Origin of the sequence: Streptomyces sp. NPDC048349, from assembly GCF_040651925.1 — a bacterium.
GTDB lineage: Bacteria > Actinomycetota > Actinomycetes > Streptomycetales > Streptomycetaceae > Streptomyces.
In genome coordinates, this window is record NZ_JBEZLA010000050.1 from 1 (window position 1) to 57,200 (window position 57,200).

The 57,200-nt window shown below is 71.2% G+C and carries 51 protein-coding genes and 1 pseudogene (1 of these 52 running past the window's edge); 32 read left to right on the forward strand and 20 right to left on the reverse strand.

The window, feature by feature from the left end; translation table 11 throughout:
• Nucleotides 1-75 precede the first annotated feature (75 nt).
• From AB0D44_RS24785 to AB0D44_RS24800, 4 genes are all read right to left on the reverse strand, one after another.
• Nucleotides 76-666, reverse strand: coding sequence for a malonic semialdehyde reductase (locus AB0D44_RS24785; RefSeq protein WP_362594785.1), 591 nt, complete (start codon nt 664-666; stop codon nt 76-78).
• Nucleotides 667-937: 271 nt separating this feature from the next.
• The gene (locus AB0D44_RS24790) at nt 938-1,159 is read right to left on the reverse strand and encodes an exodeoxyribonuclease VII small subunit (protein WP_362594787.1); all 222 of its coding nucleotides are present in this window, start codon (nt 1,157-1,159) and stop codon (nt 938-940) included.
• A 67-nt stretch (nt 1,160-1,226) separates the two neighbouring features.
• Complete coding sequence (gene xseA / locus AB0D44_RS24795; protein ID WP_362594789.1) at nt 1,227-2,441, reverse strand: exodeoxyribonuclease VII large subunit; 1,215 nt, start codon at nt 2,439-2,441, stop codon at nt 1,227-1,229.
• Nucleotides 2,442-2,474: 33 nt separating this feature from the next.
• On the reverse strand, nt 2,475-3,935 hold the full coding sequence (locus AB0D44_RS24800) for an APC family permease (RefSeq protein WP_362594791.1): 1,461 nt from the start codon (nt 3,933-3,935) through the stop codon (nt 2,475-2,477).
• Between the two features lie 86 nt (nt 3,936-4,021).
• Between AB0D44_RS24800 and AB0D44_RS24805 the strand changes: the two genes are divergently transcribed.
• Both AB0D44_RS24805 and ppgK read left to right on the forward strand, forming a co-directional pair.
• Entirely contained in the window at nt 4,022-5,014 is a 993-nt protein-coding gene (locus tag AB0D44_RS24805; protein WP_362594793.1) for a 4-hydroxy-3-methylbut-2-enyl diphosphate reductase, read from the forward strand.
• Nucleotides 5,015-5,035: 21 nt separating this feature from the next.
• A complete protein-coding gene (ppgK, locus tag AB0D44_RS24810; protein WP_362594795.1) occupies nt 5,036-5,800 on the forward strand; it encodes a polyphosphate--glucose phosphotransferase in 765 nt (254 codons plus the stop codon).
• On the opposite strand, the gene AB0D44_RS24815 is transcribed toward ppgK, so the two are convergent.
• The gene (locus tag AB0D44_RS24815) at nt 5,797-6,186 is read right to left on the reverse strand and encodes a DUF6542 domain-containing protein (RefSeq protein ID WP_362594796.1); all 390 of its coding nucleotides are present in this window, start codon (nt 6,184-6,186) and stop codon (nt 5,797-5,799) included. The two genes, ppgK and AB0D44_RS24815, sit on opposite strands and share 4 nt — an antisense overlap.
• Nucleotides 6,187-6,445: 259 nt before the next feature.
• Here AB0D44_RS24815 and ychF point away from each other — a divergent pair, with 259 nt between their 5' ends.
• A complete protein-coding gene (ychF, locus tag AB0D44_RS24820; protein ID WP_362594798.1) occupies nt 6,446-7,534 on the forward strand; it encodes a redox-regulated ATPase YchF in 1,089 nt (362 codons plus the stop codon).
• A gap of 103 nt (nt 7,535-7,637) precedes the next feature.
• Here ychF and AB0D44_RS24825 read toward each other — a convergent pair whose 3' ends face one another.
• The 6 genes and pseudogenes from AB0D44_RS24825 to AB0D44_RS24850 all read right to left on the reverse strand — a co-directional run bounded on the left by AB0D44_RS24825 (nt 7,638) and on the right by AB0D44_RS24850 (nt 11,723).
• Entirely contained in the window at nt 7,638-8,219 is a 582-nt protein-coding gene (locus AB0D44_RS24825; protein WP_362594800.1) for a Uma2 family endonuclease, read from the reverse strand.
• Nucleotides 8,220-8,595: 376 nt separating this feature from the next.
• Nucleotides 8,596-8,859, reverse strand: coding sequence for a type II toxin-antitoxin system RelE/ParE family toxin (locus AB0D44_RS24830; RefSeq protein ID WP_362594802.1), 264 nt, complete (start codon nt 8,857-8,859; stop codon nt 8,596-8,598).
• Nucleotides 8,852-9,121, reverse strand: a complete 270-nt coding sequence (locus AB0D44_RS24835; RefSeq protein ID WP_097874608.1) for a type II toxin-antitoxin system Phd/YefM family antitoxin — start codon at nt 9,119-9,121, stop codon at nt 8,852-8,854. Before AB0D44_RS24835 ends, AB0D44_RS24830 begins: the two co-directional genes overlap by 8 nt.
• 296 nt (nt 9,122-9,417) lie before the next feature.
• Nucleotides 9,418-10,146 carry a HEAT repeat domain-containing protein gene (locus AB0D44_RS24840; protein ID WP_362594804.1) on the reverse strand — a complete coding sequence of 243 codons (729 nt, stop codon included), beginning with the start codon at nt 10,144-10,146 and terminating at the stop codon, nt 9,418-9,420.
• 203 nt (nt 10,147-10,349) lie between these two features.
• Nucleotides 10,350-10,718, reverse strand: a pseudogene (locus tag AB0D44_RS24845) (Uma2 family endonuclease); the annotation flags it as partial.
• A 12-nt stretch (nt 10,719-10,730) separates the two neighbouring features.
• Complete coding sequence (locus AB0D44_RS24850; RefSeq protein ID WP_362594806.1) at nt 10,731-11,723, reverse strand: SMP-30/gluconolactonase/LRE family protein; 993 nt, start codon at nt 11,721-11,723, stop codon at nt 10,731-10,733.
• 83 nt (nt 11,724-11,806) lie between these two features.
• Here AB0D44_RS24850 and AB0D44_RS24855 point away from each other — a divergent pair, with 83 nt between their 5' ends.
• The 4 genes from AB0D44_RS24855 (at nt 11,807) to AB0D44_RS24870 (ending at nt 15,704) form a co-directional block, all read left to right on the forward strand.
• Nucleotides 11,807-12,244, forward strand: coding sequence for a MarR family transcriptional regulator (locus AB0D44_RS24855; protein WP_362594808.1), 438 nt, complete (start codon nt 11,807-11,809; stop codon nt 12,242-12,244).
• Nucleotides 12,245-12,467: 223 nt separating this feature from the next.
• Nucleotides 12,468-13,568, forward strand: a complete 1,101-nt coding sequence (locus AB0D44_RS24860; protein WP_362594810.1) for an alpha/beta hydrolase-fold protein — start codon at nt 12,468-12,470, stop codon at nt 13,566-13,568.
• A 232-nt stretch (nt 13,569-13,800) separates the two neighbouring features.
• On the forward strand, nt 13,801-14,916 hold the full coding sequence (locus AB0D44_RS24865) for an alpha/beta hydrolase-fold protein (protein WP_362594812.1): 1,116 nt from the start codon (nt 13,801-13,803) through the stop codon (nt 14,914-14,916).
• Between the two features lie 5 nt (nt 14,917-14,921).
• The gene (locus tag AB0D44_RS24870) at nt 14,922-15,704 is read left to right on the forward strand and encodes a trypsin-like peptidase domain-containing protein (protein ID WP_362594814.1); all 783 of its coding nucleotides are present in this window, start codon (nt 14,922-14,924) and stop codon (nt 15,702-15,704) included.
• Between the two features lie 185 nt (nt 15,705-15,889).
• On the opposite strand, the gene AB0D44_RS24875 is transcribed toward AB0D44_RS24870, so the two are convergent.
• The 3 genes from AB0D44_RS24875 to AB0D44_RS24885 form a co-directional block, all read right to left on the reverse strand.
• A complete protein-coding gene (locus tag AB0D44_RS24875) occupies nt 15,890-16,828 on the reverse strand; it encodes an EamA family transporter (RefSeq protein ID WP_362594816.1) in 939 nt (312 codons plus the stop codon).
• Nucleotides 16,829-16,840: 12 nt separating this feature from the next.
• Nucleotides 16,841-17,659, reverse strand: a complete 819-nt coding sequence (locus AB0D44_RS24880) for an isocitrate lyase/phosphoenolpyruvate mutase family protein (protein ID WP_362594818.1) — start codon at nt 17,657-17,659, stop codon at nt 16,841-16,843.
• Nucleotides 17,660-17,773: 114 nt separating this feature from the next.
• Nucleotides 17,774-18,871 (reverse strand): pyridoxal-phosphate dependent enzyme, encoded by a 1,098-nt coding sequence (locus tag AB0D44_RS24885; protein ID WP_362594820.1) that lies wholly within the window; start codon nt 18,869-18,871, stop codon nt 17,774-17,776.
• A gap of 223 nt (nt 18,872-19,094) precedes the next feature.
• Between AB0D44_RS24885 and AB0D44_RS24890 the strand changes: the two genes are divergently transcribed.
• The 7 genes from AB0D44_RS24890 (at nt 19,095) to AB0D44_RS24920 (ending at nt 27,494) form a co-directional block, all read left to right on the forward strand.
• On the forward strand, nt 19,095-20,666 hold the full coding sequence (locus AB0D44_RS24890) for a S8 family peptidase (protein ID WP_362594822.1): 1,572 nt from the start codon (nt 19,095-19,097) through the stop codon (nt 20,664-20,666).
• A gap of 179 nt (nt 20,667-20,845) precedes the next feature.
• Nucleotides 20,846-22,012, forward strand: a complete 1,167-nt coding sequence (locus AB0D44_RS24895) for a DUF4190 domain-containing protein (RefSeq protein WP_362594824.1) — start codon at nt 20,846-20,848, stop codon at nt 22,010-22,012.
• A 193-nt stretch (nt 22,013-22,205) separates the two neighbouring features.
• Nucleotides 22,206-22,958: a GntR family transcriptional regulator gene (locus AB0D44_RS24900; RefSeq protein ID WP_362594826.1), complete on the forward strand. Its 753-nt coding sequence runs from the start codon at nt 22,206-22,208 to the stop codon at nt 22,956-22,958.
• A 532-nt stretch (nt 22,959-23,490) separates the two neighbouring features.
• On the forward strand, nt 23,491-23,676 hold the full coding sequence (locus tag AB0D44_RS24905) for an SPOR domain-containing protein (protein WP_319723421.1): 186 nt from the start codon (nt 23,491-23,493) through the stop codon (nt 23,674-23,676).
• Between the two features lie 28 nt (nt 23,677-23,704).
• Nucleotides 23,705-24,139 carry a (deoxy)nucleoside triphosphate pyrophosphohydrolase gene (locus AB0D44_RS24910; protein ID WP_362594828.1) on the forward strand — a complete coding sequence of 145 codons (435 nt, stop codon included), beginning with the start codon at nt 23,705-23,707 and terminating at the stop codon, nt 24,137-24,139.
• A 155-nt stretch (nt 24,140-24,294) separates the two neighbouring features.
• Complete coding sequence (locus AB0D44_RS24915) at nt 24,295-24,723, forward strand: ATP-binding protein (protein ID WP_362594830.1); 429 nt, start codon at nt 24,295-24,297, stop codon at nt 24,721-24,723.
• 158 nt (nt 24,724-24,881) lie between these two features.
• Nucleotides 24,882-27,494, forward strand: a complete 2,613-nt coding sequence (locus tag AB0D44_RS24920) for a SpoIIE family protein phosphatase (RefSeq protein ID WP_362594874.1) — start codon at nt 24,882-24,884, stop codon at nt 27,492-27,494.
• Nucleotides 27,495-27,597: 103 nt separating this feature from the next.
• Here AB0D44_RS24920 and AB0D44_RS24925 read toward each other — a convergent pair whose 3' ends face one another.
• The 6 genes from AB0D44_RS24925 to AB0D44_RS24950 form a co-directional block, all read right to left on the reverse strand.
• Entirely contained in the window at nt 27,598-28,317 is a 720-nt protein-coding gene (locus AB0D44_RS24925; protein WP_362594832.1) for a PspA/IM30 family protein, read from the reverse strand.
• A gap of 44 nt (nt 28,318-28,361) precedes the next feature.
• On the reverse strand, nt 28,362-30,461 hold the full coding sequence (locus tag AB0D44_RS24930) for a TPM domain-containing protein (protein ID WP_362594876.1): 2,100 nt from the start codon (nt 30,459-30,461) through the stop codon (nt 28,362-28,364).
• Between the two features lie 305 nt (nt 30,462-30,766).
• Nucleotides 30,767-31,543 carry a succinate dehydrogenase/fumarate reductase iron-sulfur subunit gene (locus tag AB0D44_RS24935; protein WP_362594834.1) on the reverse strand — a complete coding sequence of 259 codons (777 nt, stop codon included), beginning with the start codon at nt 31,541-31,543 and terminating at the stop codon, nt 30,767-30,769.
• Complete coding sequence (locus tag AB0D44_RS24940) at nt 31,540-33,441, reverse strand: fumarate reductase/succinate dehydrogenase flavoprotein subunit (protein ID WP_362594836.1); 1,902 nt, start codon at nt 33,439-33,441, stop codon at nt 31,540-31,542. Before AB0D44_RS24940 ends, AB0D44_RS24935 begins: the two co-directional genes overlap by 4 nt.
• On the reverse strand, nt 33,442-34,269 hold the full coding sequence (locus AB0D44_RS24945; protein ID WP_362594838.1) for a hypothetical protein: 828 nt from the start codon (nt 34,267-34,269) through the stop codon (nt 33,442-33,444).
• 104 nt (nt 34,270-34,373) lie between these two features.
• The gene (locus AB0D44_RS24950) at nt 34,374-34,607 is read right to left on the reverse strand and encodes a hypothetical protein (protein WP_362594840.1); all 234 of its coding nucleotides are present in this window, start codon (nt 34,605-34,607) and stop codon (nt 34,374-34,376) included.
• Between the two features lie 348 nt (nt 34,608-34,955).
• On the opposite strand from AB0D44_RS24950, the gene AB0D44_RS24955 reads away from it, so the two are divergent.
• From AB0D44_RS24955 to AB0D44_RS25040, 18 genes are all read left to right on the forward strand, one after another.
• Nucleotides 34,956-37,358, forward strand: a complete 2,403-nt coding sequence (locus AB0D44_RS24955; protein ID WP_362594842.1) for an ABC transporter substrate-binding protein — start codon at nt 34,956-34,958, stop codon at nt 37,356-37,358.
• Nucleotides 37,359-37,704: 346 nt separating this feature from the next.
• The gene (gene typA, locus AB0D44_RS24960; protein WP_362594844.1) at nt 37,705-39,609 is read left to right on the forward strand and encodes a translational GTPase TypA; all 1,905 of its coding nucleotides are present in this window, start codon (nt 37,705-37,707) and stop codon (nt 39,607-39,609) included.
• A gap of 582 nt (nt 39,610-40,191) precedes the next feature.
• A complete protein-coding gene (locus tag AB0D44_RS24965; protein WP_362594846.1) occupies nt 40,192-41,814 on the forward strand; it encodes an ABC transporter substrate-binding protein in 1,623 nt (540 codons plus the stop codon).
• A gap of 96 nt (nt 41,815-41,910) precedes the next feature.
• Nucleotides 41,911-42,858 (forward strand): ABC transporter permease, encoded by a 948-nt coding sequence (locus AB0D44_RS24970; RefSeq protein ID WP_362594848.1) that lies wholly within the window; start codon nt 41,911-41,913, stop codon nt 42,856-42,858.
• Nucleotides 42,851-43,810, forward strand: coding sequence for an ABC transporter permease (locus AB0D44_RS24975; RefSeq protein ID WP_362594849.1), 960 nt, complete (start codon nt 42,851-42,853; stop codon nt 43,808-43,810). Before AB0D44_RS24970 ends, AB0D44_RS24975 begins: the two co-directional genes overlap by 8 nt.
• Nucleotides 43,811-43,823: 13 nt before the next feature.
• Entirely contained in the window at nt 43,824-44,879 is a 1,056-nt protein-coding gene (locus AB0D44_RS24980; protein ID WP_362594850.1) for an ABC transporter ATP-binding protein, read from the forward strand.
• A complete protein-coding gene (locus tag AB0D44_RS24985) occupies nt 44,872-45,924 on the forward strand; it encodes a dipeptide ABC transporter ATP-binding protein (RefSeq protein ID WP_362594852.1) in 1,053 nt (350 codons plus the stop codon). Before AB0D44_RS24980 ends, AB0D44_RS24985 begins: the two co-directional genes overlap by 8 nt.
• A 139-nt stretch (nt 45,925-46,063) precedes the next feature.
• Nucleotides 46,064-46,444, forward strand: a complete 381-nt coding sequence (locus AB0D44_RS24990) for a hypothetical protein (protein ID WP_362594854.1) — start codon at nt 46,064-46,066, stop codon at nt 46,442-46,444.
• A gap of 76 nt (nt 46,445-46,520) precedes the next feature.
• Nucleotides 46,521-47,459 (forward strand): GNAT family N-acetyltransferase, encoded by a 939-nt coding sequence (locus AB0D44_RS24995; protein WP_362594856.1) that lies wholly within the window; start codon nt 46,521-46,523, stop codon nt 47,457-47,459.
• A gap of 107 nt (nt 47,460-47,566) precedes the next feature.
• Nucleotides 47,567-49,201, forward strand: coding sequence for an ABC transporter substrate-binding protein (locus AB0D44_RS25000; protein ID WP_362594858.1), 1,635 nt, complete (start codon nt 47,567-47,569; stop codon nt 49,199-49,201).
• A 30-nt stretch (nt 49,202-49,231) separates the two neighbouring features.
• The gene (locus tag AB0D44_RS25005) at nt 49,232-50,155 is read left to right on the forward strand and encodes an ABC transporter permease (protein ID WP_362594860.1); all 924 of its coding nucleotides are present in this window, start codon (nt 49,232-49,234) and stop codon (nt 50,153-50,155) included.
• Entirely contained in the window at nt 50,148-51,158 is a 1,011-nt protein-coding gene (locus tag AB0D44_RS25010) for an ABC transporter permease (protein WP_362594862.1), read from the forward strand. Before AB0D44_RS25005 ends, AB0D44_RS25010 begins: the two co-directional genes overlap by 8 nt.
• A gap of 12 nt (nt 51,159-51,170) precedes the next feature.
• Nucleotides 51,171-52,154, forward strand: coding sequence for an ABC transporter ATP-binding protein (locus AB0D44_RS25015; protein ID WP_362594864.1), 984 nt, complete (start codon nt 51,171-51,173; stop codon nt 52,152-52,154).
• The gene (locus AB0D44_RS25020) at nt 52,147-53,187 is read left to right on the forward strand and encodes a dipeptide ABC transporter ATP-binding protein (protein WP_362594866.1); all 1,041 of its coding nucleotides are present in this window, start codon (nt 52,147-52,149) and stop codon (nt 53,185-53,187) included. The genes AB0D44_RS25015 and AB0D44_RS25020 overlap by 8 nt, the downstream gene beginning before the upstream one ends.
• Nucleotides 53,188-53,584: 397 nt before the next feature.
• Entirely contained in the window at nt 53,585-53,779 is a 195-nt protein-coding gene (locus tag AB0D44_RS25025) for a hypothetical protein (RefSeq protein ID WP_053677094.1), read from the forward strand.
• 23 nt (nt 53,780-53,802) lie between these two features.
• Nucleotides 53,803-54,702 carry an N-acetyl-1-D-myo-inositol-2-amino-2-deoxy-alpha-D-glucopyranoside deacetylase gene (mshB, locus tag AB0D44_RS25030; protein ID WP_362594868.1) on the forward strand — a complete coding sequence of 300 codons (900 nt, stop codon included), beginning with the start codon at nt 53,803-53,805 and terminating at the stop codon, nt 54,700-54,702.
• Entirely contained in the window at nt 54,699-55,082 is a 384-nt protein-coding gene (locus AB0D44_RS25035; protein WP_362594870.1) for a DUF6113 family protein, read from the forward strand. Before mshB ends, AB0D44_RS25035 begins: the two co-directional genes overlap by 4 nt.
• A gap of 358 nt (nt 55,083-55,440) precedes the next feature.
• Nucleotides 55,441-57,200 carry the 5' portion of a peptidoglycan binding domain-containing protein gene (locus AB0D44_RS25040; protein WP_362594872.1) on the forward strand. Its footprint extends 172 nt past the window's final position, so 1,760 of the gene's 1,932 nt are visible here — the first part of the coding sequence; its start codon is at nt 55,441-55,443; the stop codon falls past the right edge of the window.

Below are 57,200 nucleotides of genomic sequence, written 5' to 3' on the forward strand. Positions count from 1 at the left end.
ACCGCGGCGCGCCCCCCCGCACGCGCGCCCCCCCGCGGCCGTTTCCGCCGTGACGGGGCTGCCGTGCGGGGCGGCTCAGACGGTGGTGACGACCTCGTCGAACGACAGGCGCGGGGAGCGCGGGAACCAGGCGTCCTCGCCCGGCTTGCCGATGTTGACGATCATCAGCGGGGTGTGGTCGGCGTCCAGGAACTCCTTCTGGATGCCGGCGAGGTCGGCGCCGGTCATCGGACCCGCGGCCAGGCCGGCGGCGCGGACGCCCACGATGAAGTACGCGGCCTGCAGCGCGGCGTTGAGCAGGGCGGACTGTTCGCGCACCGGGCGCTCGGCGAAGAACATGTCCTTGGCCTGCGGGAAGTGCGGCAGCAGGGCCGGGAGCTCCTCGTGGAACTCGTTGTCCGCGGAGAGGATCGCGACCAGCGGCGCGGCGGCGGTCTTGGCCTGGTTGCCCTCGGCCAGGTGCTTCACGAGGCGCTCGCGGGCCTCGGGGGAGCGGACCAGGGTGATGCGCAGCGGGGTCTGGTTGAAGGCGGTGGGGCCGAACTTCACCAGGTCGTAGATGGCCTGCACCTGCTCCTCGGTGACCGGCTCGTCGGAGAACGAGTTGGCCGTGCGGGCCTCGCGGAACAGCAGGTCCTGCGCGGCGGAGTCAAGAACGAGAGACATCGGAAAGCCTTCTTCCATACGGGGGTGAAGCGATGTCCCCGACTCTACGGCGGAAGTAGGTGAATTTTCAACTAAATGGGTGGGGTGGGTGACCGGAATCACCGTGGGGGCACGGTGGAGCCGGGGGATCTGCCGGAGCGCGAGGCGCCGGCCGCGGGCTCACTCCTGCTCGCCGGCTCACTCCTCCACGCCGGCCGCTGGCTCGGGGCTCACTCCTCCTCGGCGGCTCGGGGCTCGCTCCTCCTCGGCGGCCCCGGGCGCCGGTCCGGGCTCACTCCTCCTCGGCGGCCGCGTCGCGCGCCGCCAGCGCCGAGTCCAGCCGGGCCCTGGCCCCCTCCAGCCAGTGCCGGCACACCTTCGCCAGCTCCTCGCCGCGCTCCCAGAGCGCCAGCGAATCCTCCAGCGAGGTCCCGCCGGCCTCCAGCTTGCGGACGACCTCGATGAGTTCGTCCCGGGCCTGCTCGTACCCCAGTGCCGTCTCGGCCTCTGCCATTCCCCGTGCCACCTCATGTGTGTAGTGCAACGACTTTGTTGCGGCAGTATGTCGCCGCCACCGCCCGCTATTCCGGGGCGGCGACCCGTACGGAGAACTCTCCCTCCGCCACCCTCGCGCGCAGGGGCTCGCCCTCCGCGACCTCCTCCGGGGAGCGCACCACGTGCCCGTCGGCCCGCTGGAGCACCGCGTAGCCCCGCTCCAGGGTCGCCGCGGGCGACAGCGCCACCACCCGGGCGAGGGTGTGCGCGAGCTCCGAGTCGGCCCGGTCCAGCAGATGGCGCAGCGTCCGCCTGCTGCGCCCGAGCAGGGCCTCGAGCTCGTCCTCGCGGGTCTCCACCATCCGCTGCGGGTGGACGAACACCGGCCGGGCCAGCGCGTGGGCGAGACCGCGCTCCTCCCGGTCCAGCAGCCCGCTCACCGCGCGCAGCCCCCGGCCCTGCAGCTGGCGCACCCGCTCCAGCTCCTCGCCGACGTCCGGGACCACCTTCTTGGCCGCGTCGGTGGGCGTGGAGGCCCGCAGGTCCGCGACCAGGTCCAGCAGCGGGGAGTCCGGCTCGTGGCCGATCGCCGAGACCACCGGCGTACGGGCCGCCGCGACCGCCCGTACGACCTGCTCGTCGGAGAAGGGCAGCAGGTCCTCCACGCTGCCCCCGCCCCGCGCCACGATGATCACGTCGCACTCGTCGAGGGCGTCGAGCTCCTTGACCGCCTGGACCACCTGGGGCACCGCGTGCACCCCCTGGACGGCGACGTTGCGCACCTCGAAGCGGACCGCCGGCCAGCGGCGCCGGGCGTTCTCCAGCACGTCGCGCTCGGCCGCCGAGGCCCGGCCGACCACCAGCCCGATCAGCTGCGGCAGGAAGGGCAGCGGCTTCTTGCGGTCCAGCGCGAACAGGCCCTCCGAGGCCAGCGACCGCTTCAGCCGCTCGAGCCGGGCCAGCAGCTCCCCGATGCCCACCGGCCGTATCTCCGTGGCCCGCAACGACAGCTGGCCGCGCGGGGCGTACCACTCGGGCTTGGCCAGCAGGACGACGCGCGCACCCTCCGACACCACGTCCGCGACCTCGTCGAAGACCTGGCGGAAGCAGGTCACGCTGACCGAGATGTCGTGCGAGGGGTCGCGCAGCGTCAGGAAGACCACCCCCGCCCCCGGCCGCCGCGACAGCTGCGTGATCTGCCCCTCCACCCACACCTGGCCGAGCCGCTCGATCCAGCCCCCGATGAGCCGGGACACCTGGCCTACCGGCAGCGGCGCCTCGGCCGACGTATTCAGACCCATGGACGCAGGCTAGCGGGCGGCGCTGACAGCGTCTCAGGCCCGGGTGCCGGTGTCGGTCCCCGTGCCGGTCCCTGTGCCGGTCCCTGTGCCGGTCCCGGTCCCTGTGCCGGTCCCGGTGCCGGTCCCCGCGTCGGTCCCGGCACCCGGGCCGCGGTGGCCGCGCTGCACCACCAGCAGCCCCAGCCCCACCGCCAGCCACACCGCTCCCACCGCCTGCGCCGTCCAGGAGGCCTCCGCGATCACCGCGACCGTCACCGCCGCCCCCAGCACCGGAACCACCAGGTGCTTCCACCAGCTGGGCGGGCCCTCCCGGCGCCGCACGACGAACCAGCCCACCACCGAGGCGTGCAGCAGCGTGAAGGCGACCAGCGCCCCCACGTCGACGACCGACACCAGGTGGTCGAGCCCGTCGTCGCGCCGCGCCGCCCACACCGCCGCGACCAGCGTCACCGTGGCCGCCACCAGCAGCGCCGGCCGCGGCGTGCCGTCCGAGGTCCGCGCGAGCACGCGCGGCAGCCGCCGCTCCCGTGCCATCGCGAACAGCAGCCGCCCGGCGGCCGCCTGCCCGGCCAGCGCCGCGAACGCCGCCCCGATCGCCTTGGAGACCGCCACCAGGTCGTGCAGCCAGGCCCCGACCGAGGCCTCCACCGCGTTGTAGAAGGCCGGCCCCTGCTGCCCCGGCTCGGCCGCGAGCTCCGCCGAGGTGACCGGGCTGAGCAGCGCCACGAGGTAGGTCTGGGCGATGAACAGCACCCCGGCCAGCCCCAGGCAGAACAGCAGCGCCCGGGCCACCCGCGCCGAGCCCCCCGTCACCTCCTCGGCGAAGGAGGCGATCGCGTCGAAGCCCAGGTACGACAGCACCGCCACCGACACCGCGCCCAGCACGGCGGCCATCGAGAAGCCCAGCGAGCCGTCGCCGGTCAGCGGGGACAGCCAGCCGCGCTGGGCCCCGTCCCGGACCAGGACGGTCACCGCGGCGACCAGGAAGACCAGCAGCACCAGGATCTCCATGGCCAGCACGGCGAAGCCCACGCGGGCGGCCGCCCGTACGCCCCACAGGTTCAGCAGCGTCGTGACCACCACCGCCAGGGCGGTCCACACCCACCGGGAGACCTCGGGCACCAGCGCGTTCATCGCGATCCCCGAGAACAGGTAGGCGACCGCCGGGATCAGCAGGTAGTCGAGCATCGCCATCCACCCCGCGATCAGGCCGGGCCCCTCGCCCAGACCCTTGCGGGCGTAGGTGAAGACCGAGCCCGCCTGCGGGGCGACCCGCACCATCTGGGCGTAGGAGAAGGCGGTGAAGCCCATGGCGACCGTCGCGACGAGGTAGACGAGGGCGACGGCTCCGTGCGACCTGGCGTCCAGGGTGCCGAAGACCCCCACCGGGGCCATCGGCGCGATGAAGAGCAGCCCGTAGACGACCAGGTCGCGAAAGCCGAGGCTCCGCCGCAGTCCGGCCGGTTCCGTACGGGGCTCCGTCACGGACGCCATCGTTCCTCCGGGGGATGGGTGGTACGGACATTCGCCCCAGTCTCTGCCGAACGGGCGACGCCCGGCCTGCTGGAGACCCCCGTACGATGGAGCCCATGACTGCTCCCGCTTCCCGCCGTGTCCTGCTCGCCGCCCCCCGCGGCTACTGCGCGGGCGTGGACCGAGCCGTGATCGCTGTCGAGAAGGCTCTCGAGCAGTACGGTGCGCCGGTCTACGTCCGCCACGAGATCGTGCACAACAAGTACGTCGTCCAGACGCTGGAGAAGAAGGGCGCCATCTTCGTCGAGCGGACGGAGGAGGTGCCCGAGGGCTCCATCGTGATGTTCTCGGCGCACGGAGTGGCGCCGGTGGTGCACGAGGAGGCGGCGCGCGGCAAGCTCGCGACGATCGACGCGACGTGCCCGCTGGTCACCAAGGTCCACAAGGAAGCCATCCGGTACGCCAACGAGGACTTCGACATCCTCCTCATCGGCCACGAGGGCCACGAAGAGGTCATCGGCACCTCCGGCGAGGCCCCGGACCACATCACGATCGTGGACGGTCCGGACGACGTCGCCAAGGTCGAGGTGCGCGACGAGTCCAAGGTCGTCTGGCTGTCGCAGACCACCCTCTCGGTCGACGAGACCATGGAGACCGTCGACGCGCTGAAGACGAAGTTCCCGCTCCTCGTCTCCCCGCCCAGCGACGACATCTGCTACGCCACCTCCAACCGGCAGGCGGCCGTCAAGGCGATGGGCGCGGACTCGGACCTGGTCATCGTCGTCGGCTCGAAGAACTCCTCGAACTCGATCCGGCTGGTCGAGGTCGCCCTCGACGCGGGCGCGCGCGCCGCGCACCTGGTCGACTTCGCCAGCGAGATCGACGAGGCCTGGCTGGAGGGCGTCACCACCGTCGGCCTGACCTCGGGGGCGTCGGTGCCGGAGGTGCTCGTCGAGCAGGTGCTCGAATGGCTGGCGGAGCGCGGCTACGCGGACGTCGAGATCGTCAAGACGGCGGAGGAGTCCATCGTCTTCTCCCTCCCGAAGGAGCTGCGCCGCGACCTGCGGGCCGAAGCGGCCGAACTGGTCGCCGACAAGTAACTCCTTTCGTACGGTATGTCCATGCAGATCATGGGTGTGGACATCGGCGGTTCCGGGATCAAGGGCGCTCCCGTGGACCTGGACCGCGGCGATCTGGCGCAAGAGCGCCACAAGGTACTGACACCACAGCCGGCCACCCCCGACGGGGTGGCCGGCTGTGTCGCGGAGGTGGTCCGCGCCTTCTCGTGGACCGGCCCGGTCGGGGTCACCTTCCCCGGGGTGGTCACGGGCGGCGTCACCCGTTCGGCCGCCAACATGGACAAGCGGTGGATCGGCACCGACGCGGCGGTGCTGCTGTCGCGCGAGCTGGACGGCCTGCCGGTCACCGTCCTCAACGACGCGGACGCGGCGGGAGTCGCGGAGATGACGTACGGGGCCGGGCGCGGGCGCGGCGGCACGGTCATCATGCTCACCCTGGGCACGGGCATCGGCAGCGCCCTGTTCACGGACGGGCGGCTGGTCCCGAACACGGAGCTCGGGCACCTCGAGCTCAAGGGCCACGACGCGGAGACGCGGGCGTCGGTGAAGGCCAAGGAGGACGGCGACCTCACGTGGGAGCGCTGGGCGCACCGCGTCCAGAAGTACCTGGCCCACGTGGAGATGCTGTTCTCCCCGGACCTCTTCATCATCGGAGGCGGCGTCAGCCGCAAGCCGGAGAAGTTCCTGCCGCTGATCGAGGGCATCCGGGCCGAGATCGTTCCGGCGGAACTCCAGAACAACGCGGGCATCGTGGGAGCGGCGATGGCGGCGCGGACCCCGGCACAGGGGGCTCCTTCCGGCGTCTAGGCCACGCGCCGGGGCAGGCGCCGCCGCCCGATGAGCACGGCCTTGCGCACGACGGCGATCAGGGCCGCGACCAGGGTCCCCGCGTACAGCCAGCCCGCGTGCAGGGACAGCGCGGACACGAGCCCCATCAGCTGACCGCCGAAGCCGCCGGAGCCGCCCGAGATGGGCCAGACTCCGGCGGCGAAGGCGATGGGGACGGTGATCGGGGCGGTGATCAGGTCGGCGGGCCGTACCCACAGGGCGGTGGCGGCCGCGACGGGCAGGAACAGCAGCCCGTAGACGAAGAGCGAGGAGCCGAACAGCAGCCAGGAGATCCCGGCGGCCAGCAGCGTCCCGGCGCAGGCGAAGAGCCCGCCGCCGAGCCCGGTCAGCCGGGGCCGGGGCATCCGCCGCTTGTAGGGGGGCAGCGGGCCGCGGCCCTGGACGGGCACGGCCGCGGGCCGTGGCCCCCTGCGCTGGGCAGGGGGTCGCCGCGGGTGAGGGGCCGGTCGCGTCCTGTATTGCTCCACGCCTCCCACGCTAGGCGGGGCGAGCGCGGTATCGGTGTGGGGACACGCGTACAACGACTGCCACTCATCGGAAAGTAAACTGTCCGGTGGCCCACCCCCGGGCCGCCGCCCCCTCCAGCTACGGGAAGTCGCCAACGTGTCGCTCACGATCGGAATCGTCGGCCTGCCGAATGTCGGCAAGTCGACCCTGTTCAACGCCCTGACCAAGAACGACGTGCTGGCGGCCAACTACCCGTTCGCCACCATCGAGCCGAACGTCGGCGTCGTCGGCGTCCCGGACGCCCGCCTGGCCGTCCTGGCCGGGATCTTCGGCTCGCAGCGCGTCCTCCCGGCGACCGTCGACTTCGTCGACATCGCGGGCATCGTGCGCGGCGCCTCCGAGGGTGAGGGCCTGGGCAACAAGTTCCTGGCCAACATCCGCGAGTCGGACGCGATCTGCCAGGTCATCCGTGCCTTCAAGGACGAGAACGTCGTGCACGTCGACGGCAAGGTCTCGCCGAAGGACGACATCGAGACGATCAACACCGAGCTGATCCTCGCCGACCTCCAGTCGATCGAGAAGGCGGTGCCGCGCCTGACGAAGGAGTCCCGCCTCCAGAAGGACAAGGTCGCGGTCCTGGCGGCGGTCGAGAAGGCCCAGAAGATCCTCGAAGCGGGCGACACCCTCTTCTCCCACGGCATCACGAAGGGCACGGAGCAGGGCGACCTCCTCCACGAGCTGCACCTGCTCACCACCAAGCCCTTCCTCTACGTCTTCAACGTCGACGAGGACGAGCTGACGGACGACGCCTTCAAGGCGGAGCAGAGCGCGCTCGTCGCCCCGGCCGAGGCGATCTTCCTCAACGCCAAGCTGGAGCAGGACCTCTCCGAGCTGGACGACGAGGAGGCCCTCGAGCTCCTCCAGTCGGTCGGCCAGGACGAGCCCGGCCTGGCCACCCTCGGCCGCGTCGGCTTCGACACCCTGGGCCTGCAGACCTACCTGACGGCCGGCCCGAAGGAAACCCGCGCCTGGACCATCAAGAAGGGCGCCACCGCCCCCGAGGCCGCCGGCGTGATCCACACGGACTTCCAGCGCGGCTTCATCAAGGCGGAGGTCATCTCCTTCGCGGACCTGGTCGCATGCGGCTCGGTCGCGGAAGCCCGCGCGAAGGGCAAGGCCCGCATGGAGGGCAAGGACTACGTCATGCAGGACGGGGACGTGGTGGAGTTCCGCTTCAACGTGTAGTCGTTTCGTTACTGGTTAATTCGTCAAACGTGCAGTGCAGAAGGGGTCGGACCCTGACAGTCCGACCCCTTCTGCATTCCCGTGCTGACTTGGTGCTGACTTTTCAGCCGCTTCGGGGCGGCGTGAGCTTGTCGAGGTCCAGGCTGACCTGGAAGGGCACCGGGCGTTGCAGGGTGCCCCGGAAGATCCCGGCGGGTGCGTAGGCGCCGGTGGGTTCGTCGAGCTCGTAGACGTGGACGACGGGTGCCCCGTCCTCGTCCTCGATGCACCAGTAGTGCGGGATGCCGGCCTCTGCGTACTTGCGGAGCTTTACTGTGCGATCGCGATGGGCGGACTCCGGGGATACGGCCTCCACGACGAGCTTCACGTCCTCCGGGGCGTACCAGGTGCGGTCGGGGTCGTAGGGCAGGTCCGTCAGCAAGAGGTCCGGCTCGGGGCGGTTGCGGGAATCGAGGCGGATCGTCATCTCGCGCTCGACCTCGAATCCGGCCGGTGCCTGCGCCATAAGCGTGGTGGTCAGGGCGGTGACGAGGCGGCCATGCCAGGACCGCTGGGGCGACATCATGAAGACGAGGGCTCCATCGATCAACTCGGTGTGGCGGGGTGCCTCGGGGAGGCGGTCGAGGTCCTCCGCGAACCAGCCTTCCGCGCGCGGCGGGCGCATCCAGTCGGGCAGTGCGGTCATGGCTTCACGGTAGCGGCCCGCAGCTCAAGCTGGAGAGCCAACGATCCCGGCCAGAGGAGTTTCGGCAACTTGCCGCGCCCTAACCGGCCACCCGCCTCACATCCGGCCATGAGCGACAGATCGCCACAGTGGTCATCTCCGTGGCGGCTCTCGTCTTCTCAACGACAGCCGCGTTTTGGGCCCTCGTCTACAACCGACGTCAGGCGAGAGCGGTCGCGCACGCCAACGCCCTCACAACGTGTAACCGGCTTGTTGCTGAACGCTAGGTATCCGTCAAGCGTGCAGTTCAGAAGGGGTCGGCGCCTGCGGGAGTCGGCCCCTTCGTCGTCACCGTGCTGGATGGGTGCTGGATTTTCTGACGTCGGATCAGCTGGGGTCAGGTGTCATAGACGGTGGAGCGATGCCCGACGTGTACGACCCAGACCACGAGCTCTCCGTCGTCGATGGTGTAGTCGACCCGGTAGTCGCCGACTCGCAGTCGACGGCGTTCCGGTTGCGACACGAGCGCGGTGGTGTTGAAGCCGAGGGGATCGCTCTCCAGCTCGGTCAGCTTGGCCAGGATGCGCAGCGCCATATCGCGCGGGATCTTCCGAAGCTCGGCCTGAGCCTCGGGCCGGAAGACGGTTCGGTACTCACTCACCGCGCGCCAGCGTCTCCCTCATGATGTCCTCGATCGGGATGCCGGGGGCCGGGTTGGCCATGCGCTCGTCGATGATCCGGTTGATCTCGCGCTCTTCCCACTCCTGGTACTTGCGCAGCACCTCGATGGAGACTACGGCGGCGACTTCCTTGCCTCGGCGCGTAATGACTGTGGGCACGTCGTCGCGGTCCGCGCGCTCCACCACTTCCGCCAGGTGGGCACGCACGTCTCGGATGGACTCTACGGGCAGCGGCTGCGTCATGCGCCCAAGCGTACCGAGTGTGCCATGTGTACACCACTCCGCTGGTGCTGGATGTGCTGGATGTGCTGGATGTGCTCGATGCACTCGCCCCGTGCCGGATGGGTGCTGGATGGCCACGTCCAGAGCCGCGGTTCAGGTCAGACCCATGTGCTGAACGTTCCGCTGCAACGGCTAAGACGTGCGGTGAAAGGCCGTCTGACCTGCGGCGGAGCGGGTTGGGCGGCCTTTGCGGTCCGCATAGAGTCCGTAGCCGGTCGACCCGAAGGCGGCGGCTGGTGCGAGGCTCGGCGCATCGGCTACTGCGGGTGTAGGTCGGTTCGGTCGATCCAGGTAGGGGCGACGAAGACGTCCTCGCCGACCGGTGCCTCGGTGGCTTCCAGCAGGGACCAGGCGCGGGCCTCTTCGACCAGGTGCTCCCAGGGCGCACTCCAGTCGAGCTGCCAGTCGAGGCCGGGGCCGGAGACGCAGTACGTACGGCCGGCGTCCACCCGCCAGAACTGGGAGTAGAGGATCAGCTGGGAGTGGTCGGCCAGGTCGTTGATGATCGCCGTGAAGTGGGCAGAGGGCCAGCCGGGGCTGTCCGCTCCGCTGTAGGTGCGCAGGTTCGCGGTCAGGGAGGGGACGACGGGGCTGCGGGCGCCGAGTTCCGTCAGAGCCCAGCGGATGCCGTCGGGCTCGGTCCAGTCCGGCGGGGTGGCCCGTTCCAGGCAGGCGCGGTAGGCACGGCGCAGGGCCTCGACCGCGGCGTCGATCTCCAGGCTCGCCAGGGCCACGGCCGCCCATTCGCGGACGGTCGGGTTGTCGCTCTCCAGCAGCCTGATGAGGGCGGGGCCACAGCGGGGGTCGCCCACCTCCTGGAATACCTCGATGGCGGTCAGCTGACCAAAGCCGCCGAGGGAGGGCAGCCCGTCGATGACGGCGGGGATGGCGTCGGAGCCGATCCAGATCAGTTCCGCGCGGGCGTCGTAGGACTCGTCCGCCTTGCCGTCGAGCTGTTGGACGAGGGCCTCGAGGGGGGACGTCATGACGTTGCCGCGTCGGCGCGACGCCAGAAGGTGGGAGCCACCAGCAGAGCGCCGAACGGTCGTCGGGCCACGGGACGCGGTCCTCGGATCCCAGTCCTCGAAGGAGTCGCGTCAAACGTGCAGGTCAGAGGGGGTCGGTCTCTCATGAGCCCGACCCCCTCTGCATTCCCGTGCTGACTTGGTGCTGACTTGAAAGCGTCCTGTCAGCCCGGCTGGTCGGGCGCCAGCTTGTCGAGATGCAGACTGATCTCGAACGGCAGGGATCGCTGGAGCGTGTGGTGGAAGATTCCCGCCGGCGCGTACGAGCCGGTCGGCTCGTCGAGCTCGTAGACGTGCACGGCGGGGACGGTGTCCTCGTCCTCGATGCACCAGTAGTGCCGGATGCCGGCCTCGGCGTACTTGCGAAGCTTGACCGTCCGGTTACGGTGGGCGGATTCCGGTGAGACTACCCCAATGACCAACTGGACGTCTTCGGGAGCGAACCAGGTGCAATCCGGGTCGTACGGCGCCGTGGTCACGACGAGGTCCGGCTCCGGACGGTTGCGGGCATCCAGGCGGATGGTCATCTCTTTGAGGTCGCCGGGCTAGAGGCCGCGGACCTCGGCGATCGTGAACGTCGTGGGGGTGCCCGTGCTCGGGGTCATGGGGCCGTCCTTGTCGAACTGGGAGCGGACCACCAGGGTGCGGCCGCGGGTGTGGCTGAGGGTCGTGGGGATCTGCAGGGACGGGTCCGTGATCGTGTGCAGCAGGCGGGCGCGGGTGCCGTCCGCGGTGAGCTGCCAGCGGGACAGCGTGTTGGTCGTGTTGTGCGCCACGCGCAGGGTGCCGTCGGGGGAGAGGGCGAGGCCGTCCGCGGCCTTGAGGTCGGCGCCGCCGAGGTCGACCCGGCGGACGGCGCCGGTGCGCAGGTCCACGCGGTAGAGGTCGCCCTCGACCATGTCGACGGTGAGCAGGTAGCGGCCCGCCCGGTCCGAGACGATGCCGTTGAGGCTGAAGCCGCCCGCGGGCCGGGGACGCAGGGCCGGGGTGAGGTCGTGGGCCGTGGTGAGGGCGCCGCTGCCGGCGGCCAGCTGGGCGGGGGTCACCCGGTAGACGACTCCGCGGATGCTGTCCGTCAGGTAGGCGGTGCCGTCGGGGGTGATCGTCAGGTCGTTGACGAAGCGGGGCGCGTCGCCGGGCACCTCGAAGTGGGCCAGGCGGGCCCCCGTCGCGGTGTCGTAGACGGCGACCCCGGCGGAGGAGTCCGTCACCCACAGGCGGCCCCGCGCGTCGACGCGCAGGCCGTTGGCCGTGTGGCGGCCGTCCGTGCCGGCGGGCAGGAAGACCTCCGCCTCGGACCGGCCGGGACGGGCCCGGTAGACGCTGCCGTCCGCGTACGAGCCGACGTACACCGTGCGGGTGAGGGCATCCGCGGCGATGCCCTCCGGGTAGACCTTCGCGCCGGGTATGGAGAACGCCGTGGATATGCGGGCGTCCGTGGACGCGCCGGACCGCGCCGCCGTCGGAAGGGGCGCGGCCGCACCCAGGGTCAGGGCCCCGGCCAGGGCGGTGGTCAGGGCAGTGGCCAGAAGCTTCATCAGGTGTCCTCTACTGATCGGGTGTAGGCGAATGTATGTGAGAGCTCTAATGCACGCAAGGGTCGGGGCCGTAGGATGCGCTCATGACCTCCATGGCCCCCGCGGAGCGCATCGGCTCGCACATCAAGCGCGCCGAGCAGGCGCTTCTGGCGGCGAAGAACGCCGCGTGCAAGCCGGCCGCAGTAACGGTTCCGCAGTACGCCGCTCTGCTGTGGCTGGACGAGAAGCCCGGCATCTCCGCCGCCGCGCTCGCCCGGTTGTGCGGGGTCACGCCGCCGACCATGAACACCGTGCTGAAGAACCTCCAGGAGCGCGGGCTCATCGAGCGCACGCCCCACGAGTGGCACCGCAACGTGCTGGAGACCCGGCTCACCGACGAGGGGCGCACGGCCTTGGAGCGGGCGGACTCCGGTGCGGTGCGGGTGGAGCGGGCGCTGGCCGCCGCGTTCACCGGCGAGGAGCGCGAGCAGCTCATCCAGCTCCTCGGCCGGTGTGCCGAGGTGCTGGAGGGGCAGCGCTAGGTCGTCCAGCCGCGAGCGGGCAGCCGCCCGTTTCGCGGAGGGTCGTTTTGCGGCGGGACCAGGCGGGTTTCCGGGCGCGTTTTTGCTCGGATTGGGAACTGTGCTGGGATTTCGCACATCAGGACGATGGGGTGGCCGCTGTGCCCCGCCGCCTCCTGCTGTGTTGTTCAGCCGTTCTGCCCCCGGCCCCCGGGGGCAGTCAAGACCGTTCGGAGCGAAGTCCGTGCACCACGACCCGTACCAGCCGGAGCCCAGGCGTTCCCGCCGCCTCATATGGATCAGCGCGGTGGCCGCCCTCGCGCTCGTACTCGGCGGCGGCGGATTCGCCGCCTGGAAGCTCGACTGGTTCTCCGGCAACGGTGAGGCCGTGAGCTTCGGCAAGGGCAGCACCCCGCCCCCGGCCGCCGCGGACCCGCAGGCGCCGAGCCAGTCCCCGTCCGGCAAGCCCTCGCCCTCCGGCGACCCGGACGTGCTCCTGCCGACGGGCCCGAAGGCCGACTTCAAGCAGACCACCAAGCTCGACGACGGCACGATCATCGCCAAGACCCGCCTCGCGGGCGCGAAGTCCGGCTTCGAGGGCGACGTGTGGGTGTGGGCGCCCAAGGAGTACGACGACCCGAAGTACGCCAAGAGCGGGTTCCCGGTGCTCATCGCGCTCCCCGGCGGCAACGGCTTCCCGGCGAACTACTGGTCCGACCGCAGCCTCGGCCTGCAGAAGGCCATCAGCGAAGGCGTCCAGGCCGGGACCAGCCTCCCCTTCATCGTGGTCATGCCGGTGCTCAACCCGGACAACAAGTACTACTACGACGGCGCCGACATCCCCGGCCAGCCCAAGATGGGCACCTGGATCGCCGAGGACGTCCCGGCGTTCGCCAAGGCCAACTTCCGTACCTACAAGTCGCGCGACGGCTGGGCCTTCATGGGCTCCTCCTCCGGCGCCTTCGTGGGCATGAAGACCGTCCTGCAGCACCCGGACAAGTTCAAGGCGGTGATCGCCAGCGGCGGCGAGATCGTCCCCGACTCCCCGCTCTGGAAGGGCCACCAGGCGGAGATGGACGCGAACAACCCGGAGAAGCTCGCGCAGAAGCTGATCGACACCAACGGGCCCGAGGTCTTCATCAACTTCCAGATCGGCACCAAGGAGAGCGGGAAGGAGCGGATGGCGAAGTTCGTGCAGACGTACGGCAAGGGCCCCGTCAAGACGACCATCCGCGACATCCAGAACGGCGAGCACAACGGCTGGCACTACGTCCGGGGCATGAAGGAGGGCTCCCTGGAGTGGATCAGCAAGGTGCTCAAGGCTCCGAAGCCCGACGCCGCCTGACCTGGCTCCGCCTGTCGCCGCCTGACCCGGCGCCTGTCGCCAAGCCCGGCTCCGCCTGACCCGGCGCCTGACCCGAAGCCCGACGCCGCCTGACCCGGCGCCCGCCCCGTCACGTCACATCCGTCCCGGGCAACCCATCCCGTCGTTCATACCTCTGTAAAGGGTGTAAGGGGGACCGATCGGTCCGGCCCGCGCTCCCACGTGAGCGCCGGAGAAGGAACGGGACAAATCCGTGCAGCATGACCAGCAAGGCGACGGCAGCCCCACGACCAAGGGCGGCCGTCGCCCCAAGCGCCTGCGCCTGCTCGTGATCAGCGGCGGCCTCGCGCTCACCCTCGCCGCCGGGGGCGGCGCCGTGGCGTACAAATACGGGCTCTTCTCGGACATAGGGGAGCCGGTCTCCTTCGGGAAGGTAGAGGCCAGGGAGACGGGCAGGGAGAAGGGCGAGGAGAAGGCCGCCAAGGCCTCCGACACCCGTCCGGGCGTACGCATGCCCACCGGCCCGAAGGCCGAGTTCGTCCGCACCAACCGGCTGCCCGACGGCACCCAGATCGGCCGCACCACGCTCACCGGCCCGAAGTCCGGGTTCACCGGCGACGTGTGGGTGTGGGTGCCCAAGGAGTACGACGACCCGAAGTACGCCAAGAGCGCCTTCCCCGTCCTGATCTCCCTGCCCGGCGGCCGCGGCTACCCCACGAACTACTGGGGGACGGGCCCCGGCCTCGGCCTGCAGAAGGCCGTGAGCGACGGGGCGAAGGCCGGCAGGAGCCTGCCCTTCATCCTGATCATGCCGGTGCACAACGCCGACACCAAGCACCACTTCGACGCCTCGGACATCCCCGGCCAGCCCAAGATGGGCACCTGGATGGTCGAAGACGTCCCGGATTTCACGAAGGCCAATTTCCGGACCTTCACCTCCCGCGACGGGTGGGCCTTCATGGGCTCCTCGGCGGGCGGATTCGGCGCCTTCAAGCACGTCCTGAAGTACCCCGACCGCTTCAAGGCGGCCATTGCGAGCGGCGTCGACATCGTCCCCGACTCCCCGCTGTGGAACGGAAACACGCAGGCCATGGACGAGAACAACCCCGAGAAGCTCGCCGAGAAGCTGATCGCGGCGGGCGGCCCGGACGTCTACATCAACTTCCAGATCGGCACCGCGGAAACCGGCCGCGAGAAGGCCGAGCAGTTCATGAAGGACTACGGCAAGGGTCCCGTGCACACCACGCTGCAGGTGATCCAGGATGGAGAGCACAACGGGAAGTCGTACGTACGCGGGATGCGGGAGGGCGCACTGGAGTGGATCAGCAAGGTGATGGCGGCACCTACACCCGAGCCCGGCGTGCGGTGAGCCCCGTGGTGAAGGGGGCGTCGGCGGCCGCCGCGGCGGGGATCGCGGCGGTGTGCGCCGTCGTGTTCCTCAAGACGCCCGGCGAGCGGCCGGTGCAGCCCTTCCCCACCGTCGGCGTGCTCATGGCGGGCGGCGAGCACTGGTGCACGGCGAGCGTGGTCGACAGCCCCCGGGGCAACGTCGTCGCCACCGCCGCGCACTGCGTGGCCCCGGCCGGCGAGGACGGGAAGCCGGGCGAGGTCGCCCACGACGGCCTCGCCATCGGCGAGCTCGCCTTCGCCCCCGCCTTCTCCGGCGAGGGCGCCGGCAGCCAGCCGCTGGGCACGTGGAAGGTCCGCTCGATCCACGTCGACGAGCGCTGGACGAAGTGGGGCGAGGACACGGCCGACTTCGCCTTCCTCACCATCGCGCCCGACGACGACGGGCGCAGCGTCCAGGAGGCCGTGGGCGGCCGCGCCGAGACCCCGAAGCCCGACTGGACCTCGGGGTACGAGCGGGACGTGACCGTCGTCGGGTACCCGGAGTCCGAGCACAACCCGCAGAACAAGCCCGTCTCCTGCACGACCCAGACCCGCCACGACGATGACGACCCGGACATGCTCTACATCAGCTGCGCCGGGTTCTGGACGGGGACCAGCGGCAGCCCCTGGATCGCCGACCGGGGCGGGCGGGACCGTCCCGGTCGGCTGATCGGGGTGCTGAGCGGCGGGGACACGGACGTGGACTCCACGGCCGCGCTGTTCGACGAGCACGCGAAGGCGCTGTACGAGCAGGCCGCGCGGGGCTGAGGGGGGAGCGGGGCGGGCTCGGGAGTCGCCGGCCCGCGGGCCCTGCGGGCCGCCGGACCGCCGGACCGCCGGGCCTTCCGCGGAGCCGGACCGCCGGACCCGCCGGGCCTTCCAGGCCGTCGGGTCTTCCGGGCCGCCGGGCGTCGCCGGCGCCGGGCCCGCAGATCCCCCGGGAGCCCCTCCCGCTACTTCTTGCGCTCCGTGCTGACGATCACGCCCACCGCCGCCACGACGATCGTGCCGCCCAGGAGGATCGGCCAGGTCAGGGCCTCGCCCAGGATCAGCGCGCCCAGCGCCACCGCCACCACCGGATTGACGTAGGCGTACGTGGACACCAGCGACAGCGGCGCATTGCGCAGCAGCCAGGCGTACGCCGTGAACCCGACGAGCGAGCCGAAGACGACCAGGTAGCCGAGGGCCAGCCAGGAGGCGGTGGAGTACGTCGCCGGGTCGAGGCCGCGGTGCTCACCGCGCAGCAGGCCGACGACCACTCCGCCGACCCCGCCCGCGAGCATCTGGTAGGCGCTGCCGGTGAAAGGATTCTCCGGAAGGCTGACCTTCGAGCCGGTGAACGAGCCCAGCGACCACAGCACCGACGCGGCCACCACCAGCAGCACCCCCGACAGCCGAACCGAGCCGCTGAGCCCCGGGCTGGTCAGTACCGCGAGGCCGGCCAGGCCCACCAGCACCCCGGCCAGGGTGCGCAGCGGCGGCCGGTCCCCGGAGCCCGCGCGCAGCAGCACCACCCACATCGGCACCGCGGCCACCAGCAGCGCGGCGAGCCCGGACGGCACCGAGGTCTCGGCGAGGACGACCAGACCGTTGCCGCCGAGGATCAGCAGCAGGCCGACCAGGACCGCCGAGCCGAGCTGCGCGCGGGTGGCCTTGAGCGCGGCCGGGCCCGACCGCCAGGCGACAGCGCCGGCCAGCAGCAGGCCGGCGGTGATGAAGCGGGCCCCGGCGGAGAGGAACGGCGGCATGGTCTCGACGACGATCCGGATCCCGAGGTAGGTCGAGCCCCAGACGACGTAGACCAGCAGCAGGGCCGTCCAGACCGCACCGGTGATCTTGCGGGGCGGGTTGGTGGTCGTGGACCGGCTCTCCACCGGGGTTGATGTGCGCATGGCCGGATCCTCTCAGCCCTGCAGCAGGCTGTTCAGCTCGCCGTACGGCAGGGAGCCCGCGAGCGGTGCGTACGTGCCGGTGGAGGCCAGCTCCTCGGCGGCGCGGCGGACCACGGCGTACGCGGCCTCGGCCACCCAGGACCCGAGGCTGACCCGGGCCACGCCGAGTGCGCCGAGCTCGGCGACGGACGGGGCGCCGGGGCCGACGAGGATGTTGAGCGGCGCGTCGATGCCCTTGGCGAGCTCGGTCACGGTCGCCGGGTCGGTGACGCCGGGCACGAAGATGCCGGTGGCTCCCGCGCGGAGGTAGGCGGCGGCGCGGGCCAGGGTCTCGTCGAGGCGGGTGGCGGGGTCGCCGAGGCCCCTCAGATACGTGTCGACGCGGGCGTTGATGTACAGCGGGACCCGGGCCGAGTCGGCCGCGGAGCGGGCGGCGGCCAGGCGCTCGGCGTACTCGGCGGGGTCACGGGCGCCGTCCTCGATGTTGATGCCGACGGCGCCGGCGGCCAGCACGCCGGTGACGGTCTGCGCGACGGCGGCGGGGTCGGCGCCGAAGCCGCCCTCGATGTCGGCGGTGACCGGGACGGAGACGGCGGCGGCCACGCGGGCGACGAGGTCGAGCGCGCGGTCGCGGGCCAGGGCGTCGCCGTCGGGCGACCCGAGGGACCAGGCGACGCCGGCGCTGGTCGTCGCGACGGCCGGCGCGCCGGCCGCCTCGACGATGCGGGCGCTGGCGACGTCCCAGGCGTTGGAGAGGGCCAGGGGCTGGGCCGGGGTGTGCAGAGCGGTGAAGCCTGCGGCCAGGCTCGCGAGGTCAGGGTTGGTGGTCATGGGGCCAGTTCAGCAGACGGGGCGGGTCGGGGCGCGCGGATTTCCGACGTGGAGGCCCGGCCGCCGCCACACTCGGGGGCCGGGGCGGCGGGGGTCGCGGCGGAGGGGGTCGGGTTATTTCGGGCCCGCGCCGCACAAGGGGAGGACCGCTGTGCGGCCCTGCAAGGGGTCCGTGGGGGACAGGGGCCCCACCGCCGCCCAGCACGCCGCCGCCGTCGGTTCGACGGACAGGCCGCGACGGGCCAAATCGGCCTGCGCCTCGCGCAGCCGGTCGTCCGGGACGGTGAGGAACGTGCCCCCCGACGCGCGGACCGCCGCCAGGATCTGCCGGGCCCGCGGCGGAGCCGGGATCGCGATGCCCTCGGCCAGGGTCGGCAGCTGCGCGACCGGCTCGGCGTCCTGGGCCCCGGCGGCGAACGCCGACGCCAGCGGAGCCACCGCTTCCGCCTGGACGGCGATCAGCGCCGGCGCCCGCACCCCGCGCCGGCCCAGCTCCTCCACCGCCAGAGCGGCCCCGAGCAGCAGGGTCCCGTTGCCCACCGGGACCACCAGCGCTTCCGGCAACCGGCCCGACATGGCCTCCCAGATCTCGTACACGTACGTCTTCGTGCCGTGCAGGAAGTACGGGTTGAAGACATGGCTCGCGTAGAACACCCCCGCCCCGTCCGCCGCCGCCCGGGCCGCCTCCGCCGCGGCCTCGCGGCCGCCGGGAACCACGCGTACGGCCGCCCCGTGGGCCCGGATCCGGCCGGTCTTGCGCTCCGAGGTGCCCTCGGGCACGAAAACTTCACAACTCAGCCCGGCGCGTGCGCAGTACGCCGCCACGGCCGCCCCCGCATTGCCGCTGCTGTCCGCCACCACCCGCCGCGGGGCGAGCCGCCGGGCCACCTCCGCCAGCATCACCGCGCCCCGGTCCTTGAACGACAGGGTCGGCATCAGGTAGTCGAGTTTGGCGTGAACCCGCTCCGCCAGCGGCACCATCGGAGTGTTCCCCTCCGCCAGCGACACGGAAAACGCCCCCGGCAGCGGCAGCGCGGCCGCGTACCGCCACAGCGAGTTCGGCCCGGCGGACGGTTCCAGCGCGCTGGCCGGATCCGGTGTGAAGTCGAGGTCCCAGGGTCCGGCACAGACGGGGCAGCACCAGGGGGCGGTCCGGACGTCCGCACGTGTGCCGTCCTCGGGGCAGAGGTATCCGGGGAGTGCGTGCGTCATGTGCGGAGCGCCTTTGCTCGATCATGGCGGGCGTGTGGCACGGATGTTACGCGTCGGCCGTCCTCTTGTGGTTGTCGGCGACGGTGGGTCAACCTTTCGGAGGCGAGAGCCCGTTGGGCCGACTGATTTGTCATGGGCATGGCTATCCCACGTGCCCGTGGGTCGGACCACAGGGCTCCGCTTCACCCCCCGCAGCGCACCACCTACGAGGAGGACCCCCCACATGTCCGTGATGCGTCACACCCGCCGGAAGCTCGCCGGCATCAGTGCGACCGCCGTCGTGGCCCTCGCGCTCGGCACGGCCGCGGCACTGCCCGCCTCGGCGGCCGACAACGGCCCGCAGGGCGTCATCGAGAACGCCGGCGTCGCCGGAGCCGTCCCCGGCAGTTACATCGTGACCCTGCACGACAACGCCGCCCGCTCCACCGCGGACAGCGGCAAGGCCGTCGCCGAGCGGTACGGCGCGAAGATCGACCGCACCTACAGCGCTGCCCTCAACGGCTACTCCATCGAGGTCTCCGAGGCGCAGGCCAAGAAGCTGGCCGCCGACCCGGCGGTCAAGTCGGTCGTGCAGAACCGCGTCTTCACCGTCGACGCCACCCAGCCCAACCCGCCGTCCTGGGGCCTGGACCGCATCGACCAGCGGGCGCTCCCGCTCAACCAGAGCTACACCTACCCCGACAAGGCCGGTGAGGGCGTCACCGCCTACATCATCGACACCGGCGTCCGCAAGACGCACCAGGACTTCGGCGGCCGCGCCTCCGACGGTTACGACGCGGTCGACAACGACAACACCGCCCAGGACGGCCACGGCCACGGCACGCACGTCGCCGGCACCGTCGGCGGCGGTGCGTACGGCGTGGCCAAGAAGGTCAAGATCGTCGGTGTCCGCGTGCTCGACAACAACGGCTCCGGTACGACCGCCCAGGTCGTCGCGGGCATCGACTGGGTGACGCGCAACGCCGTCAAGCCGGCCGTGGCCAACATGTCGCTCGGCGGCGGCGCGGACTCCGCGCTCGACACCGCCGTGCGCAACTCCATAGCCTCCGGCATCACCTACGCGGTCGCGGCGGGCAACGAGTCCACCGACGCCTCCACCAAGTCCCCGGCGCGCGTCGCCGAGGCCATCACGGTCGGCGCCACCACCAGCAGCGACGCGAAGGCCAGCTACTCCAACTACGGCTCCATCCTGGACATCTTCGCGCCGGGCTCGTCGATCACCTCCTCGTGGGGCACCGGCGACACCGCCACCAACACCATCTCCGGCACGTCCATGGCCTCGCCGCACGTCGCGGGCGCCGCTGCCCTCTACCTCTCGCAGAACCCGGCCAGCACCCCGGTCCAGGTCCGGGACGGCCTGGTGAGCGCCTCCACCCCGAACGTGGTGACCAGCCCCGGCACCGGCTCCCCCAACCGCCTGCTGAACGTGGGCACCGGCGGCACCGTCCCGCCCGGCCCGCGGTTCGAGAACACCGCCGACTACGCGATCAACGACAACTCGACCGTCGAATCGCCGATCACCGTCAGCGGAGTCGCGGGCAACGCCCCGGCGACGCTGAGCGTGCCGGTCGACATCAAGCACACCTACACCGGTGACCTGAAGGTCGACCTCGTCGCCCCCGACGGCACCGTCTACACCCTGCACAACCGCGCCGGCGGCAGCGCCGACAACATCATCAAGACCTTCACCGTCAACGCCTCCTCCGAGGTGGCCAACGGCGTCTGGAAGCTCCGGGTGAACGACAACGCGAACATCGACACCGGGAAGATCGACTCCTGGGCGCTCCAGTTCTGAGTCCTCGGGACCGGGGCACCGGGACCGAGTCCTCGACCCGGGCACCGGTCCTGAACGCAGGGACTGAACGCACGCGCTGAGCCGCGATGAACAGGCGGGGGCGACCGACAGGGCGGTCGCCCCCGCTGCGTACTATTCGCGCATCCGTTCGCGCCCCCTGTGATGGAGTCCGCCAGCCCGTGAGCACCCCGCCGAGCCCACCCCCCGGACCGGGCCACTCCTGGCCGCCGCCCTCCCCGCAGCCGGGATGGGGGCCGCCTCCCGGCTACGGGCAGCCGCACCCGCAGCAGGCGCTCAACGGCTTCGCGCTCGCCTCGCTGCTGGTCGGGCTGCTGTGCCTGCCGCCGCTGGGCGTCGTCTTCGCCGTCGTGGCCCTGGTGCAGATCGCCAGGCAGCGGCAGCGGGGCAAGGCGCTCGCGATCGTGGGCCTGGTGGTGTCCGTGCTGATGACCGGCGTCATGGTGCTCACGGTCGACAGGGTCGCCGCGGCGGTCCGGGACCGGATGGACGCGATGGGCGAGTTCGCCGACGTCGAGGGGGACCTCAGGGATCTCGACGACCTGCGGGCGGGCGACTGCTTCAACGTCCCGGCCGGCGACCTGCTGGCCGACCGTCCCCTGACGTACAAGGTCGACTGCGCGCAGCCGCACCACGGAGAGGTGACCGCGTCCAAGCTGCTGGACCTGGACAGCGCCCCGGAGTCGGCCGAGGCGGACCGGGCGTCCGAGGACCAGTGCTGGCGGGCCCAGGACGCGTACGCGATGGACACGTGGGCGCTGCCCGGCTACGCGGAGATGTTCTACTTCGCGCCCTCGCGCCAGTCCTGGCGGCAGGGGGACCGGCGGCTCGTGTGCGTGATCGGCACGACCGAGGAGGAGCGTCGGGGCAGCCTGCGCCAGGACGCCGGATCGCTGAAGCCCGAACAGGCCGCCTTCCTGCGCGTGGCCAACGAGGTCGAGTTCGTGCTCGGCCGGCCGCCCGTGGGGGACCTGGACGACACGCTCGCCGAGCACCAGGCGTGGGCGCGTTCGGTGTACGCGGCGCTGGGCGAGGAGGCGAAGGTGCTGGAGGCCGACAAGACCCGTCCGGGCCTGGAGAAGACGGTCCAGGCGCAGCTCAAGGAGGTCCAGGAGGCCCGCACGGCGTGGCAGAAGACCTCGCAGGCCAAGACGGCGGCCGACTTCGACCGGCAGTGGGAGCGGGCGCTGGGCGCGATGTCCGTGGAGACGGAGAAGGCGCTGCGCGGGGCGTACGGGCTGTCGACGGAGGTTCCCGAGTGGCTGGCCGAGTCTCCGCAGGGCCCTGGGGGCGGGTCGGGCCGGGGGCCTTCGGCGGAGGCCGTGTAACGGCGGCGGGGATCTTGTCGGGACGTCCTCGGGCTGTCGTCGGGGCGTCGTCGGGGCGTCGTCCGCGTAACGCGCCGTAACGGGTTTGGGTGACCAGGCTTCATCACTTCGGGTGAAACTCTGGCCCTTGCTTGCGGTCTTCAACCGTCGGTTGCCAGGGTGTAGCTGTCTGTCAACCTGATGGGAGTGGCCAGTGACTTTCGGTGAGCAGCCGGCCTATCTGCGCGTGGCCGGGGATCTGCGACAGAAGATCGTCGACGGTTCCCTGCCCCCGCACGCCCGGCTCCCCTCGCAGGCCCGCATCCGCGAGGAGTACGGGGTCTCCGACACCGTGGCGCTGGAGGCGCGCAAGGTCCTCATGGCGGAGGGGCTGGTCGAGGGCCGGTCCGGGTCGGGTACGTACGTACGGGAGCAGCCGGTGCCGCGGCGGGTCGCGCGCTCCGGCTACCGCACGGGCGGTGCCTCGACCCCGTTCCGGCAGGAGCAGGCGGATGCGGGTGCGCGCGGCACGTGGGAGTCGAACAGCGAGCAGACGGCGGCCCCCTCGGAGATCGCCAAGCGGCTCGGCATCGAGCCGGGGGAGCGGGTGATGCGGACGCGGTACGTGTTCCGCGACGCGGGCGAGGCCATGATGCTGTCGACCTCGTGGGAGTCGCTGGCCGTGACCGGGCGGACGCCGGTGATGCTGCCGGAGGAGGGGCCGCTGGGGGGCTCGGGGGTGGTGGACCGGATGGCCGCGATCGACGTCGTCGTGGACAACGTGGTGGAGGAGGTCGGCGCGAGGCCGGGGCTGGCGGAGGAGCTCCTCCTCCTCGGGGGCGTGCCGGGGCATGTGGTGCTGGTGATCGGCCGCACGTATTACGCGTCCGGGCGTGCGGTGGAGACGGCCGATGTGGTCGTTCCGGCGGATCGCTACCGGCTGTCGTACCACTTGCCGGTCCGCTGACCGTTCCGGCCCGACCCGCCGCCGTCCTGGCCTGACCTCCCGGGCCCCGCCCCAGCCCCCGCCCCAGCCCCAGCCCCAGCCCCCGCGCCTCGAGCGCCGGCAGGGCTCAAAGACCGGAGCTCCGCCCCGGGCCCTCGGGCCTCGTGGGGCTTCCTGGGCCGGGGCTGGGCGTGTGCCGTGCAGGCGAGTTGGGCCCCGCGACCGGCCTTGGTGGGCGTGAGGTGCCGGGGTGGCGGGTGGCGTCGGCCAAAGTTCGGGGTCGTCGGCGGGGGAGGCGCGGGGGGCGGGGTCGAGCCCCGGGAGGGGTGGCCCGGGCAAGGGGCGTGGTCAAGGGTGACGGGGCGTCATGTGACGTCCCGTACGCCGGGTCTGAACCGGCGCGCACGGCGCACTCGTACGCATGGCCGGATGCGTACGCCGCGGGGTACCTCTTCGTGAAAAACCGTATCCGCTCCGTAAAGTCCGGGCGTAAGCTCAGGCATATGCGCAATGCGGTTTCCCGGGCAGGTACGTCGGCGGAGGGTGAAACGCGATGAACGACAGCGGTGCCCTGCTCCCGTGGCTGGTCATACGTCAGGACGACAACGGCAACCGCTACCGGGTGGGCCGGTACTCCACCCGGGCCGAGGCCCAGAAGGTCGTCGACAGCCTCGACGACCGCGGACACAAGCAGCTCTACTGGGTCGAGCGGATCGGTCAGACCGCCACGATGAACTGAGCATCCAGCGTTGACATAGGCTCCGCCCATGACGGTACGAGTGGTCGTGGGCGGAGCCCTTTGTCATGAGGGGCGCCTGCTGGCCGCCCGCCGCAGCGCACCCCCGGAGCTGGCCGGACGCTGGGAGCTGCCGGGCGGCAAGGCCGAGCCGGGAGAGTCCGTCCCCGAGGCGCTGGTGCGCGAACTGCGCGAGGAGCTCGGCGTGGAGACCGAGCCGCTGGAGCGGATCCCGGGGGAGTGGCCGCTGAAGCCCGGCCTCGTCCTGCACGTGTGGACCGCCCGCCTGGTCTCCGGAGAACCGGCGCCCCTGGAGGACCACGACGAGCTGCGCTGGCTCGGGCCGGAGGAACTGGAGTCGGTGGACTGGCTCGACCAGGACCGGCCCGCGGTCGCCGAGGCCGGGCGCCGACTGCGCGCCGGGCGGCGCCCGGAGCTGCACGACGGGGCGCCCGGGGGCGCGTGACACGCCCTCTCTAGGCCGTCTGCGCCACAGTGCGCCGGTGCGTGAGGGATCGAGTGGTACGACGCCCGGAATATCGGGTATGTCGCTATTAGTCCCTATCTCGTCCCCCCTTTCGTCCCCGACGAACCGGACTGGGGTCGCTGCCGGCCCGGGAAGTGATCGGCGTGATCGACACAGACGGTGAATGCGCCGAGTGGGCCTTTCCCGCTGAGCCCGGAGCCGTCCGCACCGCCCGGCACGCCGTGCGGGGCGCCCTGCGGGACTGGGGTCTCGAATCCGTCGGCGATGTGACCGTCCTGCTGGTCAGCGAGCTCGTCACCAACTCCCTGCGGTACGCGTCCGGCCCCATCGGCGTCCGTCTGGTACGGCGGAATCCGGCCGCCGACAGCCCGGTCGCGGGCGCCGCGCTCCTCGTGGAAGTTTCCGATCCGCTTCCGGATCCGCCCCGCGCACGGTCCGCCCAGCCCGACGACGAGGGCGGCCGGGGACTCCATCTCGTCGCCGTCTCCTCCCAGCGCTGGGGGACCCGTCACGGGAAGTCGGGCAAAACTGTGTGGTTCGAGTTGGCTCTTCCTGGTCAGTAACAAGGTGACGGGTGGCCGACCATCACACGAGGTGGCTCGAAACTAACGGGACCTTTTTGTGATCGTGAACGCCGTGCCGTCCGGGGCCGTGGTGCTGAATACTGCGGTCATGGCCGGTCCGGTTGCGGTGAGCTGGAGGGGACGGTCGCGTGAGCGAGATACCTGCGCAGGCACATCAGACCAGGGTGCCCGGGGAGACATGGCACGACTCCCTGTGGCACAGCAGTCCGCCTGGCTCGATATATGACTACATAAAGGTCGCGTCCTTCTCGATCGGGCCGGACGGGCTCATCGACCAGTGGAGCCTGCGCGCCGAGGACCTGTTCGGGCTGACCGCCGCCCAGGCCGTGGGCCGCGATCCGGTCGACGCCTTCATGCCGCCCGAGCTGCGGCCCGGCGGGCACCGCCGGGTCGCCGAGATTCTCGACGGCAAGGAATGGACCGGGCTCGTCCCCTTCCGGATCCCCGGCGGCGCCGGCGAGCACGGCGTGGCCGAGATCTATGTGATGCCCACGCAGACCGAAACCGCCGAGCGGGCCGCGCTGTGCGTCGTCGTCGACGTGCGCGCGCTGCGGCGCATCGAATCCGATCTGGCGGCGTCCCAGGCCATATTCGGCCAATCGCCCTTCGGATTCCTGCTCTTCGGCACGGACCTCACCGTGCAGCGGGCCAACCGCCGCTTCGCCGCCGTCTTCGGGGGCGCAGCCGAGGAGCACCGGGGCCGCACCGTGCACGACTACCTGCCCGCCCACGAGGCCGACCGGATGGCCGAGGCCCTGCGCCGGGTGCTGGAGACCGGGGACTCCGTCACCGACCTGCGCATCACCGGAGCCGCCCCCGGCAGCCGGGACAACCGCCACTGGTCCATCAACCTCTACCGCGTGCACGGCGGCAGCGGCCGGCCCATCGGCGTCGCCGGGATCGGCACCGACGTCACCCGCCGCCACCTCGCAGCCCGGGAGGCCGCCGGGGTCCGCCGCAACCTCGCACTGCTCAACGAAGCAGGACACCGCATCGGGAACTCCCTCGATCTGGAGACCACCGCCCGCGAGCTCCTCGACGTCACCGTCCCCGGCTTCTGCGACCTGGCCGCCGTCGACCTCTACCAGGGGCTGCTGCTCGGCGACGACGACCGGCCCGCACGGCCCCACGGCCCCGGCGTGCCCTCGCTGCCGCCCGGGCTGGGCGCCGGACGGGCTCCGTCCGCGCCGCTGCGGCGCGTCGCCTTCGCCTCGGCCGTCTCGGACGCCCCGCTCTCGGGACCGGGCGCGCTGGTCGCCGTCGGCGAGGTGCACCGCTATCCGGCGGCCTCGCCGGGGGCGCTGGCGCTGCGCACGGCGCGGCCGCGGCTCATCGAGGGGGGCGGCGCGGACGACCTCGTGCAGTCCACGCTCGTCGTGCCGATGGTCGCCCACGACACGGTGGTCGGCCTCGCCCAGTTCTCCCGTACGAAGGGCAGCGAACCCTTCGGCGAGCGGGACCGCGCGGTCGCCGTGGAGCTGGCCGCACGCGCCGCCGTCTGCATCGACAACGCGCGGCTCTACCGGCGCGAGCACGAACGGGCGCTGATACTGCAGCGCAGCCTGCTGCCGCCCGGCGACCCCGAGGCGGCCGGCCTGGACATCGCCTGCCGGTACCTGCCCGGGAACGCGGCCACCGAGGTCGGCGGGGACTGGTTCGACGTCATCGAGCTGCCCGGGCACCGCACGGCGCTGGTCGTCGGCGACGTGATGGGGCGGGGGCTGCGGGCCGCCGTCGCCATGGGCGAACTGCGCACCGCCGTACGGACCCTGGCGCTGCTGGACCTCGAACCGGCCGAGGTGCTGACCGCGCTCGACGAGATCGCCCGCGGCCTGGGGGCGCCCGGCGGCTCCCAGCAGGCCTCGCGGGCGGCCCTGCACTCGCGGGACGCGGACCGCTCGGAGGTCTACCTCGCCACCTGCGTGTACGCCGTGTACGACCCGGTGACCCGGCGCTGCACGATCGCCAACGCGGGCCACATGCCGCCGGTACTGGTCGAACCGCCGGACGAGGCCGGGCGGCCGCGGCCCGCGCTGCTGCTGGAGGTGCCGCCCGGGATGCCGCTGGGGGTGGGCGGGGAGCCGTTCGAGGAGGTCGAGGTGGATCTGCCGGAGGGGGCGCTGCTGGCCCTGTACACCGACGGGCTGGTCGAGTCCCGGGACCATCCGCTGGAGGAGGGGCTGCGCGGCCTGCGAGAGGCCCTCGCCGACCCGGTCCGCCCCCTGGAGGACGTGTGCGACCACGTCCTGAACACGCTGGACACCCGGCACGGGGAGGACGACATCGCGCTGCTGATGGCGCGGGTGCAGGGGCTTCCGCAGGACGCGGTGGGGGACTGGCAGCTGCCGCGCGAGGCCCGCTCGGTGGGCCGGGCGCGGGAGCTGGCGCGGGCGAAGCTGCCCGCGTGGGGCCTGGAGGGGCTGCTGGACACCACCGAACTGCTGGTCAGCGAACTGGTCACCAATGCGCTGCGCTACGGGGAGGGCGAGATCCGCCTGCGCCTGCTGCTGGACCGGACCCTGGTGTGCGAGGTGTGGGACGCGAACCTGGTCCAGCCGCGGCGGCGGCGCGCCCGCGACACGGACGAGGGCGGGCGCGGCCTCCAGCTCGTCGGCCTCCTCTCCGCGGGCTGGGGCACCCGCCGGACCCATCGGGGCAAGACGGTGTGGTTCGAGCTCCCGCTCCCGGGCGCGGCGGCGGAGGCCGCGGCCGAACTCTCGGCGGAGCAACTCCTGAGCATGTACGGCTGACCGCCGCGGGGGCCGTGCCCGACGTATGGCTGGGCCCCGCCGGGCCGGACCGCAGCGGACCGCGGCTCCGCGCAGCGGCACCCGAAGCCGCCCCCCGGGAGGATCAGGCGGCCCGGCCCTGCTTGAGCGCAGCGAGCCTGGCCTCGATCTCGGAGGCCTTGCCGAGGTCCTCGAGGGACTCGAACTGCGCGTCCAGGGAGGACGCCGCCAGCTCCTGCCTGCCGAGGGCCCTGGCCTCCTCCCTGCGGACCTTGTCCTCGAAGCGCGACAGCTCGCTCGTCGGGTCCATCACGTCGATGTCCTTCACCGCGTCGAGCATCGTGTTCTGCGCCTGCGCGGTCCTGGCACGCGCCACCAGTTCGTCGCGCTTGCCCTGGAGCTCCGTCAGCTTGTCCTTCATCGAGTCCAGGCCCGACGTGAGCTTGTCGACGACCACCGTCTGCGCGGCGATCGTCGGCTCCGCCGTCTGCGCCTCCTTCTCCGACTGCATCTGCCGGCCCAGCGCCACCTTCGCCAGGTTGTCGAACCTGTCCGCATCCGCCGCCGAGCCCGCCGCCCGCAGTTCGTCCGCCTTCCTGCTCGCGGCCAGGGCCTTGCCTCCCCACTCGGCCGCCGCCTCCACGTCCTCCTTGTGGTCGGCCTCCAGCAAGCGCAGGTTGCCGATCGTCGTCGCGACGGCCTGCTCCGCCTCCGAGATGTTGTTCGAGTAGTCGCGGATGAGCTGGTCCAGCATCTTCTGCGGGTCCTCCGCCTGGTCCAGCAGCGCGTTGATGTTGGCCTTCGCGAGTTGGGTGACGCGGCCGAGGATGGTCTGCTTGCTCATGACGGGTCTCTCCTGGTCACAGGGGGTCTGGGTACGCGCTGGGTTCAGAAGCGGCCGCCGCCGCCCATCCGGCCGCGGGTTCCGCCGCCGCCGAAGGATCCCGGGCCGCGGCCGCCCCCGCCGCCCCCGCCGCCGAAGCCGCCGCCGAAGCCGCCGCCGAAGCCCCCGCGGCCTGTGAAACCGCCCCCGCCGCCCCGCAGGATCTCGCCGAGGATGATCCCGCCGAGTACGGCGCCACCCCGGCCGCCGCCGGCCCGCCGGCCCGCGTACGGGTCCTGGTACGCCCGTACGTCCTGCTCCGCCAGCTGCTGCGCCTGGCGGGCCAGCGCGTCCGCCCGCTGGACCTCCGCCAGCGCGGCCGCGGGGTCCGGGCCCGTCAGCGACACCGAGCGCTCCATGTGCCGCTGCGCCTCCGCCAGCCGGGTGCGGGCCTGGCTGCCGACCGCGCCCCGGCTGGTGGTGATGTAGTCCGTGGCCGCGCCGATCGCGCTGCGCGCCGTGAGCGTGGCCTGGTCGAGCAGGGCCGCCGCCCGCTGCCGGCCCGACTCCCGCTCCCGCGCCGCGGCCAGCGCCTCGTCCAGGGCCGCGTCGGCCTCCTCGACGCGCCGCAGCGCGTCGATCGGGTCGTACCGGCCGCCCGCCTGTTCCTGCCGTACTGCGGCCAGGACGGCCTCGGCGCGGCCGATGCGGCCCTGGAGGTCCGCCGTCGAGGTGCCTTCCGCGGTGCCGCTGAGCAGACCGCCCGCGTCCGCGAGGTCGGTCTCGGTCTCGTTCAGCGCACCCGGCAGCTTCCCCGCCGCCTCCGCCAGCTCCTGCGCCCGCCGCTCCACCGCGTCGACCAGCGTCGCGGCCTGGTCGACCGCGCCCTCGACGGCCCGTACGTGCACGGCCGCCCGGCCGTTGTCGCCCGCATCGACGGCCGCGCGGGCCTCGGCGAGGTGGGTGGTGGCGAACAGCAGCCGGTCCTCGGCCCGTTCCGGGTGGGAGGCGACGGGCGCGGACGCGGAGTCCGCGTACCGCTGCGTGAGCGCGGTCACGGTGGCCACGGCCGTCGTGGTGCGGCCCGACAGGGCCTGGACATGCGCTTCCACGGTGGCGAGGGCCTGTGGGGCGTTCTTCTCCAGGTCCCGCAGCCGGTCGAAGTCCGCGGCCTCGGCGTCCAGCCGCCGGTTCGCCTCGGTGCACCGGGCGACGATCTCGTCCAGCATCCGGCGCCGGGTCGCGTCGTCCTCGGGGTAGGCGTCGTCGAGCTGCTGGCGCAGCCGGAAGGCGTGCGTGAGCTCGCCCTTGGCGTACTCGACGGCCGTCTTGAAGGGGGCGACCGCCTCGTCGCCGAACTGCGCGGTGGCGAAACCGAGTTCCTCGGTGCTGGTGCGGATGGAATCGTCGGTCTCCACCAGCAGCGTGCCGGCCTTCGCGTCCAGTTCCGCCAGCGGCAGCCGGTCGGGCGCCCCCTCGGGCCAGCCCGGTCCGGTCTTCGCACCGCGCCCGGCGCCCGCGCCGGCCCCGCGCCTGCGGCGGGAGTACGCGTACGCCCCGAGCGCCCCGGCGGCGCCCACCGCGATCACGGGGAGCACGTAGTCCCCGGCCCCGCTCTCACCGCTCGCCTTCCCGCCGGGATCCGCGGGGCCGGGGGTGATGGCCGGTGCGGGCACGGGCTGCCCGCCGAGGACCGCGTCGTAGCCGTGGGCGGCGCCGATGGCGGCTCCCGCCCAGTCGTTCGCCTTCAGGGCCGGCTCGATGGCCCTCCGGGCCACGTCCGCGAGCTGCTGCTCGGTGAATCCGGAGTCGACGGCGGCGGAGTAGGCGTACTGGCGGGCCCCGGTCGCCACCGCCAGCAGGACGTCGTCCTGGCCGAGGCCGTTCTTCTCCGCGGTGGCGTCGGCCCAGCCCTGGGCGGAGCGCCCGGAGAAGTCCCGTACGTACACCACGAAGAGCTGGATCCGCCGGTCGGCGTACAGCTCGTCGAGCGCGGCGGTGACCGGGCCCTTCCGGTCGCCCAGCGCCCCGACGCGGTCGGTGACCTGCCCCTGCTGCGAAAGGGTGACCGGATCCTCCGCGCGGGCGGGCGTCGCCCCGGCCACGCCCCAGCCGCCGTACGCCAGCAGCGCGGCGGCCAGCGCGAGCCCGGCCCGGACGCCCATGGTGCTCTTCAGCGCAGTCACATCTGGGAGGCTATGGGCGGTTCGTCCCCATCGCACCCGGAGTCCCGGCCGGAGTCCCACCCGGAAGTCCCGGCCGGAGTCCCCGCCGGGGCCCGCCCCGGCCGCCGCCCACGAGGACCGCGGCCTGGGACGGGCCGCCGGGTCCTGCGAGGGCCCGGTCCGGCCGCACCGACCGGCCCGCCGCACCGGCCGGCCGGCCGATCACCCCGACCGCACCGCACGGCAGCCCCCTGACGACACGTCAATCGACGGTCCGGCAGAGGGCTTCCCGTGCCACCCGGGAGCTACCGCGTATCGGGGCGCCGCCGGATCACGCTCCCCAGCCACACCAGCGGGTCGTACTTGCGGTCCACCGCCCGCTCCTTCAGCGGGATCAGGGCATTGTCGGTGATCTTGATGCCCTCGGGGCAGACCTCCGTACAGCACTTGGTGATGTTGCAGTAGCCGAGCCCGTGCTCCTCCTGCGCGGTGCGCTTGCGGTCCAGGCCCTCCTGCGCCGCCGCGTCCAGCGGGTGCATGTCCAGCTCCGCCACCCGCATCAGGAAGCGCGGACCGGCGAAAGCGGTCTTGTTCTCCTCGTGGTCCCGCACCACGTGGCAGGTGTCCTGGCACAGGAAGCACTCGATGCACTTGCGGAACTCCTGCGAGCGCTCCACGTCGACCTGCTGCATCCGGTACGCGCCCGGAGCCACCCCCTCCGGCGGGACGAAGGCCGGGATCTCCCGGGCCTTGTGGTAATTGAAGGAGACGTCGGTGACCAGGTCGCGGACGACCGGGAAGGCGCGCAGCGGGGTGACCGTGATCGTCTCGGACCGCTCGAAGGTCGACATGCGCGTCATGCACATCAGCCGAGGCCGGCCGTTGATCTCCGCGCTGCAGGAACCGCACTTGCCCGCCTTGCAGTTCCAGCGCACCGCCAGGTCCGAGGCCTGCGTGGCCTGGAGCCGGTGGACGATGTCCAGGACCACCTCCCCGTCGTGCACCTCGACGGTGAAGTCCCTGAGCGATCCGCCCTCCGCGTCGCCCCGCCAGATCCGGAAGCTCGCGTCGTACGTACTCATTCGTAGAGCTCCTCTTCGGCGAGGTACTTGACCAGCTCTTCCTTCTCGAAGAGCGCGAGCAGGTCGGAACGGATGGGATCGGTCCGGGTGCGTACGAGGGCGATCCGGTCGGCTGCCGGGTCCGCCGGGGCCGGGTCCACGGGCCGGCACAGCAGGTTCACCGGACGCCAGCTGCGGTCCATCGCCGGGTAGTCCTCGCGGGTGTGCCCGCCGCGGCTCTCGGTGCGCTCCAGGGCGGCCCGGGCCACGCACTCGCTGACCAGCAGCATGTTCCGCAGGTCCAGGGCCAGGTGCCAGCCCGGGTTGAACTGCCGGTGCCCCTCGACACCGGCCCGGGCGGCCCGCTCGCGCAGGCCCGCCAGCTTCTCCAGGGCCTCGGCCATCTCGCCGGCCCGGCGGATGATGCCGACCAGGTCGTTCATGGTCGTCTGCAGCTCCTGGTGGAGCGTGTACGGGTTCTCCGCGCCCTCGGCGGCGTGGAACGGGGCCAGCGCCTCCGCGGCCGCCGCGTCGATCTCGTCCTGGGAGACGACGGCCCTGGCGCCGGAAGCCTCCGCGTGCTCCGCCGCGTGCAGCCCGGCCCTGCGCCCGAAGACCAGCAGGTCGGACAGGGAGTTGCCGCCGAGCCGGTTCGAGCCGTGCATCCCGCCCGCGACCTCCCCGGCCGCGAACAGCCCCGGCACCCCGACCGTGGCGGCGGTGTCCGAGTCGACCGCGATCCCGCCCATCACGTAGTGGCAGGTGGGCCCGACCTCCATCGCCTCCGCGGTGATGTCCACGTCCGCCAGCTCCTTGAACTGGTGGTACATCGACGGGAGCCGCCGCTTGATCTTCTCGGCCGGCATCCGGGTGGACACGTCCAGGAAGACCCCGCCGTGCGGGGAGCCGCGGCCCGCCTTCACCTCGGAGTTGATGGCCCGGGCCACCTCGTCGCGCGGCAGCAGCTCGGGAGGACGCCGGTTGTGGTCGGGGTCCTCGTACCAGCGGTCGCCCTCCTCCTCGGACTCCGCGTACTTCTCCTTGAAGACGTCCGGGATGTAGTCGAACATGAACCGCTTGCCCTCGCTGTTGCGCAGCACCCCGCCGTCGCCGCGCACCGACTCGGTGACGAGGATCCCCTTCACCGACGGCGGCCAGACCATGCCCGTCGGGTGGAACTGCACGAACTCCATGTTCAGCAGGGGCGCACCCGCGAGCAGGGCCAGCGCGTGGCCGTCGCCGGTGTACTCCCAGGAGTTGGAGGTGGTCTTGAAGGACTTGCCGATCCCGCCCGTGGCGAGGACGACCGCCGGAGCCTCCAGCACGAAGAAGCGTCCGGACTCGCGCTCGTAGCAGAAGGTCCCCGCGACCCGGTCCGCGTCCTTGAGCACGCGTGTCACCGTGCACTCCTGGAAGACCTTGAGCCGGGCCTCGTGGTCCCCGTACTGCTTGAAGTCCTCCTGCTGGAGCTGGACGATCTTCTGCTGGAGGGTACGGATCAGCTCCAGGCCGGTGCGGTCCCCGACGTGCGCGAGCCGCGGGTACTCGTGGCCGCCGAAGTTGCGCTGGGAGATCCTGCCGTCGGGGGTGCGGTCGAAGAGCGCGCCCCAGGTCTCCAGCTCCCAGACCCGGTCCGGCGCCTCCTTCGCGTGCAGCTCGGCCATCCGCCACTGGTTGAGGAACTTGCCCCCGCGCATGGTGTCGCGGAAGTGCACCTGCCAGTTGTCGCCCTCGTTGACGTTGCCCATCGAGGCGGCGATGCCGCCCTCCGCCATCACCGTGTGGGCCTTGCCGAAGAGGGACTTGCAGATCACGGCCGTACGGGCGCCGCGCTCGCGGGCCTCGATCGCGGCCCGCAGCCCGGCGCCGCCCGCGCCCACCACGACCACGTCCCACTGCTGCCGTTCCACTTCAGTCATCTAGAAGATCCTCGGGTCGGTGAAGGCGCCGCTGGCCACCAGGTACACGTAGAAGTCGCACAGGGCGACGCTGATCAGGGAGGCCCACGCCAGCTGCATGTGGCGGGTGTTGAGCCGGCTGACCCAGCCCCACAGCCGGTAGCGCACGGGGTGCTTCGAGAAGTGCTTGAGGCGGCCGCCCATGATGTGCCGGCAGGAGTGGCAGGACAGGGTGTACGCCCAGATCAGCACGATGTTGACGAGGAAGACCAGGGTGCCCAGGCCCATGTGGCCCCAGGCGTAGTGCTCGTCGCGGAAGGTCAGCACGGTGTCGTAGGTGAGGATGCCCGCGACCGGCAGCGCCGCGTAGAAGAAGTACCGGTGCATGTTCTGGAAGACCAGCGGGAAGCGGGTCTCGCCGGTGTACTTCGCGTGCGGTTCGGCGACCGCGCAGGCGGGGGGCGAGGCCCAGAACCCCCGGTAGTAGGCCTTGCGGTAGTAGTAGCAGGTCAGCCGGAACCCGAGCGGGAAGACCAGGATCAGCAGGGCGGGGGACAGCCCCCACCAGCTGCCGAAGAGGTCCCAGTTGGGGCCGTCGCGCATCTCCTGGCAGTTCTCCGCGAGACACGGGGAGTAGAACGGGGAGACGTACGGGGCCGCGTAGTAGTCGGCGTTCGCGAAGGCCCGCCAGGTCGAGTAGACGATGAAGGCGAGCAGCCCGGCCGCGGTGCCGGCGGGGGCCAGCCACCACCGGTCGGTCCGCAGGTGCCGGGCAGCGATCGCGGCCCGGGAGGCGTCGTGGACGCCGCCGCCGGGCCGCTGCTGGGGTGGTTGAGTGCCTGTGGCCAAAGGAGACTCCGGGAGGAGTGATGGGCCCAGGAGGCCCGGCCGCCGGGGGCGGCCGGGCCAGATGGGGTGAAGGGCGTACGGGGTGCTCGCGGGGGCGGGGGCCCTCAGGGGGCGCGACGGTCGCGGGCGCCCAGGCCCTCGTCGTCGGTGTCCGTCCACAGCGAGCTGTCGTACGGCGTGTCGGGAACCGTCACCATCCGTGACGGGTCCGGCGGGGCGGAGCCGGTCCGCGGGCCCGCCGGAGCCTGCCGCTTGGCCTGCTGTTCCAGCTGCTCGACCTTGCGCGTCAGCTCGTCCAGGTTGCGCCGTACGGCATTGAGATCGTCTTGCAGGGACATGATTCTTGCCCTCACTTCCGCAGGGTGCGGTGGCAACGCTCATGTGCGCCTGGCAGTGTCGCCCTTCACGTCCCCGGTTGTGAAGGGACGTGCAGCGATTGCGGGCGCGCAGGCGTGATCTGTGCGCCCCTCCCTGGACCCCATTGTCATCCCTCTTCCGAGGGAACGCGCTTCGGCGCGCACGGGGGATTGGTCCGCACGGGTGGGGTTCGCGGCGTGGCGCGAGGCGGCTGCGGGGGGTGCGGCGGGGCGTGGATTTCAGTGGGTTCCGGCAACCGGTGTGATCAGCTCCATATACCGCCGAACGTGATCATGCTTCCCCCACGCCCCGCCCCGGAGGTACCACCCATGTCCCAGAGAAGGCGCAGGTCATTGGCGCTCCTGACCTCGGGAGTCCTCGCACTGCCGCTCCTCACGGGCTGCGGCGCGGGCGACGACGAGGGCGGGCCGGCCGCCGCCGGACCGGACATCGCGGCGACCGCGCGCGACAAGGTCGCCGACGGTGGTGTGCTGCGCTGGGCGGTGGACTCGCTGCCGCAGACCCTGAACACCTTCCAGGCCGACGCGGACGCCACCACGACCCGGATCGCGGGGGCCGTGCTGCCGCAGCTGTTCGTGCTGGACGCCAAGGGGCGGCCGGTGGCCAATCCCGACTACCTGGAGAAGGCCGAGGTCGTCGAGCGGGAGCCCAAGCAGGTCGTCCTGTACAAGCTGAACCAGCAGGCGGTGTGGAGCGACGGGCGCGAGATCGGCGCCCCCGACTTCGTCGCGCAGTGGCGGGCGCTGAACGGCAAGGACTCGGCGTTCTGGACGGCCCGCAACGCCGGCTACGAGCGGATCGAGAAGATCGAACGGGGCAAGACCGACCTCGAGGTCAAGGTCACCTTCGCCAAGCCGTACGCCGACTGGCGCTCCCTGTTCAGCCCCCTGTACCCCAAGCAGATCACCGCCACCCCGGAAGCCTTCAACGAAGGGGCCCGCGGCGCCCTCAAGGTCACCGCCGGACCCTTCGGCCTCGGGGCGATCGACAAGAAGAGCGGCACCGCGGCGCTGACCCGCAACCCGCGCTGGTGGGGCCGGCCGGCCAAGCTGGACAGCCTGGTGCTGACGGCGGTGCCCCGGGCGGAGCGTCCGGCGGCGCTGGCCGCCGGGAAGGTCGATCTGGCGGAGATCGACCGCTCCGGAGCCGACCGGATCGCGCTCGCCCACCGGGAGGCGAAGCAGGGCGGGGCGGGCGGCCCGGGCGCGGCCGGGGCCCCGGCCCACGGTCCCGGCGCCTCGATGACCGCGGCCGAGGCCACCTTGTCCTGGGCGATCGCCTTCGGGGCGGACGAGGAGAAGGCCCTGGCGGAGACGGAGGCCCGCAAGAAGCACGTCGCGTCGGTCAGGCGGTACGCCGAGGAGCAGCCGGCCCTGCGCGGCTTCACCGTCCGCAAGTCCCTGGAACCGGCCTACACGCAGCTCGCGATGAACGGCGCCGCCGGTCCGCTGTCGGACGAGCGGGTGCGCCGGGCGGTGGCCCGGGCCCTGAACCGCCAGGAGCTGGCCGAGATCGTCCTCAAGCCGCTCGGCCTGCCCGCGAAGCCGGTCGGCAGCCACGTGGCACTGGCCGGGCAGCAGGCGTACGCCGACAACAGCGGCGCGCTGGGCGGCCAGGACACCAAGGCGGCCCAGGCCCTCCTGGCGGACGCCGGCTGGCGCCGCGGCGGCAAGATCACCGAACCGGAGGGCGCCAAGGCGGGACCGCAGAGCGCGCCCCAGGACGACGCGAAGACCCCCCAGGGCCCGGGCACCGGCAACGACGGCCTCTACATCGTCGGCCAGGACGACGAGCGCAACGGCGATCTCGGCGGCGCGCACGGCGCCCTGCCCGCGGGTGCGGCGTACGCCCCCGACGGCGAGATCGTCGACGCCGACGCCTTCGCGCCCGGCGGCCCGGGCGCGGCCCAGGACCGGCCGTCCCCGGTACTCGCCCCCGGGCCGTTCGCGGCCCGGCAGGAGGCCTTCCTGCGGACCCAGGCCGCCGCGGTGGGCACCGTGGACGACAGCAAGGACGGCGAGGACGGCAAGGACGCCGAGGACGGCGAGGACGGCGAGGACGCCAAGGACGGCGAGGCCGCCGAGAAGCCGGCCGATCCCGCCAAGGGCACCCCGGCCCCGGCCAAGCAGGCCGCCCGCACCTCCGGCGCGATGCTGGCCAAGGACGGCAAGCCCCTCAACCTGCGCTTCGTGCTCCCGGCGGGCCCCGGATCGGAGGCGCTGCGCGCGGTCGGCGAGCGGATCGCCCAGATGCTCCGGAAGGTCGGGGTGAACACCGAGATCAAGAAGGTGGCCGACGAGAGCTTCTTCAAGGACCACATCGCCTCGGGCCAGTACGACCTGGCGCTCTACTCCTGGCCCGCGACCGCCTACCCGGCCACCGACGCCCGGCCGATCTTCGCCAAGCCGGAGCCGGCCGCCGACGGCTCGCTCCTCGTCGAACAGAACTACACACGGGTCGGCACCGACCACATCGACCAGCTCTTCGACCAGGCGGCCGGCGAGCTGGACGAGGAGCAGGCCCGCGAGCTGATGCGCAAGGCGGACGCCAGGATCTGGGCCGCCGCCGGCTCCGTCCCCCTCTACCAGCGCCCGGAGCTGGTGGCCGTCAAGCCGTCCCTGGTCAACGCCGGCGCCTTCGGGCTCGCGACCCCGCGGTTCCAGGACATCGGCTGGAAGAAGCCCTCGACGGCCAAGGACAAGAAGAAGTAGCCCCGGGAGGACCGTGGGCGAAGAAGTGGTGACAAAGCGGTGCCTGTCAGGTTGACCGCCGGCTTCCAAGCTCAGATGTGACTCAAGTCCCTTGCCCGCCGGATCTCCGGCGGGCAAGGTCGTGGATACCCGTTGACCCGCATGAATACCGGCAGGAACGACGGCCGCTGCCCCCCACCCGGCACGCGGCCACCCTCATTCGTCCGGCCTCTTGACAGACCCCCCGGCGGGCGGTTCCCGCCGCGCGACGTACCATGGGGTAAGGCCGTGGCAGGTTTTCGCCCGGCCGAGGCGCGCGTGCCAGGCCGTACGCGACGCCATCCACGATCCCGGGAGAAGCGCCGAAGTGCCCACGCGCCACGACATCCGTAACGTCGCCATCGTCGCCCACGTCGACCATGGCAAGACGACCATCGTCGATGCCATGCTCAAGCAGGCCGGTGCCTTCGCCGCCCACCAGCAGCTCGACGACCGCATGATGGACTCGAACGACCTGGAGCGTGAGAAGGGCATCACGATCCTCGCCAAGAACACGGCGGTGAAGTATCACCCCAAGGACGGCGGGGCCCCGATCACGATCAACATCATCGACACCCCCGGCCACGCCGACTTCGGTGGTGAGGTCGAGCGCGGTCTGTCGATGGTGGACGCCGTCGTTCTGCTGGTGGACGCCTCCGAGGGTCCGCTGCCCCAGACCCGCTTCGTCCTGCGCAAGGCCCTGCAGGCGAAGATGCCGGTCATCCTGTGCATCAACAAGACCGACCGCCCGGACTCCCGGATCGACGAGGTCGTCAACGAGACGTACGACCTCTTCCTCGACCTGGACGCGGACGAGGACCAGATCGAGTTCCCGATCGTCTACGCCTGCGGCCGTGACGGCGTGGCCTCGCTGACCAAGCCCGAGGACGGCACCGTCCCCGCGGACAGCGACAACCTCGAGCCGTTCTTCTCCACCATCCTGGAGCACGTCCCGGCCCCGGTGTACGACGAGGAGGCCCCCCTCCAGGCGCACGTCACCAACCTGGACGCCGACAACTTCCTCGGCCGCATCGCGCTGCTCCGCGTGGAGCAGGGCGAGCTGCGCAAGGGCCAGACGGTCGCGTGGATCAAGCGTGACGGCTCGATCTCCAACGTCCGCATCACCGAGCTGATGATGACCGAGGCGCTCACCCGCAAGCCGGCCGAGGTGGCGGGCCCGGGTGACATCTGCGCGGTCGCCGGTATCCCCGACATCATGATCGGCGAGACCCTGGCCGACCCGGAGAACCCGATCGCCCTGCCGCTGATCTCGGTGGACGAGCCGGCGATCTCCATGACCATCGGTACCAACACCTCCCCGATGGTCGGCCGCGGCGGCACGGGCAAGGGCGCGGACGCCAAGTCCGCCGTCAAGGACCGCAAGGTCACCGCGCGCCAGGTCAAGGACCGCCTCGACCGCGAGCTCATCGGTAACGTCTCGCTGCGCGTCCTCGACACCGAGCGTCCGGACGCCTGGGAGGTCCAGGGCCGTGGTGAGCTCGCGCTCGCCATCCTGGTCGAGCAGATGCGCCGTGAGGGCTTCGAGCTGACCATCGGCAAGCCGCAGGTCGTCACGCAGGAGATCGACGGCAAGGTGCACGAGCCGGTCGAGCGCATGACGATCGACGTCCCCGAGGAGCACATGGGCGCCGTCACGCAGCTCATGGGCGTCCGCAAGGGCCGCATGGACAACATGTCGAACCACGGCTCCGGCTGGGTCCGCATGGAGTTCGTCGTCCCGTCCCGCGGCCTCATCGGCTTCCGCACGGAGTTCCTGACGAACACCCGCGGTACCGGTATCGCCCACTCCATCCACGAGGGCCACGAGCCGTGGTTCGGCCCGCTGGTCACCCGCAACAACGGCTCGCTGGTCGCCGACCGCGCCGGCGCGGTCACGCCGTTCGCGATGATCAACCTCCAGGAGCGCGGCGTCCTGTTCACCGAGCCCGGCACCGAGGTGTACGAGGGCATGATCGTCGGCGAGAACTCGCGCTCCGACGACATGGACGTGAACATCACCAAGGAGAAGAAGCTCACCAACATGCGTGCGGCTTCGGCGGACAACACGGAGAACGTGATCCCGCCGCGCAAGCTCTCCCTGGAGCAGTCCCTGGAGTTCTGCCGCGACGACGAGTGCGTCGAGGTGACCCCGGAGGCCGTCCGCATCCGCAAGGTCGTCCTGGACCAGAAGGAGCGCTCGCGCACCGCGTCGCGCGCCAAGTCCGCCAAGTAGGCGCCCGAGTCGCAGCGGCTCACAGCCCGGCCCCGCACGGAAATCCGTGCGGGGCCGGGCTCGTTCGCGTCCGTTCGCACGTCGGCCGGGCCCTGCTCTCGCAAACCGCCGGCCGCCACGGCGCCGCCCTCACCCCCTGCGGGACGGCTCGCGGCCGGCCTGCCTGCCGAGCGCGGCAACGGGATGGGCCGCGCGGCCCCGCCTTCTGACGGCCCGTTGACAGAACGTCGTGCCGTTCCCGTTTGTCAAGCGGATTTATGGGTTCAGGTGTCCGCATACCGACCGTGACACTCCGGAAGGTGAGCTAACCGTCCGTTTCGCACGTGTCTGTCTCCTATCCGTTTGTCCGGATTTCGGGTTTTCGACATGGGGTGATGTTGTGAAAACGAGACCACTTAAGTGTGGTTTACGGTCTAGGAGTCCCTGAGGATGGCTCCATTGAGCTCGGGTCAATGGGTCACGCGCTGTGGGGAGCGCCGACTCACGAGCACACACGATGGGGCCGGAATTCTGCTGTCAGGGGTGTCAGCGGACACCGGGCCCTTCACGTATCGACAGTGACTCCTGAGGAGGCAATTACCCATGCGCGGAGCAACGAGCGCCAAGTGGGTCGCGGGTGCCGTCATCGTGGCGATGGCTGCCACGGCTTGCAGCACCAGCAAGGACGAGGCCGGCAGCAAGTCCGGTGGAAACATCACCGTGGTGCTCGGCGAGCCGCAGCACGGTCTCGTGGGCCAGAACACCGCCGAGTCCGAAGGCGCTGAGGTCCTCAACGCGCTCTTCACCGGTCTGGTCGAGTACGACAACAAGACCAACGAGCCGAAGTACGCGGTCGCCGAGTCCATCGACACCACGGACTCGAAGACGTGGACGATCAAGCTCAAGGACGGCTACACCTTCCACAACGGCGAGAAGGTCGACGCGCAGTCGTTCGTCCGCGCCTGGAACTGGGGTGCCAACCAGGACAACGCGGCCGAGGGCCTGCCGTTCTACGACAAGATCGAGGGCTCCGAGGAGCTGGCGCCGGGCAAGGACAAGAAGCCCACCGCCACCGAGCTCAAGGGTCTGAAGGTCGTCGACGAGAAGACCTTCACCGTCACGCTGAAGGCTCCGTTCTCCCAGTTCAAGACCATGCTGGGCTACAACGCCTTCTACCCGCTGCCCAAGGCCTTCGAAGCCGACCCGAAGAAGTTCGGCGAGGCCCCGATCGGCAACGGTGCGTTCCAGATGGACGGCGCCTGGGAGCACAACAAGCAGATCAAGATCAAGCGGTACGACAAGTACCCGGCCGAGGGTCGCGCCAAGCTCGAGGGCGTCACCTTCAAGATCTACGACAACCTGGACACGGCGTACAACGACCTTCGCGCCGACACCATCCAGATCGTCGACAAGCTCCCGATCTCGGCGATGGCCACCGTCTCCCAGGAGTTCGGCGACCGTTACCTGTACAAGCCGGAGTCGGGCGTCGGCTACATCGGTCTCCCGCTGAAGACGAACCCCGAGGCGTTCGGCAAGGTCGAGATCCGCAAGGCGATCTCGATGGCCATCGACCGGGAAGCCATCACGAAGACCATCTTCAACGGCACCCGCAAGCCGGCCGACGACTTCATCAGCCCCATCATCCCCGGCTACCGCAAGGGCGCCCTGGGTGAGGTCGGTACCTACAACCCGACCAAGGCCAAGGAGCTCTACACCCAGGCCGGCGGCATCCCCGGCAACAAGCTGGAGCTCGGCTACAACGCCGACGGCGGCCACAAGGAGTGGATCGAGGCCGTCGCCAACCAGCTGAAGGCGAACCTCGGCCTCGAGGTCACCGCCAAGCCGTTCACCAAGTTCGGCGACATGCTGACCGAGCTGGGCGACCAGAAGTACAAGGGCGCCTTCCGCATGGCGTGGTCCATGGACTACCCGGCGGCCGAGAACTACCTCCGTCCGATCTTCTCCAAGATCGCGATCGACAACGGCTCCAACTACGGTGCCTACGTCAACGAGGAGTTCGAGACCCTCATGGACAACGCCGACAAGGCGACCGACCCGGCTGAGGGCCTCAAGCTGTACCAGCAGGCCGATGACATCATCATCAAGGACCTGCCGTACATCCCGGTCTTCACCTACATGTCTTCCTCGGCCTACTCCAAGTCCGTGAAGAACGTTGAGATCGACGCCCAGGGCCGCATGGACCTGGCCAAGGTCGAGCTCAACTAACACCCTTCTTCACACCAAGGGGACAACGGGGGCGGGCAGGCGGAATCAGGTTTCCGTCTGCCTGCCCCTTCCCCCTGCTCTTCTGCTGGAGGTCTGATGGGCCGCTACCTCATCCGCCGACTCATACAGGCGATCCCTGTTCTGCTCGGTGCCACTTTCCTGATCTACACGTTGACCTTCCACATGCCCGGAGCCGACCCGATTCAGCTCCTCGCGGGTGACAAGAAGGCCGACCCGCTCGTCGCGGCGATGCTGCGCGAGAAGTACCACCTCGACGACCCGTTCCTGATGCAGTACTGGAACTACATCAGCAACGTCTTCCAGGGCGACCTCGGTGAAACCCTCACCGGACGCAAGGTGATCGACCTCATCAGCGAAGCGTTCCCGTACACGGTGAACCTCGGCCTCATCGCCTTCGCCATGGAGGCCGTCGTCGGCGTCCTCGCCGGCGTCATGGCCGCACTGCGCCGGGGCAAGTTCCTCGACCAGCTGGTGCTGCTCTCCACCCTGATGGTCATCTCCATCCCCGTCTTCGTCACCGGCTTCGTGCTGCAGCTGACGCTCGGCGTGGAGCTCAAGGAGGCCTGGGGCATCGACTTCTTCCCGGTCTCCTTCAACGAGGCCGACGGCATCCGTGCCTACCTCCTCCCGGCCTTCGTCCTCGCGTCGACCTCGCTGGCCTACGTCGCCCGCCTGACGCGGACCAGCCTGATGGAGACCATGCGCGCGGACTACGTCCGCACGGCGACCGCGAAGGGCCTGCCCCGCCGCCGCGTCGTCGTGCGCCACGCGCTGCGCAACGCGCTCATCCCGATCGTCACCTTCCTCGGCGCCGACCTCGGTGGCCTCATGGGCGGCGCGGTCATCACCGAGCGCATCTTCAACATCCACGGCCTCGGCGGTCTGCTCGCCCAGTCCGTGTACCTCAAGCAGGGCGCCGTCGTCGTCGGCGGTGTGACGCTCCTGGTCCTCATCTACCTCGTCGCCAACCTGCTGGTGGACCTGCTGTACGCCGTGCTCGACCCGAGGATCCGCTATGCGTGACACAACTACGGTGGGGGATGAGTTGACCGACACCCAGACCACCGGAGCCCCCGCCGCGAGCGCCCCGGTCACCAAGGGCAACGGCAAGAAGAAGAAGGACCGCGAGGCCAGCCTCTGGTCCGACGCGATGCGCGACCTGCGCCGCAACCCGATCTTCCTGATCGGCACCGTGCTGGTGCTGGGCATGCTGATCGTGTCGGCCGTGCCGCAGTGGTTCACCGACGGCAGCCCGTTCGACGCCACCGCCTGCACCCTGCAGAACTCGCTCAAGACCCCGAGCGCGGACCACTGGTTCGGCTTCGACATCCAGGGTTGCGACGTCTACACGCGTACCGTCTGGGCGGCCCGCAACTCCGTGATCGTCGGCGTCGTCACCACCTCGCTGGTGATCATCGTCGGCGGCGGCCTCGGCCTGCTGGCCGGCTGGCTCGGCGGCATCGTCGACAGCGTGCTGTCCCGCTTCGCCGAGATCTTCTTCGCGCTCCCGCTGCTCCTCGGCGGCATGCTGATCATGTCGGCCCTGCCCGGCAACGCCTGGACGGTCTCCGTCGTGCTGGCGACCCTCGGCTGGCCGCAGATCTTCCGCATCATGCGGTCCTCGGTGCTGCAGAACAAGAACAACGACTACGTGATGGCCGCCCGCGCCCTCGGTGCCGGCGCCTGGCGCATCACGATCCGGCACATCCTGCCGAACGCCATCGCCCCCGTCATCGTGGTCGGCGCGATCAGCCTGGGTGTGTACATCTCCGCCGAGGCGGCCCTGTCGTACCTCGGCATCGGCGTCCAGCCCCCGGAGATCTCCTGGGGCCTCATGGTCAGCGACGCCTCCGTCCGCTGGCTCCAGGCCCCGCACGTGCTCCTCTTCCCGGCCGGCGCGCTGAGCATCACGGTGCTCGCGTTCATCATGGTCGGCGACGCGGTGCGCGACGCCCTCGACCCGAAGCTGCGCTGAGGAAGGGCGTACGTTGACCATCATCGACAAGACCTCGAACGTCCCCGCGCCCCGCTCGGCGCCGGAGACCAGCCCGCTCCTCGACGTGCGCGACCTGCACGTCGAGTTCCACACCCGCGACGGTGTCGCCAAGGCCGTCAACGGCGTCTCGTACTCGGTGAACGCCGGCGAGACCCTGGCCGTCCTCGGCGAGTCCGGCTCCGGCAAGTCCGTGACGGCGCAGGCCATCATGGGCATCCTCGACATGCCCCCCGGCAAGATCCCGTCCGGCGAGATCCTCTTCCAGGGCACCGACCTGCTGAAGCTGCCGGCCGAGGAGTTCCGCAAGGTCCGCGGCCAGAAGATCGCGATGATCTTCCAGGACGCGCTGTCCTCGCTGAACCCGGTGCACACCGTCGGCGCCCAGCTCGGCGAGATGTTCCGCGTCCACCGCGGGATGTCCAAGAAGGACGCCACGGCCAAGGCCGTCGAGCTCATGGACCGGGTGAAGATCCCCGCCGCCAAGGCGCGCGTGGGCGACTACCCGCACCAGTTCTCCGGCGGCATGCGCCAGCGCATCATGATCGCCATGGCGATGGCCCTGGAGCCCGACCTGATCATCGCCGACGAGCCCACCACGGCTCTCGACGTGACGGTCCAGGCCCAGGTCATGGACCTGCTCGCGGAGCTGCAGCGCGAGATGAACATGGGCCTGATCCTGATCACCCACGACCTCGGCGTCGTCGCCGACGTCGCGGACAAGATCGCCGTCATGTACGGCGGCCGGATCGTCGAGAACGCCCCGGTCCACGAGATCTACAAGAACCCGGCGCACCCGTACACCCGCGGTCTGCTGGACTCGATCCCGCGCCTGGACCAGAAGGGCCAGGAGCTCTACGCGATCAAGGGCCTGCCGCCCAACCTGCTCAACATCCCCTCGGGCTGCGCCTTCAACCCGCGCTGCCCCAAGGCGCAGGACATCTGCCGCACCGACGTGCCGGTCCTGCACCAGGTGACCGCGCAGGACGGCACCGAGCTGTCCGGCCGCACCAGCGCGTGCCACTTCTGGAAGGAGCAGATCCATGGCTGAGCTCACCAAGAACGTCACCGAGCGCGAGCCGATCCTCCAGGTCCGCAACCTGGTCAAGCACTTCCCGCTGACCCAGGGCATCCTGTTCAAGAAGCAGGTCGGTGCGGTCAAGGCGGTCGACGGGATCTCCTTCGACCTCTACCAGGGCGAGACCCTCGGCATCGTGGGCGAGTCCGGCTGTGGCAAGTCCACCGTCGCCAAGCTCCTGATGAGCCTGGAGAGCGCCACCTCCGGTGAGGTCTTCTACAAGGGCCAGGACATCACCAAGCTGTCGGGCAAGGCCCTCAAGGCCGTCCGGCGCAACATCCAGATGGTGTTCCAGGACCCGTACACCTCGCTGAACCCGCGCATGACGGTCGGCGACATCATCGGGGAGCCGTACGAGATCCACCCCGAGGTGGCTCCGAAGGGCGACCGGCGCCGCAAGGTCCAGGAACTCCTGGACGTCGTGGGCCTCAACCCGGAGTACATCAACCGCTACCCGCACCAGTTCTCCGGCGGCCAGCGCCAGCGCATCGGCATCGCCCGCGGCCTCGCGCTCAACCCGGAGATCATCATCTGCGACGAGCCGGTCTCCGCGCTCGACGTGTCGGTGCAGGCGCAGGTCATCAACCTGATGGAGAAGCTGCAGGACGAGTTCAACCTGTCCTACGTCTTCATCGCGCACGACCTGTCGATCGTCCGGCACATCTCGGACCGCGTGGGCGTCATGTACCTCGGCAAGATGGCCGAGATCGGCACGGACACGCAGATCTACGACCACCCGACGCACCCCTACACCCAGGCGCTGCTGTCGGCGGTCCCCGTGCCGGACCCCGAGGTCCGCGAGCACCGCGAGCGCATCATCCTCACCGGCGACGTCCCGTCCCCGGCCAACCCGCCGTCGGGCTGCCGCTTCCGCACCCGCTGCTGGAAGGCCCAGGACAAGTGCGCCACCGAGGAGCCGCTGCTGGCGATCCCGGAGCGCTTCAAGGGCCTGGACACCTTCGCCTCGCACGAGTCGGCGTGCCACTTCGCGGAGGAGAAGGCCGTTCTGGCCGTCTGACCCGCACCACGCACGACCCACGGCCGGCCCCCGGCGCCCCTCATCGGCGCCGGGGGCCGGCCGTTCGCGCGTCCGGACCACCCGCGCCGCCGTGAGAAGCTGACGCCAGGTCAAGGGGGGCCCGACACCAAGGAATCCGATGCGCCTGCTCCTGCGGTCCGCCCTCGCCGGACTCACCCTCCTCGCCTTCGCCGCCGCCCCCGCCCACGCCGACTCCAAGGGGCGCTTCGACGTCAGCGCAGGATCGAACGCGCGCGCCCACGGGGACTACAGCGTGAACGAACGCGCAGGTGACACCCGGGTGTGGCTGATGGGCCAGCTGAACAAGAACTACGTCGCGGGCTGCGACTGGGTGGAGATCGGCGGCCGGAAGAAGCTCGTGGAGAAGTGCAACACCCAGGGCTGGTTCAGCTTCAAGGGCTACCTGGACTACGGCATCCTCGACAGCGAGGCCAAGGTCAAGGTCTGCCACCGCTACGACGGCACCACCACCTGCGGGACCACCAAGGTCAGGTGGTGAGGTCCCCCGTCCGGGGGAAATCCCCCGCAGGGAAAGCCGGTTGCGGTCGCTGCCCGGGCGGGACGACAGTGGGGCGATGACCGCCATGCTGACCGTCCGGCCCGCCGGGCCCGGGGACGCGTCCGACATCTGCGCCCTGCTCAACGCCGTCGACCTGATCGAGATCGGCCGCCCGGAGACCGACCTCGGCACCGTGGAGGCCGACCTCCACCATCCCGACGTCGACCTCGCCACCGACTCCTGGCTCGCCTTCCAGGACGGCCGGCTCGTCGCCTACGCCCTCGTCTGGACGGACTCCGGCCCCGGCCGCGTCGACGGGGACCACTACGTCCTGCCCGCCCACCCGGAAGCCGCCCTGCGGCTGCTGGAGCTGATGGAGGCCCGGGCCCGCGAACTGGCCGCCGGAGCCGGGGCGGGCCGGCTGCGGCTCCAGCTCAACGTCAAACCCACCCTCGACCTCGCCCTGCTCACCGGCCGCGGCTACCGCTCCGTGCGCCGCTACCAGGTCATGACCCGCGCCGTGCACCCGGCCACCGACCTGCCCCCCGCCCCGCCCGCCGGGCTCACCCTGCGCGACTGCTCCGCCGACGAGTCCGACCGCCACCGCGCCCACGCCCTGGTCGAGGAGACCTTCGCGGCGCACTTCGGCCACGTGGAGCGCGCGTACGAGCCCTGGTTGGACCACCTGGACGCACGCAGGCTCGACTGGTCCCTGGTGTGGATCGCCTCCCTGCCCGGCGAGGGCGACATCGCCGTGCTGCTCTCCCGCGACGACCGCACGAGCATGGGCTGGCTGAGCCACATCGGCGTACGGGAGCACCTGCGCGGCCGCGGCATCGGCGGATTCCTGCTGCGCCACGGCTTCGCGGCCTACGCGGCGCGCGGCCGGGACACCGTGGGCCTCGGCGTGGACGTCCACAACGAAACCGGCGCGCTCGCGCTCTACGAGGCGCACGGGATGGGCCTGCACTACGCCGTCGACACCTGGGAGCTGCCTTTGCACTCGCAGGGGTGACAGGCGGGGGACGCGCGGGTGCAATCGGTCGAACCAAGGGTGTGCGGGACCCCTCATAGGGTGACATTGGCCCCTAAGTGAGTCTTGGGATCCATAGGAGGCACTCCATGCGCGGAGCCACCCACGCCAAGTGGACCGCTTGTGCGATGGCCGTCGCCCTCGCGGCGACGGCCTGCGGCGGCGGGAGCGACGGCGGCGGCGGCGGTGGCGACGGCTCGGGGATCGTCAGCTCCTCCTGGGGTGACCCGCAGAACCCGCTGGAGCCCGCCAACACCAACGAGGTGCAGGGCGGCAAGGTGCTGGACATGCTGTTCAGGGGTCTGAAGCGCTACGACCCGAAGACCGGCGAGGCCCTGAACTTCCTCGCCGAGAAGTTCGAGACCACCGACAGCCAGAACTTCACGATCACCCTGAAGGACGGCTGGAAGTTCAGCAACGACGAGCCGGTCACCGCCCAGTCCTTCGTGGACGCCTGGAACTACGCGGCGGACGTGCGCAACAAGCAGAACAACGCGCCGTTCTTCTCGGACATCGTCGGCTACGAGGACCTGCACCCGGCCTCCGGCGACCCCAAGGCCAAGACCATGAAGGGCCTGGTCGTCAAGGACCCCAAGACCTTCACCGTCGCCCTGAAGGAGAAGTTCTCCACCTGGCCCGAGACCCTGGGCTACCAGGCCTTCTCCCCGCTGCCCAAGGCCTTCTTCACCGACCACGCCGGCTGGCTCGCCAAGCCCGTCGGCAACGGTCCCTACACGGTGGAGTCGTACACCAAGGGCACCGGCATGAAGCTGCGCAAGTGGGACGGCTACACCGGCGACGACAAGGCGCAGAACGGCGGCGTGGACCTCAAGGTCTACACGGACAACAACACCGCCTACACCGACCTGATCTCCGGCAACCTCGACCTCGTCGACGACGTCCCGGCGCAGCAGCTGAAGAACGTCGCGAACGACCTGGGCGACCGCTACATCAACCAGCCGGCCCTGATCATCCAGACGCTCACCTTCCCGCTGTACGACCCGCAGTGGAGCAAGGAGGGCACGGAGAAGGTCCGCCGCGGCATCTCCATGGCGATCAACCGCGACGAGATCACCAAGCAGATCTTCCGCGACACCCGCACCCCCGCCAAGGACTGGACCTCCCCGGCCCTCGGCGAGAAGGGCGGCTTCAAGGCCACCGCCTGCGGCGAGGCGTGCACCTACGACCCCGCCGAGGCCAAGAAGCTCATCCAGGAGGGCGGCGGACTGCCCGGCGGCAAGGTCACGCTGACCTCCAACGTGGACACCGGCTCGCACCGCGACTGGATGGACGCCGTCTGCAACAGCATCAACAACGCGCTGGGCGAGGGCCCCGTCTGCACGGTCAACCCCGTCGGCACCTTCGCGGACTTCCGCAACCAGCAGAGCAGCTTCAAGCTCACCGGCCCCTTCCGCTCCGGCTGGCAGGCCGACTACCCGCTGATCCAGAACTTCCTGGAGCCGCTGTACTACACCGGCGCCTCCTCCAACTACGGCAAGTTCAGCAACCCGGAGTTCGACAAGCTCGTCGACCAGGCCAACCAGGAGAGCGACGCCGCCAAGGCGACCGCCACCTTCCAGGACGCCGAGAAGATCCTCGCCGAGCAGATGCCGTCGATCCCGCTCTGGTACCAGAACGGCAGCGCCGGGCACTCCGAGCGGATCTCGGACGTGGCGCTCAACCAGTTCAGCGTGCCGGTCTACGACCAGATCAAGGTCAGCTGACCCACCGACGGATCGATCCTGGAGCAGTCCATGGGACGTTATGTGATCCGGCGGCTGCTCCAGATGATCCCCGTGTTCATCGGCAGCACGTTCCTGATCTTCTTCATGGTGTACGCGCTCGGTGACCCGGTCGCGGCCCTCTTCGGGGACAAGGCGCCCGACCCGGCCACCGCCGCGCGCATCCGCAAGGACCTCTACCTCGACCGCCCGCTGTGGGAGCAGTACCTCCACTACATGGGCCAGATCTTCCAGGGCGACTTCGGTACGGCCTTCAACGGCCAGAAGGTCACCGAGCTCATGTCGACGGCCTTCCCCGTCACCCTGCGGCTGACCGTCGTCGCGATCCTCATCGAGATCGCCGTCGGCATCACCCTGGGCGTGGTCAGCGGCCTGCGCCGCGGGAAGGCCGTCGACACCTCCGTGCTGGTGATGACCCTCGTCGTCATCTCGGTGCCCACCTTCGTGACGGGCTACCTGCTCCAGTTCCTCTTCGGCGTCAAGTGGGGCTGGGTGCGGCCCACCGTCTCCCCGGACGCCCCCTTCGACGAGCTGATCCTGCCCGGCATCGTCCTCGCCCTCGTCTCGCTCGCGTACGTGACCCGGCTCTCGCGCACCTCCATCGCCGAGAACGTCAGGGCCGACTACGTCCGCACCGCCGTGGCCAAGGGCCTGCCGCGGCGCAGGGTCATCACCCGCCACCTGCTGCGCAACTCCCTGATTCCCGTGGTCACCTTCATCGGCACCGACATCGGCGCGCTGATGGGCGGCGCCATCGTCACCGAGCGGATCTTCAACATCCACGGCGTCGGCTACCAGCTCTACCAGGGCATCCTGCGCAACAACGCCCCCACCGTGGTCGGCTTCGTGACCATCCTCGTCATCGTCTTCCTGCTGGCGAACCTGCTCGTCGACCTGCTCTACGCGGTCCTGGACCCGAGGATCCGGTATGCCTGAGCCCGAGAGTCCCGACGGCTACGACCCCGTGGGCCCCCGCCCGCGCGAGGCGATGTCCCCCACCGGCCAGGGCGGAGCCATGGACCTTGCCCTCGAAGAGGCGGAGAGCCTCGAGAAGACCCTCGGCGCGGGCCCCGGCGGCCCCGGACCCAAGGAGAAGGCCCGCTCGCTGTGGTCCGACGCCTGGCACCAGCTGCGCCGCAACCCCGTCTTCCTCGTCTCCGCCCTGCTGATCCTCTTCCTCGTCGTCATCGCGATCTGGCCCCAGCTCATCGCGAGCGGGGACCCCCTCAGGTGCGACCTGTCCAAGTCCCAGCAGGGCTCTTCCCCCGGCCACCCCTTCGGCTACGACACCCAGGGCTGCGACGTGTACACCCGTACCGTCTACGGCGCCCGCGCCTCCATCACCGTGGGCGTGTGCGCCACCCTCGGCGCCGCCCTGCTCGGCTCCGCGCTCGGCGGGCTCGCCGGCTTCTTCGGAGGCTGGTGGGACGCGCTGCTCTCGCGCGTCGCCGACATCTTCTTCGGCATCCCGGTGATCCTCGGCGGCCTGGTCTTCCTGTCCGTCGTCACCAGCACCACCGTCTGGCCGGTGGTCGGCTTCATCGTGCTGCTGGGCTGGCCGCAGCTCGCCCGCATCGCCCGCGGCGCGGTGATCACCGCCAAACAGAACGACTACGTCCAGGCCGCCCGCGCGCTCGGCGCCGGCAACGGCCGGATGCTGCTGCGGCACGTGGCACCCAACGCCGTCGCGCCCGTCATCGTCGTCGCCACCATCGCGCTCGGCACCTACATCGCCCTGGAGGCCACCCTGTCCTTCCTCGGCGTCGGCCTGCGCCCGCCCACCGTCTCCTGGGGCATCGACATCTCCAACGCGGCCTCGCAGATCCGCAACGCCCCGCACATGCTGCTCTACCCGGCGGGCGCGCTCAGCGTGACCGTGCTCGCCTTCATCATGCTCGGCGACGCGGTGCGCGACGCCCTCGACCCCAAGCTGCGCTGAGGAGCCCCGCACATGCTGCTCGAAGTCCGCGACCTGCACGTGGAATTCACGACGCGTGACGGAGTCGCGAAGGCGGTCAACGGCGTCGACTACTCGGTGGACGAGGGCGAAACGCTCGCCGTGCTCGGCGAGTCGGGCTCCGGCAAGTCGGTGACCGCCCAGGCCGTGATGGGCATCCTGGACGTGCCGCCGGGCCGGATCGCGGGCGGCGAGATCCTCTTCAAGGGCCGGGACCTGCTGAAGATGAAGGAGGAGGACCGGCGGAAGATCCGCGGCGCCGAGATGGCGATGATCTTCCAGGACGCCCTCTCCTCCCTCAACCCCGTGCTCAGCGTGGGCGCGCAGCTCGGCGAGATGTACGAGGTCCACCGCGGGATGTCCCGCAAGGACGCCAAGGGCAAGGCCGTCGAGCTGATGGACCGGGTGAAGATCCCCGCCGCCAAGCAGCGCGTGGGGGACTACCCGCACCAGTTCTCCGGCGGCATGCGCCAGCGCATCATGATCGCGATGGCGCTGGCCCTGGAGCCCTCGCTGATCATCGCGGACGAGCCGACCACCGCCCTGGACGTCACCGTCCAGGCCCAGGTGATGGACCTGCTGGCCGAGCTCCAGCGCGAGCTCAACATGGGCCTGATCCTGATCACCCACGACCTGGGTGTGGTCGCCGACGTCGCCGACAGGATCGCCGTCATGTACGCGGGCCGGATCGTCGAGGCGGCCCCGGTCCACGAGATCTACAAGGCGCCCGCCCATCCGTACACGCGCGGCCTGCTGGACTCGATCCCGCGCCTGGACCAGAAGGGCCAGGAGCTGTACGCCATCAAGGGCCTGCCCCCGAACCTGCTGGCGATCCCGCCCGGTTGTGCCTTCAACCCGCGCTGCCCGATGGCGCAGGCCGTGTGCCGCACCGACGTCCCGCCGCTGTACGAGGTGACCGAGTCGCCCGAGGAGCGGACGAGCGCCTGCCACTTCTGGAAGGAGTGCCTCCATGGCTGAAGCCCTGCTGGAAGTGAAGGACCTGGTCAAGCACTACCCGCTGACGCAGGGCATCGTCTTCCGCAAGCAGGTCGGGGCGGTCAAGGCCGTCGACGGGGTCTCCTTCGACCTGCGCGCGGGCGAGACGCTCGGCATCGTGGGCGAGTCCGGCTGCGGAAAGTCCACCGTGGCCAAGATGCTGGTCAACCTGGAGCGGCCGACGGCCGGCGCGATCTCGTACAAGGGCGAGGACGTCACCAGGCTGTCGGGCAAGGCCCTCAAGGCCGTCCGGCGCAACATCCAGATGGTGTTCCAGGACCCGTACACCTCGCTGAACCCGCGCATGACGGTCGGCGACATCATCGGGGAGCCGTACGAGATCCACCCCGAGGTGGCCCCGAAGGGCGACCGGCGCCGCAAGGTCCAGGAACTCCTGGACGTGGTCGGGCTGAACCCGGAGTACATCAACCGCTATCCGCACCAGTTCTCCGGCGGCCAGCGCCAGCGCATCGGCATCGCCCGCGGTCTGGCCCTGCGGCCCGAGATCATCGTCGCCGACGAGCCGGTCTCCGCGCTCGACGTCTCCGTCCAGGCCCAGGTGATCAACCTGCTGGAGCGCCTGCAGGACGAGTTCGACCTGTCGTACGTGTTCATCGCGCACGACCTGTCGATCGTGCGGCACATCTCCGACCGGGTCGGCGTCATGTACCTGGGCCGCATCGTGGAGATCGGCTCCGACACCCAGATCTACGAGCACCCGACCCACCCGTACACCCAGGCCCTGCTGTCGGCGGTCCCGGTGCCCGACCCGGAGGCCCGGGCCCACCGCGAGCGCATCATCCTCTCCGGCGACGTGCCCTCGCCGGCCAACCCGCCCTCGGGCTGCCGTTTCCGCACCCGCTGCTGGAAGGCCCAGGAGAGGTGCGCCGTGGAGGTGCCGCTGCTGGCGGTCCCCGCGGTCTTCCCGTCCGGCCCGGCGGCGCACCCGTCGGCCTGTCACTTCGCGGCGGAGAAGCACGTCGTCCCCTCCCCGCCGGAAGCCGAGGGCCCCTGAGCGGTTCCGGGTCCCGGCCGGTGTCTCGCCCCTCGAACCGCTCTTCCCTGCCGGGCGATGATTTCCGGCCACCCCGGCATATCCCGCGCCCCGACCGCGGCCGCAGTCCGAACGCCGTTTACACGCGGGCAACTTGACCGTTTCTGCCCCGAGATCTGGGACGTGCAGCCTGGATCGCGTGCGGCCGTGCGGGTGCCGACAGCCGGCCGGAGGGGCGTACGCCCCTTTGGCCGGCCTCCCGTGTGCCCCCGCGCGTGCGCGCCATGCGCCCCTCGTGCTGCCGGAATTCGATCGATGCGCTGGTACGGAAAGTTATGATCCGTAGCGCACGGTGGGTATGAGTCCGCCGAGCCCCAATACGCGTACCGATGTCCGCTCGACGTGGAGGTGAAACGCCGTGGCACTCTCGATCTCGGCCGTGGTGCTGCTGGCGATCGTCGTATTCCTGCTGGTCCGAAGGTCGGGCCTGAAGGCGGGACACGCGGTGGTCTGTGTACTGCTCGGTTTCTACCTGGCGAGCTCCACCATCGCCCCGACCCTCAGCCAGCTCACTTCGAACGTGGCCAGCATGATCAGTGGCCTCAAGTTCTGAGCCGTGCCTCGTAGGCTAGGCCCATGAACGGTCTTCCCGCCCGTCGTCTGCTCCTCGTGCACGCGCACCCGGACGACGAGTCGATCAACAACGGCGTCACCATGGCCAAGTACGCGGCCGAGGGGGCCCACGTCACCCTGGTGACCTGCACCCTCGGCGAGGAGGGGGAGGTCATCCCGCCCGGCCTCGCCCATTTGGCGGCCGACCGGGACGACAGCCTCGGTGCCCACCGGGTCGGCGAACTGGCCGCCGCCATGGCGGAACTGGGCGTCAGCGACCACCGGTTCCTCGGCGGCCCCGGCCGCTACCGGGACTCCGGGATGATGGGCGCCCCGCAGAACCGCCGACCCGAGGCCTTCTGGTCCGCGGACGTGGACGAGGCCGCCGCCCACCTCGTGGAGGTGATCCGCGAGGTACGGCCGCAGGTGCTGGTCACCTACGACCCGGACGGCGGCTACGGGCACCCCGACCACATCCAGGCCCACCGGGTCGCCATGCGCGGCGCCGAACTGGCCGCGGAGCCCGCCTACCGGCGCGATCTGGGCGATCCGCACGAGATCGGGAAGATCTACTGGAACCGTGTCCCGCGCTCGGTGGTCGAGGAGGGCTTCGCCGAGCTGCGCGCGGCCACCGGCTCCGAGGCGCCCTTCCCGCAACTCGCCTCGCCCGAGGACGTGCCGGGGGTCGTTCCCGACGAGAAGATCACCGCCGAGATCGGGGCCGCCGAGGAACTCGTCGCGGCGAAGGCGGCGGCCATGCGGGCCCACGCCACCCAGATCGCCGTGGACGGGCCCTTCTTCGCCCTCTCCAACGACCTGGCCCAGCCGCTGTTCGCCCGCGAGTACTACGAACTCGTCGCGGGCCGGCCGGGCGCACCGGCGGGCGAGCGCGAGCGCGACCTGTTCGCGGGGGTGGCGGCGTGACCGGGACGCTGACTCCGGCGCGGATCGCCGGCGGCCTGGGCCTGTTGGTCCTGGGAGTGCTGACCGGCATGGCCGGCTGGCTGGTGGTGGACCTGTGGTTCCCCGGCGGGCTGTTGCTCGCCGTGCTCGCGGCCTTCGGGCTGTTCCTGGGGGGACGGATCGCGCTCGGCACCGGACTTGGCGTGGGCGGGGCGGCGGCCGGCTGGTTCCTGGCGTACGTGCTGCTCGGTGTCCCGCGCCCCGAGGGGGACTTCCTGCTGAGTTCGTCCGGAATCGGCATGTACGTCTACCTTTTGGGCGGAACGGTCTTCGCTGTGATGTGCGCCACGATGCGCGGTCCGCTGGATCGGCCGGTTTCGGCCGCACCGCCTGCCAAGTGACGTGGTGTCGGACTCCGTAGAGGGGGCCGCCCAGCCCGTCGCGCGAGGGCTCGCGGGCGGCTCCGGAGGGGCGTGCCGGGCGCTATGAGGAATCTCTGATTCCTGGGGGTCAGTTGCGCGAGGGCGGCGGCCAGTATGGTGGACGGGCCGCCGAGCTGCCCGCGCACGGTATGACGGGCGGCGGAGCCAACCGGGAGAACCTGCCTTGAGTCGTGAAACCGACAGTTCGTCCTCCGGGCCCACAGGGCGCGGTGGAACCGCCTACCCCTCGGGTACACCGCCGTATGGAACCGGCCAGTATCCGTCCACGGCTGTGCCACCTGGGCCTGGCGCGGCGACTGCCCCGGAGGAGAACCCTGTGACCTCGAAGCCGTCAACGCCCGACTCCGACGGGCCCAAGACCGAGACCACCCTGACGACCCGGATCCGGATCAACATCCCGGGTTCGCGGCCGATCCCGCCGGTGGTCGTCCGCAAGGCCGTGGGCCCTGCCTCCGACGCGGCCGAGGCCGCGCCGCAGGCCCCCGCACAGCAGGCGCCCGAGCCGGCGCCCGGCCGGGCGGCCGCGCCGCCGTCGGCGCAGCGGCCGCAGCCGACCCGGATCGAGGCCGAGCGGGAGCCCGCGCGCGCCCCCCAGGCCCCCGCCGAGCCCGAGGCGCCCGCCAGCAACTGGTTCGCGCCGCGCAAGGCGCCCAACCCGGTTCCCGCTCCCGCCCCGGCGTCCACTGCGCCGCCCGGCCCCGCGGCAGGGCGTGCCCCGGCCCCCGGCCCGGCCGCGCCCCCGCATCCGGCTCCGCGCCCCGCCCCGGCTCCCGCGCCCGCTCCGGGGACCACCCCGCCGCCTGCGGCCGGGCCCGGCGCCGGCTACCCGCCGCCGCCCGTACGCACCCAGGCGGCGCCCGCGCCGGACGCGGGCTTCGCGCCGCCGCGCACCCCGCCCCCGCCGGTCGCGGACTACGGCCCCCTCACGGGCGGCCCCGGCGCGCCCGGCGGTCCCGGGGCGCCCGGTCCCGGGGCGCCCGGCGGTCCCGGCGTCGGGTCGACGCAGGGCTTCCCGGCGTACCCCGGCGGCCAGGACGACACGGGCCCGGTCACCGAGGCGTTCCCGGCCTACGGCAGCCAGGGCGACGGCGTCCCGGCCGGACCCACCGCGGGCCCCGGCTTCGGGAGCGGCCCCGTCGGCGGCCCGGTGGCCGCAGAGGCCCCGCGCTGGCCCGGACCCGAGCTCGACCCGGCGACGGACCCCGCGCTGGGCCCGATGCCGACCCCGGTGCCGGCCCCCGGGCCCGCCGCCCCGCGCCCGGCGCCCGCGCAGCCCAAGTCCGCTGCCAAGGACGCCAAGCCCGCCAAGAAGGGCCGCTCCAAGCTGGTCCTGCTCGGCGGCGGCCTCGTGCTCCTGCTCGGCGTGGCCTACGGAGCCGGGCTGCTGCTCAACCACTCCGACGTCCCCAAGGGCACCACCGTCCTCGGCGTCGACATCAGCGGCAGCCGCGACGAGGCCGTGGCCAAGCTCCAGACGGCCTTCGGCTCGCGCGCCGCCGCCCCGCTCCAGCTCAGCGTCGGCGGCAAGCAGGTCGAGCTGAAGCCCGAGAAGGCCGGCCTGACGCTGGACAGCCAGACCACCGTCCGCAACGCCGCGGGCAGCGACTACAACCCGGTCACCGTGATCGGCTCCCTCCTCGGCAACGAGCGCAAGGCGGACGCCGTGATGCCGGTCGACGAGGAGAAGCTGCAGGTCGCGCTCCAGGAGCTCGCGGGCACCGCCGGTACGGCCACCGAGGGCACCATCAAGTTCGACACCGGCAAGGCCGTGGCCGTCCCGGGCACCCCCGGCACCACCCTCGACGTCGACGCCTCCGTCGCCCAGGTCACCAAGGCCTTCCGCGACATGGTCGCCACCGGCAACGCGGCCGTCGCCGAACTGCCCGTGACCACCAAGGCACCCGTCATCGACGAGGCCGAACTCAACCGCGCCATGAAGGAGTTCGCCGAACCGGCGATGTCCGCCAACGCCACGGTCAAGATCGGCAGCAAGTCCATCGCCTTCGGCGCCAAGTCCCTGCCCAAGATCCTCAGCATGCAGCCCGTCGACGGCCACCTGGTCGAGAAGTTCGACCT

Excerpts from the sequence above, each read along its gene's own strand:
- AB0D44_RS24785 (WP_362594785.1), bottom strand. The coding sequence starts at position 666 with ATGTCTCTCGTTCTTGACTCCGCCGCGCAGGACCTGCTGTTCCGCGAG.
- AB0D44_RS24790 (WP_362594787.1), bottom strand. The coding sequence starts at position 1,159 with ATGGCAGAGGCCGAGACGGCACTGGGGTACGAGCAGGCCCGGGACGAA.
- xseA (WP_362594789.1), bottom strand. The coding sequence starts at position 2,441 with ATGGGTCTGAATACGTCGGCCGAGGCGCCGCTGCCGGTAGGCCAGGTG.
- AB0D44_RS24800 (WP_362594791.1), bottom strand. The coding sequence starts at position 3,935 with ATGGCGTCCGTGACGGAGCCCCGTACGGAACCGGCCGGACTGCGGCGG.
- AB0D44_RS24805 (WP_362594793.1), top strand. The coding sequence starts at position 4,022 with ATGGAGCCCATGACTGCTCCCGCTTCCCGCCGTGTCCTGCTCGCCGCC.
- ppgK (WP_362594795.1), top strand. The coding sequence starts at position 5,036 with ATGCAGATCATGGGTGTGGACATCGGCGGTTCCGGGATCAAGGGCGCT.
- AB0D44_RS24815 (WP_362594796.1), bottom strand. The coding sequence starts at position 6,186 with ATGCCCCGGCCCCGGCTGACCGGGCTCGGCGGCGGGCTCTTCGCCTGC.
- AB0D44_RS24825 (WP_362594800.1), bottom strand. The coding sequence starts at position 8,219 with ATGACCGCACTGCCCGACTGGATGCGCCCGCCGCGCGCGGAAGGCTGG.
- AB0D44_RS24835 (WP_097874608.1), bottom strand. The coding sequence starts at position 9,121 with ATGACGCAGCCGCTGCCCGTAGAGTCCATCCGAGACGTGCGTGCCCAC.
- AB0D44_RS24840 (WP_362594804.1), bottom strand. The coding sequence starts at position 10,146 with ATGACGTCCCCCCTCGAGGCCCTCGTCCAACAGCTCGACGGCAAGGCG.
- AB0D44_RS24850 (WP_362594806.1), bottom strand. The coding sequence starts at position 11,723 with ATGAAGCTTCTGGCCACTGCCCTGACCACCGCCCTGGCCGGGGCCCTG.
- AB0D44_RS24855 (WP_362594808.1), top strand. The coding sequence starts at position 11,807 with ATGACCTCCATGGCCCCCGCGGAGCGCATCGGCTCGCACATCAAGCGC.
- AB0D44_RS24875 (WP_362594816.1), bottom strand. The coding sequence starts at position 16,828 with ATGCGCACATCAACCCCGGTGGAGAGCCGGTCCACGACCACCAACCCG.
- AB0D44_RS24880 (WP_362594818.1), bottom strand. The coding sequence starts at position 17,659 with ATGACCACCAACCCTGACCTCGCGAGCCTGGCCGCAGGCTTCACCGCT.
- AB0D44_RS24885 (WP_362594820.1), bottom strand. The coding sequence starts at position 18,871 with ATGACGCACGCACTCCCCGGATACCTCTGCCCCGAGGACGGCACACGT.
- AB0D44_RS24890 (WP_362594822.1), top strand. The coding sequence starts at position 19,095 with ATGTCCGTGATGCGTCACACCCGCCGGAAGCTCGCCGGCATCAGTGCG.
- AB0D44_RS24905 (WP_319723421.1), top strand. The coding sequence starts at position 23,491 with ATGAACGACAGCGGTGCCCTGCTCCCGTGGCTGGTCATACGTCAGGAC.
- AB0D44_RS24910 (WP_362594828.1), top strand. The coding sequence starts at position 23,705 with ATGACGGTACGAGTGGTCGTGGGCGGAGCCCTTTGTCATGAGGGGCGC.
- AB0D44_RS24925 (WP_362594832.1), bottom strand. The coding sequence starts at position 28,317 with ATGAGCAAGCAGACCATCCTCGGCCGCGTCACCCAACTCGCGAAGGCC.
- AB0D44_RS24930 (WP_362594876.1), bottom strand. The coding sequence starts at position 30,461 with ATGGGCGTCCGGGCCGGGCTCGCGCTGGCCGCCGCGCTGCTGGCGTAC.
- AB0D44_RS24935 (WP_362594834.1), bottom strand. The coding sequence starts at position 31,543 with ATGAGTACGTACGACGCGAGCTTCCGGATCTGGCGGGGCGACGCGGAG.
- AB0D44_RS24940 (WP_362594836.1), bottom strand. The coding sequence starts at position 33,441 with ATGACTGAAGTGGAACGGCAGCAGTGGGACGTGGTCGTGGTGGGCGCG.
- AB0D44_RS24950 (WP_362594840.1), bottom strand. The coding sequence starts at position 34,607 with ATGTCCCTGCAAGACGATCTCAATGCCGTACGGCGCAACCTGGACGAG.
- AB0D44_RS24955 (WP_362594842.1), top strand. The coding sequence starts at position 34,956 with ATGTCCCAGAGAAGGCGCAGGTCATTGGCGCTCCTGACCTCGGGAGTC.
- AB0D44_RS24965 (WP_362594846.1), top strand. The coding sequence starts at position 40,192 with ATGCGCGGAGCAACGAGCGCCAAGTGGGTCGCGGGTGCCGTCATCGTG.
- AB0D44_RS24970 (WP_362594848.1), top strand. The coding sequence starts at position 41,911 with ATGGGCCGCTACCTCATCCGCCGACTCATACAGGCGATCCCTGTTCTG.
- AB0D44_RS24975 (WP_362594849.1), top strand. The coding sequence starts at position 42,851 with ATGCGTGACACAACTACGGTGGGGGATGAGTTGACCGACACCCAGACC.
- AB0D44_RS24985 (WP_362594852.1), top strand. The coding sequence starts at position 44,872 with ATGGCTGAGCTCACCAAGAACGTCACCGAGCGCGAGCCGATCCTCCAG.
- AB0D44_RS24990 (WP_362594854.1), top strand. The coding sequence starts at position 46,064 with ATGCGCCTGCTCCTGCGGTCCGCCCTCGCCGGACTCACCCTCCTCGCC.
- AB0D44_RS24995 (WP_362594856.1), top strand. The coding sequence starts at position 46,521 with ATGACCGCCATGCTGACCGTCCGGCCCGCCGGGCCCGGGGACGCGTCC.
- AB0D44_RS25000 (WP_362594858.1), top strand. The coding sequence starts at position 47,567 with ATGCGCGGAGCCACCCACGCCAAGTGGACCGCTTGTGCGATGGCCGTC.
- AB0D44_RS25005 (WP_362594860.1), top strand. The coding sequence starts at position 49,232 with ATGGGACGTTATGTGATCCGGCGGCTGCTCCAGATGATCCCCGTGTTC.
- AB0D44_RS25010 (WP_362594862.1), top strand. The coding sequence starts at position 50,148 with ATGCCTGAGCCCGAGAGTCCCGACGGCTACGACCCCGTGGGCCCCCGC.
- AB0D44_RS25015 (WP_362594864.1), top strand. The coding sequence starts at position 51,171 with ATGCTGCTCGAAGTCCGCGACCTGCACGTGGAATTCACGACGCGTGAC.
- AB0D44_RS25020 (WP_362594866.1), top strand. The coding sequence starts at position 52,147 with ATGGCTGAAGCCCTGCTGGAAGTGAAGGACCTGGTCAAGCACTACCCG.
- mshB (WP_362594868.1), top strand. The coding sequence starts at position 53,803 with ATGAACGGTCTTCCCGCCCGTCGTCTGCTCCTCGTGCACGCGCACCCG.